Here is a 56,573-nt window from a genome sequence, read left to right on the forward strand (position 1 = left end):
CATCACGGCCTCCGTGCGCAGCGGGTTGATCTCCGAGACGGCGCCGACGAACGTGGTCTTGCCCACGCCGAAGCCGCCCGCCACCACGATCTTCGCGGAGGTGGTGGAGCGGGAAGGACCGCCGCTAGAGCTTGCGAAGTCCACTGAGCACCCTTTCGAGCAGTGTCACGTCTGGCTGGCCGCCGGCGTTCTCGTCGCCGCCGGGCTGATGGATGGCGACCAGTCCCGCCTCCGCCAAGTCGGCGACGAGGATCCTGGCCACGCCGAGCGGGATCGTCAGCAGGGCCGAGATCTCGGCCACCGACTTGATCTCGCGGCACAGGTTGCAGATCCGCTGATGCTCGGGCAGCTGGCCCTGCATCTGGTGCGGAGCAGCGGTGGTGTGCACCAGCGCCTCGATGGCGAGCTGGTAGCGGGGACGCGTCCGGCCGCCGGTCATGGCGTACGGACGCACCAACGGATTGTTCGACGCCCCGGCGGGCGCCGGCTCGGGGGTGCGACGCTGCGGCTGCACGGGCTGGATACGCGGGGCGGGCGGCTGGTCGTACGGCGAAGGGCCGGGGCCCTGCGGCATGTACGGCTGCCGGTGGCTCGGGGCGGAGGGGTAGGCGTACGGGTTCGCGGAACCGTCGCCGTGGCCCTGGCCAGGGCCGTACGACCAGTTGCCCGAAGACGAACCGCCTGGGGGTGTTGCCACTTTCTCTCCTCCTCCGAGCGTGTCTGGCATCCCACCACGTGGAAGCCCGCGTCCCGAAACCTTACGGCCCCGGGACGCCAATACGCACCGTCCCCCTGTCAGTTGAGCAGGCTGCCCTGGAGCTCAGCCCGCAGATCCGGCGTCAGGACAGTACCGGCCCGGTCCACCAGAAGGGCCATTTCGTACCCGATGAGACCGATGTCCGCCTCCGGGTGCGCCAGCACCGCGAGCGAGGAACCGTCGGAAATGGACATGATGAACAGGAATCCCCGCTCCATCTCCACAACCGTCTGGTTCACGCTTCCGCCCTCGAAGATGCGGGAGGCACCGGCGGTCAGCGAGGTCAGACCGGAGGCGACGGCCGCGAGCTGGTCGGCGCGGTCGCGGGGGAAGCCTTCGGACATCGCCAGAAGGAGTCCGTCGGCGGAGACCACCACCGTGTGGGACACCCCCGGGGTGTTGTCCACGAAGTTGGTGATCAACCAGTTCAGGTTCTGTGCCGCCTGGCTCATCGGGCTCACACTAACGCTCCTGGTTGTAGGTGCTGTCAGGACCGAAGCCCTGGCCGTTCGTTTCACTGCCTGCGCTCGCGTCGCGTCCACGCTGGACGCCCCGGCGCAGGTTGCTCAGCCTGCCCCGGACGTCCTCCGGGGCGCGGGAGACCTGTGGGCCCCCCTGGGGGGTGGTTTCGGCGGCGCCTTCGACCAGGTTGGCCTTGGGAATCCGCCGCGGCAGACCGGAGGATGTCACTCCGCCTGCCTTGGGCTTCCGGAGCTGTGCGGCCTGCTGCCACCGGTCGTCGTTCGCCGACCGCCAGCTGCCATTGTCGCCGTTGTTCTCCGGGGCGGGCGCCGGCGCCTCCTGGTTCCCGCGCTGCGCGGCGCCGTTCGAACCGCTCGCGTGGGATCCGCGGCGAGGCAGCCCGGCGTCGGTCAGCGCGTGGACGGCGGAAGTGGCCGGTCCCGGACGGTCGAAGCCTACGCGGTCCTGCTGACTCGCGTCAGCGGTCCGCTGCGATTCCGCTTCCGGTGCGTCCGCAGCGTACTGGGACCCGTAGCCGTTCTGGTAGCCGTTGTTCTGGGGCCAGTCGTCCTGGTAGGAGGGCTGGTCGAAGCCCGAGAGGTTCTCCGGTGCGACGGCGTGCGCCGGCGCGGACTCCTCCTGCGCGGGCTCCGCATACGAGCGCTCGGGGTAGCCGCCGGCGTTCTGGAAACCGTCGTTGCGCGGTACGTGGCCGTTCTGCCCGTAGGAGGAGTCCTCGTACGACGGCGCCTGCTGCCCGTCGTAGCCGCCGCGGTGCTCCTCGTACGCCGTGTGCTGGTCGTACCCGGAGCCCTGCTCGGGGTAGCCGCCCCGGTGGGCGTCGTAGGCGGGCTGCTGCTGGGCGGGGGAGCCGAAGTCGTCGGCGTACCCGCCCTGCTCGTGGCCCTGCTCCTGCGGCTGGTCGTTCGACTGGGCTTCCAGGGCCGCGCGGCGCTCCTCGCGCATCAGCGAGCGGCCCACCGGGTCCAGGTCCCGCAGGTCGTCGGGGACCTCGGTGTAACGGCTGTCGTCGAAGCCCAGCTCGGCGGCCGTCCGCATCGGCTGGTTGAAGTTCTCACCCGGGAAGTTCTGCTCCGGGATGATCTGCGAAACGGTGAACTCGTCGCGCTGGACGTGCTGTTCGCCGCCACCGCCGTGGGTGATCGCGTCCGGCAGCATGACCAGCGAGGTGGTGCCGGCCTGCTCACCCGAGGGGCGCAGCTGGACCCGGATGCCGTGCCGGTCGGACAGCCGGCCGACCACGAACAGGCCCATGCGCTGCGAGATCGCGACGTCCACGGTCGGCGGGTTGGCCAGCTTGTGGTTGATGTCCGCGAAGTCCTCGGCCGTCAGACCGATGCCCTTGTCGTGGATCTCGATCATCACGCGGCCGTCCGGGAGACGGGTCGCGGTGACCCGGACCTTGGTCTGCGGCGAGGAGAACGTGGTGGCGTTCTCCAGCAGCTCGGCCAGCAGGTGGACGAGGTCGGTCACGGCGCGGCCGTGGATCTCGGCCTCCGGGACGCCCTGCAGCTCGATGCGCTCGTACTGCTCCACCTCGGAGGAGGCGGCGCGCAGCACGTCGACCAGCGGCACCGGCTGGTCCCAGCGGCGGCCGGGCTCCTCGCCGGCGAGGACCAGCAGGTTCTCGCCGTTGCGGCGCATACGGGTGGCGAGGTGGTCCAGCCGGAAGAGGTTCTCCAGCTGGTCCGGGTCGGCCTCGTTGTTCTCCAGGTCGGTGATCAGGGTCAGCTGGCCCTCGATCAGCGACTGGTTGCGGCGCGAGAGGTTGGTGAAGATCGCGTTGATGTTGCCCCGCAGCAGGGCCTGCTCGGAGGCGAGCCGGACCGCTTCGCGGTGCACCTGGTCGAAGGCGCGGGCGACCTCGCCGATCTCGTCGGTGGTGGTGATCGGGATCGGGGCGACCCGGGTGTCGACCCGGCCGGGGTCGGTGCGCGAGAGCTGGTCGACCAGCATCGGCAGGCGCTGCTCGGCGATGGAGAAGGCGGCGTTGCGCAGCTGGCGCATGGCGCGGCTCATCTGGCGGGCCACGGCACCGGCCAGGATGAAGGCGAGCAGCAGCGCGACCACCACGATGGCGCCGGTGACGATGGCGTCCTGCTTGGCGTTGTCGGCGATGGTCTGCGCGTCGGCCACGGCCTTGTCGACCAGTTCGGTCTCGACCTGGCGGTAGCCCTCGAACTTCGCGGTGGAGGCGCCCATCCAGGTCTGCGGCGTCACTCCCTTGGCGGCCAGCTCCTCGGAGCTGAAGGTGCCGGCGGCGATGCCCTGGAGCATCTTGTCCGCGACGGGCATGGCGGTGTAGGCGCCGCCCTGCGTGGAGCTGCTGTCACCGGCGTTGACGGCGGCGCCCCGGTCACCGACCTTCTGGCGCTGCTGCGCCATGACCTGGTCGAGACGGTCGACGTCGGCCTGGGTGGCGCCGGAGACGAACTCGTTGACGGCGATGCCCTCGAGATAGCGGTACGTGGCGAGGGAGACGCGCTGCTGCGCGGCCACGCTCTGCTTCTCGGCGGGCCGGATCAGCAGGTGCACGCCGATCGCGCGCTGCAGCGAGGTCGCCGCCTTGGCGAGGGAGACCGCGTAGACGGTACGGCCGTAGGAGGTGACGTTGCCGGTGCCGAGGCTCAGCTCGTTGGCGAACTCCATCAGGGAGTGCTGGACGAGGACGTAGCCCTCTTCCGTCTTCACCGGGTCCATCACCTTGGTGAAGGCGGCCTGGCGCAGCGCGGTCAGCTTGTTCTCGTTGGACCGGAACAGCTGCATACGGCGGTCGAGGGCGGCCGTGTGCGGCAGGTTCTTCGCCGCCTCGTCGAACTTCCCCTTGGCGGAGTCGGTGGCGGCGCGCAGCTGCTTGACCTCGGCCGTCTCGCCCTTGCCCTGGAGCAGGTCGGGCGCGGTGAGGTCGCGCTCGTCGAGCAGGGCCTGGCCGTAGTCCTCGGCGGCGCGCACCAGGAGCGCGACGTTCTCCGCGTCCTCCGCGTTCTGCCAGGTGTCGATCGAGCTCTTGACCTGGAAGCCGCCCATGACGAGGCCGACGAGCACGGGTATGAGCAGGATCGCGTTCAGCCGGGTCGGCACCCGCCAGTTGCGGGGGGAGAAGCGGCCGCCGCTCGGGGCCGGCGCCGCCGACGGTTCCGAACCGGGCACAGGGGCGGGCGCCGCTGTGCGCGGCGGCGGGGTGAAGTTGCCCCGCGCCGCCGGCTCGGGACTGTTCTTGCTTCGCCTCACTCGACCAACAACCTCTCGGCGGTCGGCACCTTCGTCGTGCCGCAGTGTGTCCGTGCCCGGTCGGCCAACGACTCCCGGTACGCCTACCAGTACGTCTTTGACTATTGGGCAGTTCAGGCATTCCAGCACGACGACCTGCGCTCTTCCAAACAGCGGAATGCGCGAGCTCGAGGTGATGTAAGCCCCGCATAAAACGGTCATAAAGAGCGAGCCCCGTCAAAAGACGGGGCGTTCGTGCGCGCAGCGACACCGGTCGACCGCGACGCGTGGCGGTTCTCCACGATTCCTCTGCCGAACTGTTATGAACACCGGAGCCGGCCGTGTCAAAGGCCACAGCCGGCTCCGTCGAGCCCTACGACAACTGCCGTGACGCTCTTCCGACTTGAGCGTCGGGCCGGCGCCGCCCCGGCGCCGGCGCTAGCGCAGCCGTGCCATCAGCGCGTGTTCCACCAGCGTGATCAGGGCGGACTTGGCGTCGGCGCGGTGCCGTGCGTCCGTCGTGATGATCGGGGTGTCGGGACCGATCTGGAGGGCCTCGCGGACCTCTTCCGGCTGGTAGGGCTGCTGTCCGTCGAAGCCGTTGAGGGCGACGACGAAGGGCAGGCCGCTGTTCTCGAAGTAGTCGACGGCGGGGAAGCAGTCGGCCAGGCGCCGGGTGTCGACGAGTACCACCGCGCCGATCGCGCCGCGCACGAGGTCGTCCCACATGAACCAGAAGCGGTCCTGGCCCGGCGTACCGAAGAGGTAGAGGATCAGGTCCTGGTCGAGGGTGATGCGGCCGAAGTCCATGGCCACCGTGGTGGTGGTCTTGTCTCCGGTGTGGGTGAGGTCGTCGATGCCCGCGGACGCGGACGTCATCACGGCCTCCGTGCGCAGCGGGTTGATCTCCGAGACGGCGCCGACGAACGTGGTCTTGCCCACGCCGAAGCCGCCCGCCACCACGATCTTCGCCGAGGTGGTCGAGCGCGCGGTCGTCGCCTGACCGCTAGAGCTTGCGAAGTCCACTGAGCACCCTTTCGAGCAGCGTCACGTCCGGAGCACCGGTGGCCTCGTCGCCGCCCGGCTGGTGGATCGCGACGAGACCGGCCTCGGCGAGGTCCGCGACCAGAATGCGGGCCACGCCCAGCGGCATGTTGAGCAGCGCGGAGACCTCCGCGACCGACTTCACCTCACGGCACAGATGGCAGATGCGCTGGTGCTCCGGGAGCAACCCCATGAGCGCAGCCGGGTCGGCCGTGGTGCTGATCAGCGCCTCGATGGCGAGCTGGTAGCGCGGCCGGGTCCGGCCGCCGGTCATGGCGTACGGCCTGACCAGCGGCTGGTCGCCCTCTTCCTCGTACGACCCTGCGTACGGATCATGATGGGCGGTGGGCGGGGTCATGAATCCTCCGGGCGAGACAGCAAGTCGGTCGGGCTGGCCGTCGGACGGGGCCGGTGGGGGGATTGTGGCGGCCGGACGGTTTTTCGGTGACGCGTATGGATCACGGGCCGGTCAGTGGAGCAGACTTCCCTGGAGCTCGGCACGCAGGTCGGGCGTGAGCACCGCGCCCGCGCGGTCCACGAGGAGCGCCATCTCGTAGCCGACGAGGCCGATGTCGCACTCGGGGTGCGCGAGCACGGCCAGCGACGAGCCGTCCGAGACGGACATGAGGAACAGAAATCCCCGTTCCATCTCGACGACCGTCTGTGCCACGGTGCCGCCCTCGAAGATCCGCGAGGCACCGGCCGTCAGCGAGGTGAGACCCGACGCGACGGCCGCCAGCTGGTCGGCACGGTCGCGCGGGAAGCCCTCGGACATCGCCAGCAGCAGACCGTCGGCGGACACGACGACGGTGTGGGACACCCCTGGGGTGTTGTCCACGAAGTTGGTGATCAACCAGTTGAGGTTCTGTGCCGCCTGGCTCATCTGGCTCAACTAACGCTCCTGCTGGTGAGTGGGGCTCGGGAAGCTGCCGGTCTGGCCGCTGCCGGCCTGACGGCCCTGAGCGATGCCCCGACGAAGATTGGTCAGCCGGCCGCGTACGTCTTGTGGCGCACGCGAGACCTGCGGACCGGACTGGTGCTGCTGTTGCTGAGCCGTGCCCGGCACGAGGTTCGCCCGGGGCACGCGGCGCGGCAGACCGGAGGTGGTGACCCCACCCGAGGCGGGCTGACGCACCCGCTCCGCCTGCCGGACGAGATCGTCGTTCGGCGAGCTGCGCCAGCCGCTCTGGGCCGGCGGCTGCTGCTGCGGCGCGGCCGGAGCCGGCGCCTGCTGCGGCTGCTGCTGCGGGGCCGGAGCGCCGCTCTGCTGCTGCTCGTCCTCACGGGCGCCGCGGAACCAGTTGGTCTCCAGCGTGTCGTACAGCGGGGTACGGCCGTCACCCGGACCGCTGGCCGGCGGCAGCGCCTCCGGCTCACGCCGGACGGGCCGCTGCTGCGGGGCCTGCTGCGGCGCCTGCTGCTGCGCCGGGCGCTGCTGCGGGGCCTGGGGCTGCGGGTAGCCGTAGCCACCGGTCTGCGGCTGCGCGAACGGGTCGCCGGCCGCGGGCTCCGGCCGCGCGGGAAGCGCATGCCGGCCCGTGGGGGACCCGTCGTGCTGCGGCGCCGGGAACTGGCCGGTGGAACCATCGCGCTGCGGTGCCGGGAACTGGCCGGTGGAGCCGTCGTCGTACGCCTGCGGGGCCGGGAACCGGCCCGTGGCGGGCCCGGAGTCACGGCCGCCGGGGGCGCCGAAGATGTCGGAGCGGACGAACGGGTCGTCGCCCTGGCCGGCGCTCGGGCGCGGCGCGCCGAAGTCCGGACCGGAGAACTCGGAGGTGCCGGCCCTGCCCTGCGTGTCGTCGCCGCGGCCCACCGCCGGGAACTCGGCGGTCGCGCCGGGACCCTGACGGTCGTCGATCCGGGGCATCCGCGAGGTCTGCGCGGCCTCCGGCTCCTCGTGACCGCGCGGGGTGTCCAGCGAGGCACGTGAGGCCGGCGGCTCGGCGCTCTGGTCGCTCCAGCTCGGCGTACGCGGCTGCTGCGGGGCGCTGCCGGGCAGCTCGGCCCGGGCACCGCCGCGGGCCGGCAGCTGCGGACGGCGACGCCGGCCGCCCTTCTCCGCGCCCGCGCCCGCGTCGTCGGCGGGGCGCTGCGCCGGGGCCGGGCCGCGCGCAGGACCGAAGGGGTCCTGGCCGGGCGCACCCGGACCCGCGGGCTGCAGACCCTGCGGCGAGGCGGGCTGTCCGAAGGGAGCGCCCGTGCCGGCCGGCGCGGGCCGGCCCTGCTGCGGGCCGCCCTGCGGCTGCGGACCGCGGGGAGCGGACGGCGCACCCGGGCGGGAGCCGTCGCGGCCGGGCAGCGCGGCGCGCGGCCCCTGGCCGGCGCCCAGCAGACCGCCGTTGCCGGCACCCGGGGCGCCCGCGGACGGCGAGGCGCCGAAGGCGCCTCCACCCTGGCCGCCGCCGTTCTGCCCGGTGGCCTGGCGGCGTGCGGCGGCCGCACCGGCGGCGGCCTGCGCGGCGGCGGGACCGCCGGTGGAACCCTGGCCGGGCTTCGGCGGCTGCGGCTTCTTGCCGCCCTGCGCCACGTCGACCGGCAGCATGACCAGCGCGGTCGTACCGCCGGAGTCGGACGGGCGCAGCTGGATGCGGATGCCGTGACGCTGCGAGAGGCGGCCGACCACGAACAGACCCATGCGGCGGGAGACGGAGACGTCCACGGTGGGCGGCGAGGCGAGCCGCTCGTTGATCGCGGCGAGGTCCTCGGGGGAGAGGCCGATGCCGGTGTCGTGGATCTCGATCAGCACGCGGCCGTCGGGCAGCGCGTGACCGGTGACCTTGACCTTGGTCTGCGGGGAGGAGAACGAGGTGGCGTTCTCCAGCAGCTCGGCGAGCAGGTGCACGAGGTCGTTGACGACCCGGCCGGCGACCTCGGTGGTCGGCACGGAGGCCAGCTCGATGCGCTCGTACTGCTCCACCTCGGACGCGGCGGCACGCAACACGTCGACCAGCGGGACCGGGCGGGTCCAGCGGCGGCCCGGCTCCTCACCGGCGAGGACGAGGAGGTTCTCACCGTTACGGCGCATACGGGTGGCGAGGTGGTCGAGCTTGAACAGCGAGGACAGCTGGTCCGGGTCGGCCTCGCGGGACTCCAGCTCGGAGATCAGCGACAGCTGGCGCTGGATCAGACCCTGGGAGCGGCGCGAGAGGTTGGTGAACATCGCGTTGACGTTGCCCCGCAGCAGGGCCTGCTCGGCGGCGAGGCGGACCGCCTCGCGGTGCACGTCGTCGAAGGCCGCGGCCACCTGGCCGATCTCGTCCCGGGAGTGCACACCGACGGACTCCACGGAGGTGTCCACGTCCTGCGGGTCGGACTCCGACAGCTGCTTGACCAGCTCCGGCAGACGGTCCTGGGCGACCCTGGTCGCGGTCTCCTGGAGCCGGCGCAGCGAGCGGATCATGGAGCGGGCCACGACGAAGGCGCCGACCAGCGACACACCGAGGACCAGCAGGATCAGCGCACCGGAGATGATCGCCTCGCGCTCGGAGTCGCTGCGCAGCTCGCGGGCCTTCTGCTCCATCTCGCTGAGCAGGGTCAGCTCGATGTTCGACATCTGCTGGAGCTTGGTGCCGCTGTCGTCCAGCCAGTCCTTGTACGACCGCTTGTCCAGCTTCTTCAGACCACCGACGTCCTGGACCGCGCGGCTCGCGTAGGTGTCGGCGTCCTCGATGATCGGGTTGCCCTCTTGGATGGGCTTGAGCAGCTCCTCGGCGTTCTTGTCGCCGTAGATGCTGCGGAACGTGCTCAGCTCCGACTTCTGGCCCTCGGTCGCCGACTCGGCGTAGTTGCGGTCGTTCTCCGAGAGGTCGCCGTACGTGGTGTTGCTGACGGGCAGGGCGGCCGCGATGACCGCGCGCTGCATGGAGGCGTACTCCTTGGCGGAGGAGAACGCGGCCAGCGCGCGGGTGCGCTGGATCATCTCCGGGTTGCTGGTGGCCTCGGCCATGTCCTGCGACAGGTCCAGCAGGTGGGTGATCAGCCGGTGGTACGCCTCGACCGTCTGGGAGGAGTTGCCGTCGGCCGTGTAGGCGTCGTGGCGGATCTTGCCGAGGGTGTTCAGGTCACGGGCGATGGCGACGACGCTCTCGCGGACACCCTGCAGGTTGCCGTCCTCGACCTGCTCCGAGGCGTCGATGAAGTTGTCCTTGGCGCGGTCGGTCTTGTCCCGCAGCCCCTTGACGGTGGGGTCCTCGGCCTTGGAACCGTGCGCCAGCGGACCGGCGGACTCGTCGCGCTCCTCCTGGAGCGCCGCGGCGAGCTCGGTGGCCTGCTTGGTCATCTCGGTCAGCAGCTTCATGTTCTCGAGCTGCTGGATGTTGTCCATCGACTCGCTGATGCGCAGGGCGCCCAGGGTGGTCGCGGCGACCACGGGGAGCGCGAGCAGCGACACGAGCCGGGTGGAGATGCGCCAGTTGCGCAGGGCTATTCGCGTGCCGGGGCCGGAGGGGCCCTGCGGCTTGACCTTGGGCGTGGCGGGGGTGGGGGCCGACCCGGTCACACCCGGACGCCCGGGGCGCTCACCGCCGTCACCGGCGGGGGCCGCCTGGCCCGGCTTCTGGGCGTGCTGGGGCGAGGAGCTGCCGGCCATCGGGCCAGTCCCGCCGTGCGGCTCCGGCTCCGCCGAAGCGCTGCCATCCCTCTTGAAACGTCCCTGCACTAGCGTCGCAACCTCTGGACCAGGCGTCCCTCCGCAGATACGGAGAAACGGTGTCGGCGTCTTGGGAGATCGCCCTGAATACGTCTCCCGGGTGGTCGTGAGTGACCGGCGCTGGACTCCCCCTCTCGCCGCTCACCTTGTCGGGAGCGACGTCGCATTCGCGCCCCCTGTGCGCCGGCTCGATCCTGCGGCGGTCCGTGGCATTCCAGCACAGTGCAGGATCTCCAACAAGGTTCGTGGGTCGTTGTGTGACCACCGTGACAGCTTGTGAGGGGCGGGTTACCAGGCGTGGAAAGTGATCCCGTACGAATCGGGCGTATCCGAGCGAGTCGGCGGAGTGCGACCGGTGTCCCAGTCGCCATGATCAGGAGCGGAATGATGGCTTCAGGGACCCAATGTCCGTTTCGTTGCGGTGATCCACGGGTCGGAATTGACCGGTTTGGGCGGTGATTCGTGAGCAAACTCACACGCGGATCATGTGGTCTTCACGCCTTCGACGGGAATGCGCAGATTTGGACTCGTGCTTGACAAGAGGTGACGTTCTGACAATCCGCGCGCGCGTGGGGTAGCTTTGGCCCCCTCCCAGCGCCCCGAGACGAACAGGTCTTGTTAACCGTGAAGACGACGATGATGTTCCGCCCGCTTGCCAACCCTCGGCGCACGACGCTGGCGCACCTGGACGGCGCCGACGAACTGCAGATCCCCGAGCAGCCGGAGCACTCCATCGACCTGCCGGCGCAGACCGCCAACCCGCGACGCACGGTCCTCATGGAGGCCCCGGCGACCGCCGCGCACTGAGCGCACAGCCGAACCGGAATTCTGAGGGGCGCCCGCACCGAGCGGGCGCCCTTCGCCATGGTCACCGCGTTAGCCTGGAGCGTCAGACTCCAGCCAGCTCAGTGACAAGTTAAGGGGCGCAAGGATCCCGTGCGCATCGCCAGGTTCTCCATCGACGGGAACGTCGCCTTCGGCGCGGTCGAAGGCGACAAGCCGGACGAGCTCGTCCTCGACATCATCAAGGGCATCCCGTTCGCGGACTTCGAGCTCTCCGGCACCAAGGTGCCGCTGAGCAAGGTGCGGCTGCTGCCTCCCGTGCTGCCCAACAAGGTCGTCGCCTTCGGCCGCAACTACGCCGAGCACGCCCGTGAACTGGGCAACGAGGTGCCGGACGCCCCGTTCGCCTTCCTCAAGCCGTCCACCTCGGTGATCGGCCCCGGCGACGCCATCCAGTACCCGCCGTTCACCGAGGACCTCCAGCACGAGGCCGAGCTGGCCGTCGTCATCGGCCGTATGTGCCGCGAGGTCCCGCGCGAGCGCGTGGCGGACGTGATCTTCGGCTACACCTGCGCCAACGACGTCACCGCACGCGACGTGCAGAAGCGTGAGAAGCAGTGGGCCCGGGCCAAGGGCTTCGACAGCGCCTGCCCGCTCGGCCCGTGGGTGGAGACGGACATCGGCCTCGACGCCGCGTCCGATCTGACCCTCCAGCTCACGGTCAACGGCGAACAGCGCCAACTGGGCCGCACGAGCGAGATGATCCACCCCATCGCGGATCTCATCGTCAACATCTCCGAGGCCATGACGCTGCTGCCCGGCGACGTCATCCTCACCGGCACCCCGGCAGGGGTCGGCCCCCTGAACGTCGGCGACGAGGTCGCCGTCACCATCGAAGGCATCGGCACTCTCACCAACAAGGTTGTCAAGCGTGGCTAGCGCATCAGCAGTCCGTGTCCGTTTCTGTCCCTCGCCCACCGGTAACCCGCACGTGGGCCTGGTCCGCACCGCCCTGTTCAACTGGGCGTTCGCCCGGCACCACCAGGGCACCCTGGTCTTCCGCATCGAGGACACCGACGCGGCCCGCGACTCCGAGGAGTCCTACAACCAGCTGCTCGACGCGATGCGCTGGCTCGGCTTCGACTGGGACGAGGGCCCCGAGGTCGGCGGCCCGCACGCGCCCTACCGCCAGTCGCAGCGCATGGACCTGTACAAGGACGTCGCGCAGAAGCTGCTGGACGCCGGCCACGCCTACCACTGCTACTGCTCGCAGGAGGAGCTGGACACCCGCCGCGAGGCCGCCCGCGCCGCCGGCAAGCCCTCCGGCTACGACGGCCACTGCCGTGACCTGAGCGCCGAGCAGGTCGAGCAGTACCGGGCCGAGGGCCGCGCCCCGATCGTCCGCTTCCGTATGCCGGACGAGACGATCACCTTCACCGACCTCGTGCGCGGCGAGCTGACCTTCACCCCGGAGAACGTCCCGGACTACGGCATCGTGCGCGCCAACGGCGCCCCGCTGTACACGCTGGTCAACCCGGTCGACGACGCCCTGATGGAGATCACCCACGTCCTGCGCGGCGAGGACCTGCTCTCCTCCACCCCGCGCCAGATCGCGCTGTACAAGGCGCTGACCGAGCTGGGCATCGCCAAGGAAACCCCCGCCTTCGGCCACCTGCCGTACGTGATGGGCGAGGGCAACAAGAAGCTGTCCAAGCGCGACCCGCAGTCCAGCCTGAACCTCTACCGCGAGCGGGGCTTCCTGCCCGAGGGCCTGCTCAACTACCTCTCCCTGCTGGGCTGGTCGCTCTCCGCGGACCAGGACATCTTCTCGATCGAGGAGATGGTCGCGGCCTTCGACATCGCCGACGTGAACCCCAACCCGGCGCGCTTCGACCTGAAGAAGTGCGAGGCGATCAACGCCGACCACATCCGCCTGCTGGATGTGAAGGACTTCACCGAGCGCTGCCGTCCCTGGCTGAAGGCCCCCGTCGCCCCCTGGGCGCCGGAGGACTTCGACGAGGCCAAGTGGCAGGCCGTCGCCCCGCACGCGCAGACCCGCGTGAAGGTGCTCTCCGAGATCACCGACAACGTCGACTTCCTCTTCCTCGCCGAGCCCGTCGTCGACGAGGCGTCGTGGACGAAGGCGATGAAGGAGGGCTCCGACGCCCTGCTGCGCACGGCCCGCGAGAAGCTGGAAGCGGCCGACTGGACGTCCCCGGAGTCGCTGAAGGAGGCCGTCCTGGCCGCCGGTGAGGCGCACGGCCTCAAGCTCGGCAAGGCCCAGGCCCCGGTCCGGGTCGCCGTCACCGGCCGTACCGTCGGCCTGCCGCTCTTCGAGTCCCTGGAGGTCCTGGGCAAGGAGAAGTCCCTCGCCCGGATCGACGCGGCGCTGGCGAAGCTGGCGTCGTAAGGCACACCCGGACCGAGTGAGGTCCGCGCACAGGGGCGGTATCCGGGAAACACCCGGGTACCGCCCCCGCTGTTTGGCTACCGTCGGGCCATGAGCATCCGAGCCGTGGTCTGGGACGTCGACGACACCCTCTTCGACTACACCAGCGCCGACCGCGCCGGCATGCGCGCTCACCTGGCCGCCGAGGGACTGCTCGGGGACTTCGGTACGGCGGAGCAGGCGCTCGCGCGCTGGCGGGAGGCCACCGAACTGCACTGGGCGCGCTTCGCGGCGGGCGAGCTGACCTTCGAGGCGCAGCGGCGCGACCGCGTGCGGACGTTCCTGGGCACCGTACTGAGCGACGCGGAGGCCGACGGCTTCTTCCACCGCTACGTCGGCCACTACGAGGCCGCCTGGGCCCTCTTCCCGGACGTCCTGCCCGTCCTGGACACCCTCGCGGCCGGCTACCGGCACGCGGTGCTGTCCAACTCCAGCCTCGTCGTCCAGGACCGCAAGCTGCGCGTCCTCGGCGTCCACGGCCGCTTCGAGACCATCCTGTGCGCGGCCGAGCTGGGCGTGTCCAAGCCCGAGGCCGCCGCCTTCCACGCCGCCTGCACCGCCCTGCGCCTGGCCCCGCACGAGGTGGCCTACGTCGGCGACCACCCGGACATCGACGGGCGCGGCGCGGCGGAGGCGGGCCTGCTGTCGGTGTGGATCGACCGTGACGGGTCGCGCACCGGCGGTGATGCGCCGCACGGCCCGCGCCGGATCTCCGGCCTCGCCGAACTCCCGGCGGTGCTCGGCGCGGATACCCGTTTTGGAGCCCGGTCGACCTTCAGGTAATGTTCTTCCTGCGCCGCCGGGGAGCGGGCCGAAAGGCCGGGACCCGGGGGAGCGAACTAGAACGAGAACCCCGCAGGGGCTTGAGTTCCAGTGGCCTATGGTGTAATTGGCAGCACGACTGATTCTGGTTCAGTTAGTCTTGGTTCGAGTCCAGGTAGGCCAGCTCGCAGAGCTCATCTGCAAAGCCCCCGTTGTGTAGCGGCCTAGCACGCTGCCCTCTCAAGGCAGTAGCGCCGGTTCGAATCCGGTCGGGGGTACTGATCTCGAACTTGTCGGGATCGCTAGGGCCCCCGTTGTGTAGCGGCCTAGCACGCCGCCCTCTCAAGGCGGTAGCGCCGGTTCGAATCCGGTCGGGGGTACTGACTGGTCTAAGCCATCATTGGTCTATGGTGTAATTGGCAGCACGACTGATTCTGGTTCAGTTAGTCTTGGTTCGAGTCCAGGTAGACCAGCTCGGACCTGCGGAAACGCAGCGTCCAGGGCCCCCGTTGTGTAGCGGCCTAGCACGCCGCCCTCTCAAGGCGGTAGCGCCGGTTCGAATCCGGTCGGGGGTACAGAAGAAGGCCCTTCGCTTCGGCGGAGGGCCTTCGGCGTACCCGGCCTTCGGTGTGCGCGGTCACTCGAAGCCGTAGCGCCGCGACGACTCCTCCTCCTGGGCCAGCCGGTGCAGCGCCTGCAGCAGCGGCTCGTTCAGGATCGCCCCCAGGACCGCGAACTCCACCCGCTCCGCCTCGGACGGATACCTCTCCATGGCGTCCAGGTCCAGGGCGGCGGTGCGGTGCATCAACTCGGCGTACGGCGCGAGCTGTTCGGCCCCCCAGTCGTAGCCGAGCCGGCGGAACGCGGCCACGGCCACGACCAGCGAGCGGTACGACGGGGAGATGGTCGCGAGCAGCTTGGCGTTGCGCCAGCCGAGCCGGTCCAGGAGCGCGGCGACCTCCCGGTGGGCGGCTTGCACGTGCTCGTCGTCCGCGTCCGGCTCCGGCACCTGCGGCAGCGCCCACAGGGAGGCGCCCAGGCGGATCGTGCGGCCCAGGGAGTCGTCGTCGACGTGCCCCAGCACCTCCCGGACCGTCGCCACGGGCAACCGGCCGACCTGGATCATCGCGCGCACCAGCCGCAGCCGGCGCAGATGCTCGTCGTCGTACTCCGCCGTCGTGGTGTTGATCTGCCGGCCGGGCGGCAGCAGCCCCTCGCGCAGGTAGTACTTGATCGTCGCGGTGGAGACCCCGCTGCGCTCGCTCAGTTCCGCCAGCCGCATCTCTTGCGCCCCTTCTTGGATAACGGCACTATCCAAGCATGGCGCTGTTGGATAGCGTCGCTCACCGACGAGGGGGCTCGATGTTCGGGAAGCACATCACCGCCGGGCGCACCACCGCGGACACGGAGGGCGACGTCGTCGTCCTGCTGATCGGGATGCGCATCAACCACTTCTGGGCGGTGCACCAGTGGCTGCCGGTGTTCCTGGCGATGCCGCGCATGCTGCGCGAGCTGAGCCGGGACCGCAGCCGGGGACTGCTCGGGCACGTCCTGCTGACGGCGTCACCGCGGACGTACTACGTCGTCCAGTACTGGGAGTCCAGGGAGAAGCTCTACGCCTACGCGCACGACCCCGGCGCCCTGCACCACCCGGTGTGGGCGGCGATCAACCGTCTGGAGAAGGCCGGCAAGGTCCGCGGGCACGTGGGGCTGTGGCACGAGGCGTACATCGTGCCGGAGGGGTCGTACGAGTCGATCTACGCCGACATGCCGGCGTTCGGTCTGGCCGCCGCGCACGGGCAGGTGCCGGTCGCTGCGCGCGGGCGGTACGCGAAGGACCGGTTCGCCCACCGTTCGCGGAAGGTCCCGGCCGGGACGGGGGAGTGAGTGCGGGGTGAGAAACGGGGCAGGGCCCGCCGCGGCGTTGAGGCGGGCCCTGCCCCTTGGTGCGGGGTGTGACCTCAGCCCGTGCGGCGCAGGGCCTCCGAGAGGCGGGCCGCGGCGTCGATGACCGCCTGGGCGTGCATGCGGCCCGGGTGGCGCGTGAGGCGCTCGATGGGGCCGGAGACGGACACGGCGGCCACCACGCGGTTGGAGGGGCCGCGTACGGGCGCGGAGACGGACGCGACGCCCGGCTCGCGCTCGCCGATCGACTGGGCCCAGCCGCGGCGCCGTACGCCGGACAGGGCCGTCGCCGTGAAGCGGGCGCCCTGCAGGCCGCGGTGGAGGCGCTCGGGCTCCTCCCAGGCCATGAGGACCTGCGCGGACGAGCCCGCCTTCATCGTGAGCGTGGAGCCGACCGGGACCGTGTCCCGCAGTCCGGACAGGCGCTCCGCGGCGGCGACGCAGATCCGCATGTCACCCTGGCGGCGATAGAGCTGCGCGCTCTCGCCCGTGACGTCCCGCAGGTGGGTGAGCACCGGGCCGGCGGTGGCGAGGAGACGGTCCTCACCCGCGGCGGCGGCCAGTTCCGACAGCCGAGGGCCGAGAATGAAACGTCCCTGCATGTCACGCGCCACCATGCGGTGGTGTTCCAGTGCCACGGCCAGGCGGTGAGCCGTGGGTCGAGCCAGTCCGGTGGCCGCGACCAGACCCGCGAGGGTGGCCGGACCGGACTCCAGAGCGCTCAGGACGAGGGCCGCCTTGTCCAGAACGCCGACGCCGCTACTGTTGTCCATGCAACGATACTCGCGTCTCACTCTGTGAAACGCAAGTTCAATTTTCCGTGGAACCCGCCACTCTGGATGTCACGAAGGCACAGCGGCCCGCGATTCGACGGGCCTGGTGGCGGATGTCCGGTCGCAGGGGCGCGGGCAACGCCTCCTCACGATCTCGAGTTGGGCCGGTGGACGTGTGCCGGCCGGAGGGAAAGCGATGGGTAGGACACTCGCGGGGAAGGTCTGGGACGACCACGTCGTCCGGCGCGCCGAGGGCGAGCCCGACCTCCTCTTCATCGATCTGCACCTGCTGCACGAGGTGACCAGCCCGCAGGCCTTCGACGGCCTCCGCAAGGGCGGTCGCCGGGTGCGCCGGCTCGACCTGACCATCGCGACCGAGGACCACAACACCCCGACCCTCGACATCGACAAGCCCATCGCCGACCCGGTCTCCCGCATCCAGCTGGAGACGCTGCGCAAGAACTGCGCCGACTTCGGGGTGCGCCTGCACCCGCTGGGCGACGTGGAGCAGGGCGTCGTGCACGTCGTCGGCCCGCAGCTGGGTCTGACCCAGCCGGGCACCACCGTGGTCTGCGGTGACTCCCACACCTCCACGCACGGTGCCTTCGGCGCGCTGGCGTTCGGCATCGGCACCTCGCAGGTCGAGCACGTGCTGGCCACCCAGACGCTGCCCATGGCCCGCCCGAAGACCATGGCGATCACGGTCGACGGCGAGCTGCCCGACGGCGTCACCGCCAAGGACCTGATCCTGGCGATCATCGCGAAGATCGGCACCGGCGGCGGCCAGGGCTACGTCCTGGAGTACCGCGGCTCCGCCATCGAGAAGCTCTCGATGGAGGCCCGGATGACCATCTGCAACATGTCGATCGAGGCCGGCGCCCGCGCGGGCATGATCGCCCCCGACGAGACCACCTTCGCGTACCTCCAAGGGCGCCCGCACGCCCCCGAGGGCGCCGACTGGGACGCCGCCGTCGCGTACTGGAAGACGCTGAGGACGGACGACGACGCCGAGTTCGACGCCGAGGTCGTCATCGACGCCGCCGCGCTGTCCCCGTTCGTCACCTGGGGCACCAACCCGGGCCAGGGCGCGCCGCTTTCCGCGTCCGTCCCCGACCCGGCTTCGTACGAAGACCCTTCGGAGCGCTTCGCCGCCGAAAAGGCCCTGGAGTACATGGGGTTGGAGGCCGGCCAGCCGCTGCGCTCCATCAACGTGGACACCGTCTTCGTAGGTTCCTGCACCAACGGCCGCATCGAGGACCTGCGCGCCGCCGCCGACCTGCTGCGGGGCCGCAAAGTCGCCGACGGCGTACGGATGCTGGTCGTCCCGGGCTCGGCCAGGGTGGGTCTGCAGGCCGTCTCCGAGGGCCTCGACGTGGTCTTCAAGGAGGCCGGCGCCGAATGGCGGCACGCGGGCTGCTCCATGTGCCTGGGCATGAACCCCGACCAGCTCGCCCCCGGTGAGCGCTCCGCCTCCACCTCCAACCGCAACTTCGAGGGACGGCAGGGCAAGGGCGGCCGCACCCACCTGGTGTCCCCGCAGGTCGCGGCCGCGACCGCGGTCCTGGGTCACCTGGCCTCGCCCGCCGACCTGACCGACGCCGAGACCCGTACGCCCGCTGGAGTCTGAGGATCATGGAAGCTTTCACCACGCACACCGGCCGGGCCGTCCCGCTGCGCCGCAGCAACGTCGACACCGACCAGATCATCCCCGCCCACTGGCTCAAGAAGGTCACCCGCGACGGGTTCGAGGACGGGCTGTTCGAGGCCTGGCGCAAGGACCCCGAGTTCGTGCTGAACCGTCCCGAGCGGCAGGGCGCCACCGTCCTGGTCGCAGGCCCCGACTTCGGCACCGGCTCCTCCCGTGAGCACGCGGTGTGGGCGCTGCAGAACTACGGCTTCAAGACCGTGATCTCCTCCCGCTTCGCCGACATCTTCCGCGGTAACTCGCTGAAGAACGGCCTGCTCACCGTGGTCCTCGACCAGAAGACCGTGGACGCGCTGTGGGAGCTGGTCGAGAAGGACCCGACCGCCGAGATCACCGTGGACCTTGAGGCGCGCGAGGTGCGCGCCGAGGGCGTCACCGCCGCCTTCGAGCTGGACGAGAACTCCCGCTGGCGGCTGCTGAACGGCCTGGACGACATCTCCATCACGCTCCAGAACGAGGCGGACATCGCCGCGTACGAGGCGAAGCGGCCCTCCTTCAAGCCGCGCACCCTCCAGGTCTGAACCTTCGGCCCGCCCCGCCCCCTGAGGGTCGGGTTTCGGCCACCGCATCACCCCTCCCGTACCCCCGATCGGACCGATCGGGGGTACGGGCGTTTTCGGGCCCGAACGGCGCCGCCCGCCGGTCGGTAAGCATTCAACTTCCCACGTTACGGCCGTGGTTGCCGGGGTAGACGAGGTTCCGGAACGCCTCTTCGCGATGCGCCCGGATGGCTGTCAGAGGCGGCAGTTGCCCCCTGCGCGGGCGACAACTCGCCCCAGATGGCACAATCTGTGCATGGAACACGACGGCCAACTCGAGCTCTATGCGGCGGTCGCGGACCAACTCAAACAAGCGCACGCCAGGGTGCGCGCACTGCAAGTCCCGGAGGGCGTACGGATGGCGCTGACCCGGAAGCTGCTGGTCATTACGGCCGCGGCCAAACACGATCTTGCCGGTGCGACAAGGCGGCTGGAGCGGTTCATGGCGGATCTCGACGCGGGGCGCGTACCCGAAGAGGACCACTGAACACATCTGTGATCGCCGAGTTCGTTGCGGCACAAGGGTGATAAGCCCGTTTCGTGTTTGATTTGCGGTATATATCTGCCTAACGTGCGAAAAAGCTTGAACACTTTCGTTCTGGCGATGTCTCCGAAGGGGAAGACGTGAACAAGGCGCAGCTCGTAGAAGCGATTGCCGACAAGATGGGTGGCCGCCAGCAGGCCGCCGATGCTGTCGACGCGGTCCTGGACGCCATCGTCCGCTCGGTCGTCGGGGGCGACCGGGTCTCGGTCACCGGGTTCGGTTCCTTCGAGAAGGTCGACCGGCCGGCCCGCTACGCCCGTAACCCGCAGACGGGCGAGCGGGTTCGGGTCAAGAAGACCTCCGTTCCGCGCTTCCGCGCGGGTCAGGGCTTCAAGGACCTGGTCAGCGGGTCGAAGAAGCTCCCGAAGAACGACATCGCGGTCAAGAAGGCGCCCAAGGGCAGCCTGTCCGGCCCGTCGGCCACCATCGCCAAGCCCGCGGGCAAGAAGGCCGCGGCCAAGAAGGCGACGACGGCGGCCGCGAAGAAGACCACCACCGCGAAGAAGGCGACCCCGGCGAAGAAGACCACCACGGCCGCCGCGAAGAAGACCACGGCCAAGAAGGCGCCCGCCAAGAAGACCACGACGGCGGCGGCCAAGAAGACGACCGCGGCGAAGTCCACGGCCGCCAAGAAGACCACGGCGAAGAAGGCCCCGGCGAAGAAGGCGACCGCCAAGAAGGCGCCCGCCAAGAAGTCGTCGGCGCGCAAGACCGCCGCGAAGAAGACCACCGCGCGCTAGGAGGCGGAGCGTACGGGTTACTCACGCGCCGGGCCGGACTCCCTGACGGAGTCCGGCCCGCGGTGTGTTGTGGACCTGATGTCCTGGTAGCGCCGCCGGTTTGGGACGGGTTGGCCTGACCGGGGCCGCGAACGCCCGCGGGGGCGCGCGGAGCGAGGTCAGAACGTCTGCGGGGGCATCAGAACGTCTGCAGGGTCACCAGCGTGATGCGGCGGGCGTCGCCCTCGCCTTCCGTCTCGATCCGCACCCGTTGACCGGGGCGCAGCAGACGCAGGCCGCCCGCGTCGAAGGCCGGGGCGTCGAACGGCACGGGGGTGCCGTCGTCGAGGAGCACCTGGCCGGAGCGGGTCTCGGGGTCGTACGTGTATGCGGTGGCCTGCATGACGGTCAGCCTACTGCCCGGGGATCAGCAGCCGCGCGGCCACCGCGGCCGTCCGGGGGCCCACGCCGAGAAAGAGCGCCGCGCGCAGGTCGTCGCCGGTGTCCACGTCCTGCCGTACGGAATCGACCCGGTCCAGGGGCAGCTCGGCCGCCCCGGACGCGCGGTGCCGGGCCCGGGAGTCCGGACCGAATGCCGGACGCAATTCCTGACCCGCACCGGCCGCCAGAAGCGTGGTGCCGATTTCCGCGGCGTCCGGAAGAAATGCGCGCGGGAATGCGGCGGCCGTATCGAGGACCCGGGCCAATTCCAGCGGGCGCAGGGCCGGAAGGTCGGCGTTCAGGGCGGCCACGCCCGTTCGCGGCTGCGTCGAGCGCACCACCGCCGCCGCGTGCGCCAGGGCCGCGTTCAGACCGGCGGCCGGGGAGTCGGGCACGATACGGGCGCCCAGGGCCGCCAGCTCACGGCCGGCCAGGGCGTCGTTCGTGACGACCGCCACATCGCCCACCGCGTCACAGGCCAGCGCCGCCGCGACCGTGTCCTGGGCGAACGCCAGCGCGAGGCCCGGGCGCACCCCGTCCCCGGCCGTGTCCGCGAGCCTGCTCTTGGCCCGCGCCAGAGGCTTCAGGGGGATGACCAAGGTCCACTGCACCGGCGTACCGTCCCTCTCGTGTCCTGGTCATTGTCGCCGGGCCATCTCGTCCATGGGACGGCGGGGCGTACGGTGTTCTCGACAGACCGGCGGCCCGGGGCGACACTTGTGCGGCCCTCGCGGGCCCCGGTGGCAGCCCTGGAGGAAGGTGTCCGCGTGCCCCGCCGCAGAATCGGCTTCTGGTACCGCTTCGCCGCGGTGATCTGCAAACCACCGCTGGTGTTTCTGCTCAAGCGGGACTGGCGCGGAATGGAGAACATTCCGGCCGACGGCGGATTCATCACCGTGGTGAACCACAATTCGCACGTCGACCCCTTCGCCTACGCCCACTACCAGTACAACACCGGCCGGGTCCCGCGATTCCTGGCCAAGAGCGGGCTTTTCAGGAAGGGCTTCGTCGGCGCCGCCATGCGCGGCACCGGCCAGATCCCCGTCTACCGCGAGTCCACCGACGCGCTCAGCGCCTTCCGGGCCGCGATCGACGCCGTGGAGCGCGGCGAGTGCGTCGCCTTCTACCCCGAGGGCACCCTCACCCGCGACCCCAACGGCTGGCCCATGACCGGCAAGACGGGCGCCGCGCGCGTCGCCCTGCAGACCAGGTGCCCGGTCGTCCCCGTCGCCCAGTGGGGCTGCAACGAGCTGCTGCCGCCGTACGCCAGGAAGCCGAACCTCTTCCCGCGCAAGACCCACCGCGTGCTGGCCGGGCCCCCCGTCGACCTCTCCCGCTTCTACGGCAAGGAGATGACCGCGGACGTGCTGAGGGAAGCCACCGAGGTCATCATGGCGGCCATCACCCGCCAGCTGGAGGAGATCCGCGGCGAGAAGGCGCCCGCCACGCCGTACGACCCGCGCCGCGAGCGCATCGAGCAGCGCCGCCGCACCCAGGCCCAGACCGAGGCGCGGACGCAGGACAAGCAGGCGGAAGGACAGGGCACGTGAGCAAGCCGGTCACGCCGGTCAAGGCAGCCGTCTTCAGCGCCGGTTCGTGGGGCACGGCCTTCGGCATGGTCCTCGCCGACGCCGGGTGCGAGGTCGTGCTGTGGGCGCGCCGCCCCGAGGTCGCCGAGGCGATCAACTCCACCCGGACCAACCCCGACTACTTCCCCGGTGTGGAGCTGCCCGGGAACCTGCGCGCCACCACCGACCCCGCCGAGGCCGCCGCCGGCGCCGACTTCACCGTGCTGTCGGTGCCCTCCCAGACGCTGCGCGCCAACCTCGCCGAATGGACCCCGCTGCTCGCCCCGCGCACCGTCCTGGTGTCGCTGATGAAGGGCGTCGAGCTGGGCACCACCATGCGGATGAGCGAGGTCGTCGAGGACGTCGCCAAGGTCGGCCCGGAACGCGTCGCCGTGGTCACCGGGCCCAACCTGGCCCGTGAGATCGCCGCCCGCATGCCGGCCGCGGCCGTCGTCGCCTGCACCGACGAGGCGGTCGCGCAGCGCCTGCAGACCGTCTGCCACACGCCCTACTTCCGGCCGTACACCAACACCGACGTCGTCGGCTGCGAACTGGGCGGTGCCGTCAAGAACGTCATCGGGCTCGCCGTCGGCATCGCGGACGGCATGGGCCTCGGCGACAACGCCAAGGGCTCGCTCATCACCCGCGGCCTCGCCGAGACCACCCGGCTGGGCCTGGCGATGGGCGCCGACCCGATGACGTTCTCCGGACTCGCCGGCCTCGGCGACCTGGTGGCCACCTGCTCCTCGCCGCTGTCCCGCAACCACACCTTCGGCACCAACCTCGGCAAGGGCATGACCCTGCAGGAGACCATCGCGGTCACCCGGCAGACCGCCGAGGGCGTCAAGTCCTGCGAGTCGGTGCTGGATCTGGCCCGCCGGCACGGCGTCGACATGCCGATCACCGAGACCGTCGTGTCCATCGTGCACGAGGGCAAGTCCCCGGTGGTCGCCCTCAAGGAGCTGATGTCGCGCAGCGCGAAGCCCGAACGACGCTGAGCGACGCGGGGCGGCGGACGCTGTCTCCCCACTGTGTCAACAGGTACTCTCATCGCGATATGAGCACCGAGAACCTTCCCCAGAGCCCTGAGCAGCCGTCCCGCAAGCCGCGCGTGGCCGTCGTGTTCGGCGGACGCAGCTCCGAACACGGGATCTCCGTGGTCACCGCCGGTGCCGTCCTGGGCGCCATCGACCGGACGCGGTACGACGTCCTGCCGATCGGCATCACCCGCCAGGGGCGCTGGGTGCTGACGGCCGACGAGCCCGAGCGGATGGCCATCGCCGACCGCCGCACCCCAGAGGTCGAGGGCCTGGCGGAACCCGGCGACGGCGGCGTGGTGCTCCCCGTCGACCCCGGCACCCGCGAGGTCGTCTACAGCGAGCCCGGCTCGGTGCCCAAGGCGCTCGGCGAGGTCGACGTGGTCTTCCCCGTGCTGCACGGCCCCTACGGCGAGGACGGCACCCTGCAGGGCCTGCTGGAGCTGTCCGGGGTGCCGTACGTGGGCTCGGGCGTGCTCGCCTCGGCCGTCGGCCAGGACAAGGAGTACATGAAGCGGGTGTTCACCTCCTTCGGGCTCAAGGTGGGCCCGTACGTGGTGATCCGGCCCCGCGAGTGGGAGCGGGACACCGCCGCCGCCCGCAAGAAGATCATCGACTTCGCCGGCGAGCACGGCTGGCCGCTGTTCGTGAAGCCCGCACGCGCCGGCTCCTCGATCGGCATCACCAAGGTCGACGACCTCTCGGGCCTGGACGAGGCCATCGAGGAGGCGCAGCGGCACGACCCGAAGATCCTCGTCGAGGCGGCCCTGCGCGGCCGTGAGATCGAGTGCGGCGTGCTGGAGTTCGAGGACGGCCCGCGCGCGTCGGTGCCGGCGGAGATCCCGCCGCCGGACGCCCACGCGTACTACGACTTCGAGGCCAAGTACATCGACTCCACGCCCGGCATCGTCCCGGCGCCGCTCACCGACGAGCAGACGGCCGAGGTGCGGCGGCTCGCGGTGGACGCCTTCGACGCGGCGTCCTGCGAGGGGCTGGTGCGCGCGGACTTCTTCCTCACCGAGGACGGCGAGTTCGTCATCAACGAGATCAACACGATGCCCGGCTTCACGCCCATCTCGATGTACCCGAAGATGTGGCAGGCCACCGGCGTCGCCTACCCCGAACTGGTCGACCGCCTCATCCAGGCGGCCCTGCGCAGGCCGACGGGCCTGCGCTGACCCTTCGGTCGGCTCAGTCGGCGATCCCTTCGGGGATCGCCTTCTTGATGCCCGGGGCCAGGGCGACGAGCACCGACGAGGTGTCCTGGCCCTTGGGCACGCTCACCTCGACGTAGGCACGGCGGTTGGCGGTGGTGAACCGGTACGCGCCGTCGTCCTGCTTCTCCATGAGCCAGTCGACCCCGTCCACGCCGCCGGCGACCGCGTCGGGGTCACCGCCCACCGAGACCTTACGGTCGAGCATCTTCGGAGGCCGCTCGACACCGCACCGCAGTATGATCGCCGGGTCCCCCCAGCCCGCGGTCAGCGGCGACGCGGGGTCGGGGTCCCGGCGGTCCTGGCCGTCGACCCGGGACGGCAGCACCCGGTCCAGCTCTCGGCAGAGCCCCGCGGTCTTCGCCCCCGGTGAGGGAACCGCGACCGACGCGCCGTCGTCTGCGAAGGAGCAGCCCGCGACGCCGAGGAGCAGGACGAGGGCGGGCAGGCCGAAGGGCCGGTGACGGAAGAAGCTCACCGGCCAAGCGTAGACGGGGGCTACAGATGGACGACCGGGCAGGTCAGTGTGCGGGTGATGCCGTCCACCTGCTGGACCTTGGCGACCACCATGCGGCCCAGGTCGTCGACGGTGTCGGCCTGCGCGCGCACGATGACGTCGTAGGGACCCGTGACGTCCTCGGCCTGGATCACTCCAGGGATCTTGGCGATCGTCTCGGCGACGGTCGAGGCCTTGCCGACCTCGGTCTGGATCAGGATGTACGCCTGTACCACGGAACCTCCAGGGCGGCCACGAGGATCATGTGGGGAAAAGGAACGCCACGGTACCGCGTCGCCGCTCCCCGCGGGGAGACCTGCGGGAACCGGTCCTTGCGTGCCGGGGTGCGGACAGGGCGGACGAGGACGGCTGACGGGACCGCTCACCAGGGTCCGGTCCCGCAGGCCGGGCACCTGGGGCCGGTCACTTCGACGGTATCGAGGACACTGGTCCCGCGCGAGCGGGCACGGACAAGGACAGCAGGGACGGAAGGGGAGCCAGGGCAATGAAGGGCACTGTTGGTGAGCTCGGGGAGTTCGGGCTCATCAGGGAGCTCACCTCCCGTCTCACCACCACCCCGGCGGTCCGGGTCGGCCCCGGCGACGACGCCGCCGTGGTGGCCGCACCCGACCGTCGGGTCGTGGCCAGCACCGACATCCTGCTGGAGGGCCGGCACTTCCGCCGCGACTGGTCCACGGCCTACGACGTCGGCCGTAAGGCCGCCGCGCAGAACCTCGCCGACATCGCCGCCATGGGCGCCGTCCCGACCGCGCTGCTGCTCGGCCTGGTCGTGCCCGCCGAGCTGCCGGTGACCTGGCCGACGGAGATGATGGACGGCCTGCGCGACGAGTGCCAGGTCGCGGGGGCCGCCGTGGTCGGCGGCGACGTGGTGCGCGGCGACACGATCATGGTGTCGATCACCGCGCTCGGCGACCTGCGCAACCAGGAGCCCGTCACCCGGGGCGGCGCACAGCCCGGCGACCTCGTCGCCGTGACGGGCTGGCTCGGCTGGTCCGCCGCCGGGTACGCGGTGCTCTCCCGCGGCTTCCGCTCGCCGCGCGCCTTCGTCGAGGCCCACCGCCGCCCCGAGCCGCCGTACCACGCCGGTCCCGCGGCCGCGGCGCTCGGCGCGACCGCGATGTGCGACGTCAGCGACGGCCTGATCGCCGACCTCGGGCACATCGCCGAGGCCAGCAAGGTGCGCATCGACATCCGCTCCGGCGCCATCGACATCCCCACCCAGATGCACGACATCGGGCAGGCCGTCGGCGTCGACCCGCTGCAGTGGGTGCTGACCGGGGGAGAGGACCACGCGATCGTCGCGACCTTCCCCTCGGACGCCAAACTGCCCGCCCGCTGGAAGGTGATCGGCGAGGTGCTCAACCCCTCGGCGCTGCCCCAGGTGACCGTCGACGGCGCCCCCTGGACCAGCAAGGGCGGCTGGGACCACTTCGGGGACATCGAGTCATGACCGCGCCGCCCCGGGTGCTCACCGTGGCCGGCTCCGACTCCGGGGGCGGCGCCGGGATCCAGGCCGACCTGAAGACCATGCTGGCGCTCGGCACGCACGGCATGAGCGTGCTCACCGCCGTCACCGCGCAGAACTCCCTCGGCGTGCAGGGCGCCTGGGAGCTGCCGGTCGAGGCGGTACGGGCGCAGTACCGCAGCGTCGTCGACGACATCGGCGTTCAGGCGGTGAAAACCGGCATGCTCGCCTCCGCCGAACTCGTCGAGACCGTCGCCGAGTTGCTCGCCGGCACCGACGCGCCCGCCGTCGTCGACCCGGTCGGCGTCTCCAAGCACGGCGACGCGCTGCTCGCCGCCTCCGCGCTGGACCGCGTGCGCACCAAGCTCCTGCCGGCGGCCACCGTCGCCACCCCGAACCTCGACGAGGTCGCCCAACTCACCGGCGTCCACGTCGAGTCGGAGGACGACCTGCGGCGCGCCGCGGCGGCCGTCCTGGCGTACGGGCCGCGCTGGGTGGTGATCAAGGGCGGGCATCTGGCCGGTGACGCCGTGGACCTGCTCACGGACGGCTCCGAGGAGCACTGGCTGCGCGCCCCCCGCCACGACAACCGTCACACCCACGGCACCGGCTGCACCCTCGCCTCCGCCATCGCCTGCGGCCTGGCCAAGGGCCGGACCGTGCCCGAGGCGGTCACGGCGGCCAAGGAGTACGTCACCGGGGCCATCGCCGCCGGCTTCGCGCTCGGCGGCGGCATCGGGCCGGTGGACCACGGGTGGGCTTTCAGGAGCGGTACTGCCTGAGCGCTCCGACGGGAGTGCCCACGGCGGGGTCGGCATCCGGGACCCCGGCAGCCGGAGCGGGGAGTGGGTACGGCAGAAAGCCGGCCCACCTGGTGGTGGACCGGCTATCTGCAGCGAACCGACAGTGGCCGCGCGCTTTAGCTGTGCGTCAGCGCGAGACCTTGCCGGCCTTGATGCACGAGGTGCAGGCGTTCACGCGCTTCGGCGTCCCACCGACCACGGTACGCACACGCTGGATGTTCGGGTTCCAGCGACGGGGCGTACGGCGGTGCGAGTGCGAGATGTTGTTGCCGAAGCCCGGCCCCTTGCCGCAGACGTCGCAGTTGGCAGCCACCGGTCACTCCAAAGACTTCAGATGCACTTACGGTTGATCCCGGCATGCCGGGACGGATCCTGCGATCGGTGAATGATCTGAGATCTGAGTGGCGCTGCCAGGGGGAGAGCCCGATCGGATCGGGCAACCGGAGCAGCATACAACGACTGCGTCCGGACAACGAAACTACCATGACGGCCCAGCGGCCCGCCCACGGCCCTCTTCCGGCAGGCAGGGGCCCGGGGTCTACGCTGCGTCCCACGTCCAGCAGCTCAGGGAGGCGCAGGTGGCGCAGGTGCCGCAGACATTCTTCGATGCTCTCGCGGTGCGCACGTGGTGCTCCCTCGCGCTGGACGCGCTCGGCCGCGCGCGCGAGGAGATCGACGCGATCAACGTCTACCCGGTGGCCGACGGGGACACCGGCACCAACCTGTATCTGACCCTGGAGTCGGCGGCCGGCGCGGTCGAGGCCGTGTTCGCCGGGTACGAGACCGGCGGCGGCCGGCCGTCCCTGGCCGACGCCGTGCACGCGATGGCGCACGGTGCGCTCATCGGGGCGCGCGGGAACTCCGGGACCATCCTCGCCCAGCTGCTGCGTGGCATGGCGCAGGTGCTCGCCGCCGAGGGTGACGACTCCCACACCGACGGGCCGGGGCTGCGGCGCGCGCTGCGGAGCGCGGCCGACGCCGCCCGGCAGGCCGTCGCCCACCCCGTCGAGGGCACGGTGCTGACCGTCGCCGCGGCGGCCGCCGACGCCGCCGAGACCGCGGGCGGCACGGAAGGCCCGGGCGGCGCGGAAGGCTCGGGAGGCCCGGGAGGCGACTGCGGGACGGTCGCGCGGGCCGCCTACGACGGGGCGCGCACGGCGCTCGCCGCGACCCCCGGCCAGCTGGCCGCCCTGGAGCGCGCCGGAGTCGTGGACGCCGGCGGGCGGGGTCTGGTGGCGGTGCTGGGGGCGCTCGTGGAGACGTTCACGGGGGAGACACCGGCCGATCCGGGCGGGCACCCGCGCGTGCGGCCCGCCTCGCAGGCGCGCGTGCCCGCCGGGACGCTCATCGCCTGCCCCGAGACGGGCGCCGCGGACGACGACGGCCCCGCCTTCGAGGTGATCTACCTCCTGGAGGCGGACGACGACGCCGTCGACCGGCTGCGCCGCCGCCTGGACGCCCTCGGTGACTCGCTGGTCGTGGTCGGCGGCGACGGGCTGTGGAACGTCCATGTGCACGTCGACGACGCCGGCGCCGCCGTGGAGGCCGGAGTGGAGGCCGGGCGGCCGTACCGCATCCGGATCACCCACTTCGGCGCCGGTGACGCCCACACCGCGCGCGGTGAGCGGCCGCCCCGCGAACGCGTCCAGCGGGCCGTCGTGGCCGTCGTCCCCGGCGAGGGCCTGGCCGGGCTGTACAGCGAGGCGGGCGCGACGACGGTGCTCGCCCGCCCCGGGGAGCCGCCCGCCAGCGGGGAGCTCGTGGAGGCCGTACGACGTGCCCACGCGCGCGAGGTCGTACTGCTGCCCAACGACCCCGAGCTGCGCCACACCGCGGCGGCCGCCGCCGAGCAGGCCCGCACCGAGGGCATCCGGGTGGCGCTCATCCCGACCCGGTCCGCGGTCCAGGGGATCGCCGCGCTCGCCGTGCACGAACCCGACCGCCGCTTCGACGAGGACGTCGTCTCCATGACCTCGGCCGCGGGCGCCACCCGCTACGCCGAGGTCACCGTCGCCGAACACGAGTCCTGGACCACGGCCGGCGTCTGCCAGGCCGGCGACGTCCTCGGGCTCATCGACGGCGACGTCGCGGTGATCGGCACGGACGTCACCGCGACGGCCGAGACCGTCCTGGACCGCATGCTCGCCGCCGGCGGCGAACTCGTCACCCTGGTCCTCGGCGACGAGGCCCCCGACGGCGTCACCGACCGCCTGGAGACCCGGGTCCGGGACACCTACCTGGCCGTCGACACGGTGGTCTACCGAGGCGGCCGCCAGGGCGCACTCCTGCTCATCGGCGTGGAGTGACCCCGGCGCACACCGCCGGCCGGCGACGCGCGGCCACGCAGACGGCGAGAAGGAACTCGGCCGCCCCTCCCACGCCGCCTGAGCCGGCGGGGGAGCGCCGCCCCGGAGGAAGCTCAGCCACCCCGGGCTGCTCTGCCCCAGAAGGCTCTGCCGCCCCGGGCAGCTCAGTCGCCCGACGGGAAGAGCTGAACGGTCCTGGTGAGCTCAACCGCTCCGGCGGCGCTCAGCCGACTCCCTCCCGCGCCGCTTGAGCCAGCAGAGGTCAGCCGCCCCCGGGGGAAGCTCACTCCCACCGGCGCCGCTCATTCCGTTCGGGCCGGCTCAGCCTGCTTCCTCCCGTGTCGCCTGCGCCAGTTCTTGCGCCTCCGCGCGGCGGGACGTGGCCGTCTCGTCGTCCTCGGGGGCTGTCTCGTACGCCGTGAGGACGGCACGTGCGCGTGCCTGCGCCGCGTCGGGCCGGCCCAGTTCGGCCGCCAGCCAGCCCGCGGCGAGTTCCGCGCCCGTGCGGGCGTGGACCGCGTCTTGGCCCAGGGAGGTGAAGACGGTGATCGCCTCCTCCAGCTCGGCCAGGGCGTCCTCGAACCCCGCCGGACCGGAGCGGGCCAGCAGGTCGCCGAACTGGCGGTGGGTGTGGCCCAGTTCCGCGGTGAGACGGTGCCGTGTCTCGTCGTCCCCGCCTGCCGCCGTCAGTGCCGCCGCGCACTCCTCGACGGCCGCCGACATCAGTTCACGGGCCGTTGCCGGGCCGTCCTCGGCCCGCAGCGTCAGCCACGCGCGGGCGCGCAGCGAGCGGACCAGACCGTGCACATCGCCCACCGCGCGCCACAGCTCACCGGCACGCGCGTAGGCCGTCGTCGCCTCCTCGGACAGGCCCGCCGCCTCCAGGCTCGTCGCGGCGAGATGGGCGAGCGTGGCGTGGTCCTGCTGCTCGGGCCAGTGCCGCGCGATCTCCGCAGCCTGCAAGCGCCGTTCGGCCGCCGCGCGGTGCTCGCCCAGCTCGCCCAGGCAGTCGCCGAGCCACCACAGGGTCTGCACCACCGCGCCGTCGCCGTGCGTCTCGGCGCTCACATCGGGCAGCGCCGACTCCAGCACCTCCGCCGCCTCCGCCCACCGGCCCTGCCGGACCAGCAGCCCGCCGAGCTGGTGCCGCGCCCAGGCGCCGAGCGCCGGTCCGTCGCCGGCCTCGTCCGCCCAGTGCGCGGCCTCCAGCGCGTGCTCGGCGGCCTCGGCGACCTCACCGCGCCCGCCGACGACCTCGGCGAGCTGGAGGTGCAGCTGGGCCCGCCCGACCGGCGTCAGCTGCGCCCCGCCGTGTTCCAGGGCCGCACGCAGCGCCCGTTCGGTCTCGGCCATGTCCCCGAGATGGTGGGCGAGCTGCGCCAGCCGCACCTCGTACTCCACCGCGAACCACGCCACCCCGGCGTCGGTGAACTCCCGTGCCGCCCGCGCGAGCAGCTTCGCGGCCGCTGCCGGGTCCCCGCTGTGCGCGGCCAGCTCGCCGAGCATCGCCAGCGCCTCGGCGTGCCGTGCCGCGAGGCGCACGTCGTCACCGGTGCGGCCCTCGACGAGCGCCAGTACCTCCCGTACGGCCCCCTCGGCCGTCTCGGCGGCGTCGGCGTCCACCGGACCCTCGGCCTGGTGCACGCGCCGCATCAGGATGCGCGCCCGGCTCATCACCACCGACGCGGTCTGCCGCAACCCGGTGCCGTCCCCGGCGTACAGCGCGAGCACCCGGTCGTAGGGCTCGGCGACCGCCGCGAGCGCCGCGTCCACGTCACCGGCGAGCGCGCGCACGTACGCCCCACGCGCGCGTGCCGCGAGCGCCTCGCCCTCGTCGCCCGCCCGCGCGTACAGCTCGGCCGCGTCCGCGAACAGCTCGGCGCCCTCCTCGCCCCGGCTCATCGCCTCGTGGTCGACGAGTTCCGCCTGGTCGTACGGCGCCAGCTCGGCGCCCCGCGCGGCCCGCCCGACCGCCGCCCACGCGTCGAGCGCGTCCGGCTGGAGCGTGTCCGACAGCCGCCGCGCCCGCGCCAGCAGGGCAGGCAGGTCCTCGCCGGCCGCCGGCGGCTCGGTCACCGGCGACACCACCGGCGAGGCCACGGGCGGCGTCGCGCCGGCCGGAGCCGTCCGCACCGACCGCACCCCCAGCGGCAGCCGCTCCACCAGCGGACGCTGCGCCATTCGCGCCCGGGACTGCTCACTGACGTACGCCGTGCCGTTGCGCCGGTCGAAGGCGGCGGCCAGCGCGAGCGCCTCCCCACGCGCGTGTGCCGCGAGGTCGCCCGCCGTCCACGCCCGTCCCGCCGGCCCCGGCACCCGCTGCCCGGACAGGCCGAGCTCGGCCAGGCGGTCCGTCAGCAGCACGACCGCCTCCAGGAAGCTCAGCCTGCTGCGCGGATGCCCGTCGTCGGTGAAGTACGCCGGCCGCTCGGCGAGCAGCTCCAGCGCGCGTGCCTCGTTGCCGCTCAGCGCGCAGAACTCCACGTGGTCCGCGAACGCCCCGCGCATGCTCTCCATCGACCGCACCAGCCGCAGCCCCCGCAGATGGTGGGCCCGCGCCTCCTCCACCCGGCCCAGCCGCAGCAGCGGCGTCAACGACGAGGCGAGGACGGCGTGCGGCTCGTGCGCACAGGTGAACTCGCCCTCCAGGACCGGCCGCCACACCTCGATCGCCTCCGCGTACCGCCCCCGACGCTCCAGCCACCAGCCCTGCTGGTGCAGTTCGCAGGCGTGGCAGTCGGCCATCTCGTCCCGGTCGGCGGCCAGCCACCCGGCATACGCCCGCTCGGCCCGCTCGAGATCCCCCACATGGGCGGCCACGGAGAACTCCGCGCTGCGCACCGCCCGTTCGGAGTACCCGGCGAGCCGGTAGCGGTGCTCCATCTCGCCGAGCCACTTCTCGATGGACGCCAGCGGGATGTGCGGCTGGTCGAGCATGCCGGCCGTCATCCACTTGAACACCCAGTGCAGCGAGTGCACCTCGTACGCGTCGAAGTCCTCCGGCCGTTCGTCCCACAGGCGCAGCAGCCGCGCGAAGGGGACGAACATCTTCGCCTTCTCGGAGCTGTAGTTGTAGACCTTCAGCTGGTGCCCGAGCGCCTCGATCACGGCGAGCGGGATGTCCAGCTTCTCCGCCTCGGCGAGCAGCTGCTCCGCACGCGCGTTGCGCGCCGGGCCCTCCGGCTGCCCGGAGTTGTCCGCCATCGCCCGGCGCAACGCGTCGAAGTCCGTGATCCCGCTCATCGCTGCTCGCCCTCCCCGTGCGTCGCCCACTCCAGCAGCCCGATGAAGGCGCGGTTCAGCAGCGCCGAGTCGGCGGGCCGCAGCGGCCGCTGCGCCATCAGCAGCGCCTGCCCGTACAGCGATTCCGTCGCCGTGCCGATCAGCTCCGGATCGCCGAGCGCGCTGATCCGGCGGACCAGCGGATTGAGGTGGTTCAGCACCAGACGCGCGCGTGGCGCGCTGCCGCGCAGCGAGCCGAGGATGCCCGCCCACAGGTCGTCGGCCTGCTCCTGCGCCTCGGCCCGCGCCTGCTCGTGCCGGGCCGAACGGTCGTCCAGGTGCAGCGCGGGCACCGACAGCGGGTGGAAGGCCCGCAGCACCACATCGCAGCCCAGCGGGTCCAGCTTGGCCCGCGCGGCCGCGAGGAAGCCCGCCAGGGCCAGCTCCACGTCCGCGTCGACCGCGTCCAGATGCGCGGTGACGGTGTCCGCGTCCAGTTCGGCGACCACCGTGCCGGGCCGCACCGACGGCAGCGCCTCGACCAGCTCGCTGTCGTACGTGTAACCGCCGTTGACGACACCGACGCCCTGCGCCGAGGCGATCGGCGCCACCTGCCGGTACTCCTCCACCGTCCGCGTGAAGTGCACGACCGGGTGCCGCTGCGCGAACTCCTCCAGCGACAGCCGCCCGTCCGTCGTCTCGAACGGCAGCCACGGCAGCATCGTGCGCAGCATCTCCGCGTCGTGCCGCGCGAGCGACTTCACTCCCAGGTGGTGCACCGACAAGAAGGCCGCGAGCCGCTCCGGGTCACCGGCCGCGAGCGACGTCAGCCAGGACCGGATCCGCTCCCCGAGCGCCTCCCGCACGGCCGCCAGCGTCTCGTCCTCGTACAGCGACTCGCGCGAGGCGGTGGGCCGCAGGCTGTCGGTGTCCAGCACGCAGCGTACGAAGAACGCCCAGTCCGGCAGGAGCTGTTCGGCCCGCTCGGTCAGCAGCATGCCCTTCAGATGCACGCGGTGCCCCGCCCGCTGCGCCGGGCTCACCGCCTGCGGCAGCACGTACGCCACCCCGCGGATGCCGGCCACCGGCACGTCCAGGTCGATGGAGTCCAGCGGCGTGAACCCGAACAGCCCGTGGCAGTGCCGGGCCAGCGCCACGCGCCGCGTCGCCGGACTCGGATAGGAGCGGTCCCAGGGCGCGGGCAGGTCCGTGACCGCCTCCTCGCCGACCCGTACGTCGTACGGCAGCAGCGAGCCGAAGTCCCGGGCCAGCGTCAGCACCCGCTCGGGCGTGAGCCACTCGGCGGCCCCGGGACGCGCGGTGAGGTACACGGTCGTACCCGGCTCGGGCCGGTCCCGCACCGGCAGCGTCCGCACGGTGTACGAGCCGTCGTCGCGCGCCGTCCACTCCACCGGCGGCGCGTCCGGCGTACGGGCGCTGCGGCTGACCACCCGGATCCGCTCGGCGACGACGAAACAGGCGAGCAGCCCGATGCCGAACTGCCCGAGGAAGTCCGAGCGTGCCTCGCGCAGCCCGTCCGCCCGCTTGGAGCTGCGGCCGATGGTCGCCAGCAGGGTGTGCACGTCCGCCTCGGTGAGCCCGATCCCGGAGTCCTCCACGCGCAGGGCGCCGCCCTCGGCGTACAACCGCACCCGGGCGGGTGCGCCGGGGTCCTCCGCGCGGCGCGCGGTGACGGCGTCGACGGCGTTCTGCAGCAGCTCGCGCAGATAGACCTTCGGACTGGAATAGAGGTGATGGGAGAGCAGGTCGACCAGACCACGCAGGTCGACCTGGAACGAATGAGGTGTCTGAGGTGACTGGGAAGCCTGGGATGACTGTGAGGTCTGCGAGTCCATCGTCACAGCGCCGCTGGTGGGGGAGGGCCGAGGGCGCGGGGTCGGGCGGTCCCGGTGGGGCGGGAATCCGCGGGGGATGGCCGGAGCGCGTCATCCTACGGCTCGAACGAACGTCCTGACCAGGGATTTCCCACAACGTCCCCAACCTGTGAACGGCGGCGCCGCCGCACGTGGCCGGCACGGGATCACCGCACGTCTTCGGCATTGTCAGTGCCGTGGTGTGCAATGGATCTCGTGCCCGCACTGCAAGAACCACTGCAACAACCGCTGAAGTCGGTGCTCGGCCCCGCCACCGCGAAGGTGATGGCCGAGCATCTCGGCCTGCACACCGTCGGCGACCTCCTCCACCACTACCCGCGCAGATACGAGGAGCGCGGCCAGCTCACCCACCTCGCCGACCTCCCCATGGACGAGCATGTCACGGTGGTCGCCCAGGTCGCCGACGCCCGCCTGCACACCTTCGCCTCCTCCCGGGCCCCGCGCGGCAAGGGCCAGCGGCTGGAGGTGACCATCACCGACGGCAGCGGCAGGCTCCAGCTGGTCTTCTTCGGCGCCGGCGTGCACAAGCCGCACAAGGAGCTGCTCCCGGGCACCCGCGCGATGTTCGCCGGCAAGGTCTCCGTCTTCAACCGTCGCCTCCAACTCACCCACCCTGCCTATGAGTTGCTGCGCGGCGACAGCGAGGAGAGCGTCGAGACGTGGGCCGGCGCGCTCATCCCCCTCTACCCGGCCACCGCGAAACTGGAGTCCTGGAAGATCGGCAAGGCCGTCCAGACGGTCCTGCCCAGCGCCCAGGAGGCCGTCGACCCGCTCCCGGACGGCCTGCGCGAGGGCCGCGGCCTGGTCTCCCTGCCCGAGGCCCTGCTCAAGATCCACCGCCCGCACACCAAGGCCGACATCGCCGACGCCCGCGCCCGCCTGAAGTGGGACGAGGCCTTCGTCCTCCAGGTCGCCCTCGCCCGCCGCCGCCACGCCGAGGCCCAGCTCCCGGCGGTGCCCCGCCGCCCCCGGCCGGACGGCATCCTCGCCGCCTTCGACGACCGCCTCCCCTTCACCCTCACCGAGGGCCAGCAGAAGGTCTCCCAGGAGATCTTCGACGACCTGGCCACGGAACACCCGATGCACCGGCTGCTGCAAGGAGAGGTCGGAAGCGGCAAAACGCTGGTCGCCCTGCGCGCCATGCTCGCCGTCGTCGACGCCGGCGGGCAGGCGGCGATGCTCGCGCCCACCGAGGTGCTCGCCCAGCAGCACCACCGGTCGGTCACCGAGATGATGGGCGAGCTGGCCCAGGGGGGCATGCTGGGCGGCGCCGAGCACGCCACCAAGGTCGTCCTGCTCACCGGCTCCATGGGCGCCGCCGCCCGCCGTCAGGCACTGCTCGACCTCGTCACCGGCGAGGCCGGCATGGTCATCGGCACCCACGCGCTGATCGAGGACAAGGTGCAGTTCCACGACCTCGGCCTGGTCGTCGTCGACGAACAGCACCGCTTCGGCGTCGAGCAGCGCGACGCCCTGCGCGGCAAGGGGAAGCAGCCCCCGCACCTGCTCGTCATGACCGCCACCCCCATCCCGCGCACGGTGGCCATGACCGTCTTCGGCGACCTGGAGACCTCCGTCCTGGACCAGCTCCCGGCCGGCCGCTCGCCCATCGCCAGCCATGTCGTGCCCGCCGCCGACAAACCGCACTTCCTGGCCCGAGCCTGGGAGCGGGTGCGCGAGGAGGTGGCAGGCGGCCACCAGGCCTACGTCGTCTGCCCCCGCATCGGCGACGAGGAGGAGGACCCCAGGAAGGCCAAGAAGTCCGCCGAGGACGACGCGGAGAAGCGCCCGCCGCTCGCCGTCCTCGACGTCGCCGAACAGCTCGCCCGCGGCCCGCTGAACGGCCTGAAGGTCGAGGTGCTGCACGGCAGGATGCACCCCGACGACAAGGACGCCGTCATGCGCCGCTTCGCCGCCGGCGAGACGGACGTCCTGGTCGCCACGACCGTCATCGAGGTCGGCGTCAACGTCCCCAACGCCACCGCGATGGTGATCATGGACGCCGACCGCTTCGGCGTCTCCCAGCTGCACCAGCTGCGCGGCCGGGTCGGCCGTGGCGCGGCCCCCGGACTGTGCCTGCTGGTCACCGAGATGCCCGAGGCGAGCCCCGCCCGCCAGCGCCTGGGCGCGGTCGCCTCCACGCTCGACGGCTTCGAGCTGTCGCGCATCGACCTCGAACAGCGCCGCGAGGGCGACGTCCTCGGCCAGGCCCAGTCCGGCGTCCGCTCGTCCCTGCGCGTCCTCGCGGTCATCGAGGACGAGGAGATCATCGCCGAGGCGCGGGAGGAGGCGGCGAGGATCGTCGCGGCGGACCCGGAGCTGGAGCGGTTCCCGGGCCTGCGCACGGCCCTGGACGCCTTGCTGGACGAGGAGCGGGAGCAGTACCTGGAGAAGGGGTGAAGCGGGTGAGGTCACCACGGGCGCGGGGAACCGCGCGACCAGCCACAATGATCCCAAAGCCGTCCACGGAGAAGGACCCCACATGACCCGCGTAATCGCCGGCGCCGCCGGCGGGCGCCGCCTCGCCGTCCCGCCGGGGACAGGAACCCGGCCGACATCGGACCGAGCACGCGAGGGCCTCTTCTCCACCTGGCAGTCCCTCCTCGGTGGCCCCCTGGACGGCGAACGGGTCCTCGACCTCTACGCCGGCTCCGGCGCCGTCGGCCTGGAGGCCCTGTCCCGCGGCGCGGGCCACACCCTCCTCGTCGAAGCCGACGCGCGCGCGGCCCGCATCGTGCGGGAGAACGTGAAGAACCTGGGCCTGCCCGGCGCCGAGGTCAGACACGGCAAAGCGGAACAGATCATCCGCACCGCCCCCCCGCAGGAGCCGTACGACCTGGTCTTTCTCGATCCGCCCTACGCCGTCTCCGACGACGATCTTCGGGAGATCCTGCTCACACTCCGCTCGGAACGCTGGCTCACTGAGCAAGCGCTCGTCACCGTGGAGCGCAGCACCAGAGGCGGGGAGTTCCGCTGGCCGACGGGGTTCGAGGCGATCCGGGCCCGTCGCTACGGCGAGGGAACGTTTTGGTACGGTCGCGCCGCCTCTACGTGCGAAGACGCACGATGACCGGACCGGAGAGCGAGGGATCACAAGTGCGCCGCGCCGTCTGTCCCGGGTCGTTCGACCCGATCACCAACGGACACCTCGACATCATCGCCCGCGCCTCCCGTCTGTACGACGAGGTGTACGTCGCGGTGATGATCAATCAGTCCAAGAAGGGGATGTTCGAGATCGACGAGCGGATCGAACTGATCCGCACCGTCACCGCCGAGTACGGCAACGTCCGGGTCGAGGCCTTCCACGGCCTGCTCGTCGACTTCTGCAAGCAGCGCGACATCCCCGCCATCGTCAAGGGCCTGCGCGCGGTCAGCGACTTCGACTACGAGCTGCAGATGGCCCAGATGAACAACGGCCTCTCCGGCGTCGAGACCCTCTTCGTGCCCACCAACCCCACCTACAGCTTCCTGTCGTCCTCCTTGGTCAAGGAGGTCGCGCAGTGGGGCGGCGACGTCTCCCACCTCGTCCCGGCCCCCGTCCTTCAGGCGCTCAACACGCGGCTGCGCCAAGGCTGAAGGGCTACAGTCGTCCCCGTCCGTCTCCATCACATCCGTAGAGAGTGGCGAGCACACGGTGGACGTGCAGAAAAAGCTCGACGAGATCGTCTCGGCGGTCTCCGGCGCCCGGTCGATGCCCATGTCGGCCTCGTGCGTGGTCAACCGCGCCGACCTGCTGTCGATGCTGGAGGAGCTGCGCGCGGCCCTGCCCGACTCCCTCGCCCAGGCCCAGGAGCTGATCGGCGGCCGGGAGCAGATGGTCGAGCAGGCCCGTCAGGAGGCCGAGCGGATCATCGCCGGCGCCCACGCCGAGCGCGGCTCGCTGATCTCCGACACCGAGGTCGCCCGCCGCTCCCAGGCCGAGGCCGACCGCATCCTCGCCGAGGCCCGCCAGGAGGCCGAGGAGATCCGCGCCGAGGCCGACGACTACGTCGACTCCAAGCTCGCCAACTTCGAGGTCGTCCTCACCAAGACCCTCGGCTCGGTCGGCCGCGGCCGCGAGAAGCTGCTCGGCACCGGCCCCGGCGTCGACGAGGACGGCTACGAGGACGAGGACGCCCCGCAGCGCAGCCACGACCCCGAGACCCTGCGCCGCGACGCCGACTCCTACGTCGACGCCAAGCTCGGCGCCTTCGAGGCGGTCCTGGCCAAGACCCTGGAGGCGGTCGGCCGCGGCCGGCAGAAGCTGCACGGCCGGATCGCCACCGACGACCTCGGCGCCCTCGCCGGCGACCTCGGCACCGTCCAGCACTCCAGCGACGCCGACTACCTCGCCGACCTCGCCGCGCACGCCGAGCAGGACACCCCGGCCCCGCCGGCGCACCAGCCACCCCAGCCGCAGCACCAGCCCCAGTACGCGACGTACGCGCAACAGCCCGACCCCTATGCCGGCTACCCGCAGCAGTACGCCCAGCAGGACGCCTACGGCTACCAGCAGGCCGACCCCTACGGCTACGGCGGCTACGACACGGGTCAGCAGCCCGTGTACGACCCGCAGCAGGCCCAGGCCGTACACCAGCAGGCGGCGCCGCAGCAGGAGGCGGCACAGCCGCAGCAGTACGCCCTCGACGAGACCAGCCTCTTCGACACCGGCATGATCAGCGCCGAGCAGCTCAGGGCCTACGAGCAGGGCCGCGGTCTGTAGGGACCCGGCCCGGATTGGGCCGACAGCGAAAGGTCCAGTATCCTGGCTCTTCGGTCGCGAGTACGTCCGCGATCAGCGCTGCCCGGAGCTTCCGCGGCGGCGTCCCCCTGAGCTGGAAGACCGAAAGCAGGAATGGCTCACAACGCCCGCCTCGACCACCGCAACCCCCTCGTGTTCGACACGCACGAGCTGGGCCGGCGGCCAGGTGCGCTGCAGCGCCTGACTCGCACGGTCCCCACTCCCAGGGACTTCGGTCTGGTGGGAGTCGTCGGAGTGCCGGAAGGCACCCCGCTGGAGCTCGAACTCCGCCTGGAGTCGGTCCTGGAAGGGGTGCTTGTCACAGGCACCGCCCGTGCGACCGCGAAGGGGGAGTGCGTAAGGTGTCTGGAGCCGCTTCAGCTCGACGTCGAAGCGGACTTCCAGGAGATGTTCTCGTACCCTGACGCCGACGACCGGGGCCGCGTCCAGCACGCGGAACCGGGCGACGACGCCGAGGACGACGAGGACAGGCTCTTCCTCGAGGACGGACTCTTCGACCTCGAGGCTGTGCTGCGTGATGCGGTGGTGCTCGCACTGCCGATGCAGCCGGTGTGCCAGGAAGACTGCCCCGGTCTGTGCCCCGAGTGCGGGGCGCGGCTCGCGGACGACCCGGACCACCATCATGACGCCGTCGACATTCGTTGGGCGGCTTTGCAGGGACTCGCCGGCTCACTTCGGGACGGCGACAAGGACGACACGAGCGGCGCCGAAGCGGGCGTCGACGAGAAGCAGGAGAAGTAGCCGTGGCTGTTCCGAAGCGGAAGATGTCGCGCAGCAACACGCGCCACCGCCGGTCGCAGTGGAAGGCTGCGGTCCCCACCCTGGTCGCGTGCGAGCGCTGCCACGAGCCCAAGCAGCAGCACACCGCGTGCCCGTCGTGCGGCACCTACAACAAGCGCCAGGTCCTCGAGGTCTGAGCGGCTGGTGAGAGGCACTGTGTCCACGCCCAAGAAGCAGTCGGCGGACAACCAGGCCTCGTCCCACACGCTTCTGGAAGGGCGGCTCGGCTACCAGCTCGAGTCCGCCCTTCTGGTGCGAGCGCTGACGCACCGCTCCTACGCGTACGAGAACGGCGGTCTGCCGACGAACGAGCGCCTGGAGTTCCTCGGGGACTCCGTGCTCGGACTCGTCGTCACCGACACGCTGTACCGCACCCACCCCGACCTGCCCGAAGGCCAGCTGGCCAAGTTGCGGGCCGCGGTGGTCAACTCTCGTGCGCTGGCGGAGGTCGGGCGTGGCCTCGACCTGGGCTCCTTCATCCGGCTCGGCCGCGGTGAAGAGGGCACGGGCGGCCGGGACAAGGCATCCATCCTCGCCGACACCCTGGAAGCGGTGATCGGCGCGGTCTATCTCGACCAGGGCCTCGACGCGGCCTCCGAACTGGTGCACCGCCTGTTCGACCCGCTGATCGAGAAGTCCTCCAACCTGGGCGCAGGCCTGGACTGGAAGACATCCCTGCAGGAGCTGACCGCGACCGAGGGGCTCGGCGTGCCCGAGTACCTGGTCACGGAGACCGGCCCCGACCACGAGAAGACCTTCACTGCTGCCGCCCGCGTCGGAGGCGTCTCGTACGGCACCGGCACCGGCCGCAGCAAGAAGGAGGCGGAGCAGCAGGCCGCCGAGTCCGCCTGGCGCGCCATCCGCGCCGCCGCGGACGAGCGCGCCAAGGCGGCTCAGGCGGCGAAGGCCGCCGAGAACGCCGACGAGGCGTCGGCCTCCGCCTGACCGACGAGCGACCGAGCGCCCGCCCCACCACCGGGGCGGGCGCTCGATCCGTACCTGTGACGCCGTACTGTGTGACGGGGGAGCCCCATGCCCGAATTGCCCGAGGTCGAGGTCGTACGGCGCGGTCTGGAGCGGTGGGTCGCCCATCGCACCGTCGCCGACGCCGAGGTGCTGCACCCGCGCGCGGTACGCCGCCACCCGGCCGGCGCCGACGACTTCGCGCACCGCCTCAAGGGACACCGCATCGGCGTGCCCAGCCGGCGCGGCAAGTACCTGTGGCTGCCGCTGGAGGACACCGGGCAGGCGATCCTCGCGCACCTCGGAATGAGCGGCCAGCTGCTGGTGCAGCCGCACGCCGCGCCCGACGAGAAGCACCTGCGCATCCGCGTCCGCTTCACCGACGTGCAGGGCACCGAGCTGCGCTTCGTCGACCAGCGCACCTTCGGCGGGCTCTCGCTGCACGACACGACCGACGACGGCCTGCCGGACGTCATCGGGCACATCGCCCGCGACCCGCTCGACCCCCTCTTCGACGACGAGGGCTTCCACCAGGCGCTGCGCCGCAAGCGGACCACGATCAAGCGGGCCCTGCTCGACCAGTCCTTGATCAGCGGGGTCGGCAACATCTACGCCGACGAGGCGCTGTGGCGCTCCCGCGTCCACTACGAACGCCCCACGGCCGGGTTCACCCGCCCGCGCACCGCCGAACTGCTCGGTCACATCCGTGACGTGATGAACGAGGCCCTCGCCGTCGGCGGCACCAGCTTCGACAGCCTGTACGTCAACGTCAACGGCGAGTCCGGCTACTTCGACCGGTCGCTGGACGCGTACGGCCGTGAGGGGCTGCCGTGCAAGCGGTGCGGCACGCCGATGCGCCGCCGCCCGTGGATGAACCGTTCCAGCTACTTCTGCCCCAAGTGCCAGCGGGCGCCGCGCGTCACGCCGTAGCGCGGGTCCCGTCGTACCGCTCGCGGGCGGCCAGGACGTCGTCCATGCTGCCCTCGACGAAGTGGATGAGGCTCAGCAGCCGCTCGGCGACCTGGCGGCCCAGCGGTGTCAGCTCGTAGTCCACGCGGGGCGGATTCGTGGGCTGGGCCTCGCGGTGCACGAGTCCGTCGCGTTCCAGCGCGTGCAGCGTCTGGGACAGCATCTTCTCGCTCACCCCGTCCACGCGGCGGCGCAGCTCGTTGAAGCGCAGCGGGCCCTCGTGCAGCGCGCCGAGCGTGAGCGAGCCCCAGCGTCCGGTGACGTGCTCCAGCGTGCCCCGTGACGGGCAGGCCTTGGCGAACACGTTGTACGGCAGGTCCTGGTCGGGCGTGCGCTGGTCGGTACCGGTCATATCTTGAGCGTACTGCAGCGCAGCGCTTTCGTCTGGGTTGCACTAACCAAAAGTTAGTGCTTTCCTTTGGTCATCGCTTCCGAGCAGCCCTTACGAGGAGTACGCATGACCACCCCTGTTGTCGCCATCGCCTACCACTCCGGCTTCGGCCACACCGCCGTCCTCGCCGAGGCGGTGCGCGCGGGCGCCGCGGACGCCGGCGCCGAGGTCCACCTGGTGGAGGTGGACAAGATCACCGACGCCCAGTGGGAGCTGCTGGACCGCGCCGACGCGATCGTCTTCGGCTCGCCGACCTACATGGGCACCGCGTCCGGCGCCTTCCATGTCTTCGCCGAGGCCACGTCCAAGCGGTGGGCCACCCGGGCGTGGGCGGACAAGCTGGCGGCGGGCTTCACCAACTCCGGCTCCAAGAGCGGCGACAAGCTGCACACCCTGCAGTTCTTCCAGATCCTCGCCGCGCAGCTCGGCATGCACTGGGTCAACCTGGGCCTGCTGCCCGGCTGGAACAGCAGCACGGCCTCCGAGAACGATCTCAACCGCCTCGGCTTCTTCTCCGGCGCCGCCGCCCAGACCAACGTCGACGAGGGCCCCGAGGCCGTCCACAAGGCCGACCTCGCCACGGCCGAACACCTGGGCCGCCGGGTGACGGAAACGGCCCGCGTCTTCCTGAGGGGCCTGGCGGCAGCCTGACCGGCCCCGGCGTTACTTGGCAAGCACCATGGCCAGCGCCCAGAACGCCGCCACGGCGGCGACGCTGACGGCCACGAACACGACAACGCCCGCCGCGCAGCCGTAACCGACGGCGGTCGCCGCCCATGCCCGGCTCAGGACTCTCCGGCAGTCGGCATCGCCGTCCCACTGCTGCTGCGTCACGCCGCCCCCGCGATGCCGTCGTCGCCGGCCCAGTCCTCCGGAAACAGCGGCGCGGGGATCAGGGCGGCGAAGGCGATGTGGGCGAGCAGTTGGAAACCCATCGGCTCGATCGCGCCGATCAACGTGAGCGGCGTCAGTGTGAGCGTGAGCGGAATGAGGAGCAGGGCGCGGAACCGGTGCGGATCCATGCGGTTGTGCACCGTCGCTGCGAACACGGCGATGAGCAGGCTCGGTACGCCGGTGACCAGCAGCAGCACCGCCGCGATCCGCATGGTCCCCGCAAAGTCCTCGCTCCATCCGGAGGCTCGGGAGAGGGCCAGCCAGGCCGCCCAGTAGAGGAGCAGATACGTCAGCACGCACCGCCCCATCCGGCGCAGCACCCGCCCCACTCTGTAGGGCCTCTCCGGTTGCGTCGACACAAGTACCCCCTGCATTTTGAACGCGTTCAACTTAGCATTGCGTTCGCTTCACAGAGGGGTGCCGTACGTCGGTTCAGAACCCGAAGTCCTGGGTCCACCAGGGGCCGCCCGGGCCGAAGTGGACTCCGACGCCGAGGGTCTTGAAGTCCGGGTTGAGGATGTTGGCGCGGTGGCCCGGGCTGTCCATCCAGGCTGCGACCACCGCCGCCGGGTCGGCCTGGCCGCGGGCTATGTTCTCGCCGCCGAGGCCCGTTATGCCGGCCTTCGCGGCGCGGTCCCACGGCGTGTGCCCGTCGGGGTCGGTGTGGTCGAAGAAGCCGCGCGCGGCCATGTCGTCGCTGAAGTCCTCCGCCAGACCCGTCAGCGCGCTGTTCGCCGCCAGCGGGGCGATCCCCGCCTTCGCCCGCTCGTCGTTGACCAGCCGCAGGACCTCCGCCTCGGCCTGCGCCCGCGCCGACACGGTGACCGGCGGTGCGCTGGTCGGCTCCGGTGCCTTGGTGGGGGTCGCCTTGCGCGAAGGGGCCGTCGTGCGCGGTGCGGCCGAAGGTTGCCGGGACGCGGTTTTCGACGGTGTGGGCGTGGGGGAGGGCGACGCCGTGGACGGGGACGCCGACGGCGAAGGGGAGGCCGCCTTCGAGGCCGAGGGAGAGGGAGAGGGGGAGGCAGAGGCCGATGCCGGTGCCGCGGTCGAACGGCTGGGGGTCCGGCCCGCGGCCGGGCCGCTGCCGTTGCCGGGCTCCGCGCTGCCGGACGTGCCGCCCTGCTGGCTCGGCGAGTTCGTCGGCGCCTCCGCGGCGCGCACCCCGCCGTCTCCGCCGGAGCTGCCGCCGAGCCGGTAGTTGTGCAGGCCCGGCACCACGCCCGAGGCGACGGCGACCGTACCGATGGCGACCGCGCCCGCGACGCCCAGCAGCCCGGTGCGCACCGGCGTCACCGCCCGCCTGCGCCGCCGCCGGCCACCGCCGCGCGATGCGCCCGCGTCCGGCGTGAAGCCCGCCCCGGAACCGCCCCCGCAGGAGGCGTCCTCGGTGGCGAACAGATACGCCTGGCTCTTCGCCACGGCCTCCGCGTACGCCTCGGGGTTCAGATAGGGCGCGATGCCCATGGGGGCGGTGTCGCCCCCGGTCGAGTGCCCCGGGGCGCGGTGCTCCGCGAAGGAGCCCTCCGGCTGAGTGGCCCCCGTGGCGCGGCCCTTGGCGGCGCGGCCGGCGGCGGAGCGTCGGTGGCGTCCCATGTCCTGGCCTTCCTCGTCCTCGCGATCGGCCCGCCCAGCGGATCACGGGGGTCCCCTCGCCCCCGGCAGCCGACCAGACTCACCCGATCGGGTGAGTTTCATATGAGATGCATTGCGTCGGGACGGTACCCCATGGCGCACGGGGAGGATGTGTCCCGAGAGACATTGGCCGGTTAGGTTGCACTCATGAGCGAGGATGTACGACTGGTCGCCTGGGTGCGTGGAAACGTGCAGGGCGTGGGTTTTCGCTGGTTCACGCGGGCCAAGGCCCTCGAGATCGGCGGCCTGAGTGGTTTTGCTCTCAATTTGGCCGACGGCCGCGTCCAGGTGGTCGCGGAGGGCCCCCGCCCCGGCTGCGAGAACCTGCTCGACTGGCTCTCCGGCGCTGACACGCCCGGCCGCGTGGACGGCGTCACCGAGATCTGGGACACACCCCGCGGCGGCTACGACGGGTTCGCCATCCGCTGATCCCCGGCCCCCGCCCTCCCCAGGGCGCGCCGAAGGCCGCCGCGCGCCCCCCCCTCACTCCACGCAAACCGGCAGGTCGTTGCGGAGAAGGGCTTGCGATGGCAGGCTCCGCACGCAAGGATGATCGTCACGCCCCCAGGGGCCCGCAGGAGTCGCAGCGCAGGCGCTTTCATGCCGCGCGCCCCGGGTCGCCCTCCCACACGGGGCGTGATCGTGTTGACCGTCAAACTTTTTGGTGAGACGCTGAAAGCCCGCGCACCTTAGCTGTTTGGCATGGCTGAACGGCAGCACAACTGCAGGCCCGCCAAGCAGCCGCGGGTGCGAATCCCTCACGACCCACCACCGCTTCGGTCGGTCACTCAGTGTGGAGGACCATCCATCATGGCAAAGGCGCTTCTCGGTTACGTCGGCGGCTCCGACCCGCGACTCCTCGCCGAGATGCGACGGCTCCAGCAGCGCGTCCAGGACCTCGAATCCGAGCTCGTGCGGATCCAGGCCGAGAAGGACGCCCTGCAGGCTGCCGCTTCTCACGACAGGATCATGGAGAGCGTTGACGCACACCAGGCGGAGCCTGCGCTCACCTGATCACTGCACGCTCCACAACAGCACAAGCAGTGGTTGGGCTGTCCGTCACAACCGCTTAGTGTCAGAACTGCAAGGGACGCCTCGGCGTCCCTTCTTTCTTGTCTTTCTTGCCCCCGTGCATCTTTCACTCTCTTCAACGTCTGATGTGCCCTCCGCGTTCACCAGTGAAACCGCGGGTCGCCCCGTGGTTCATGGAGTGGGACAACCCCCGGAAGGTAGAGTCCGACGGCGTGCACCTCAAGGCCCTGACGCTCCGCGGGTTCAAGTCGTTCGCCTCGGCGACCACGCTCCGCTTCGAACCGGGGATCACCTGTGTCGTCGGCCCCAACGGCTCCGGCAAGTCCAACGTCGTGGACGCGCTCAGCTGGGTCATGGGCGAACAGGGCGCCAAGTCGCTGCGCGGCGGCAAGATGGAGGACGTCATCTTCGCCGGCACCACCGGCCGCCCGCCGCTGGGCCGCGCCGAGGTGTCGCTGACCATCGACAACTCCGACGGCGCGCTGCCCATCGAGTACGCCGAGGTCACCATCACGCGGATCATGTTCCGCAACGGCGGCAGCGAGTACCAGATCAACGGCGACACCTGTCGGCTGCTCGACATCCAGGAACTGCTCTCCGACTCCGGCATCGGCCGCGAGATGCATGTCATCGTCGGCCAGGGCCAGCTCGACTCCGTCCTACACGCCGACCCCATGGGCCGGCGCGCCTTCATCGAGGAGGCCGCGGGCGTCCTCAAGCACCGCAAGCGCAAGGAGAAGGCGCTGCGCAAGCTGGACGCGATGCAGGCCAACCTCGCGCGCGTCCAGGACCTCACCGACGAACTGCGCCGCCAGCTCAAACCCCTCGGCCGGCAGGCCGCCGTCGCCCGCCGGGCCGCCGTCATCCAGGCCGACCTGCGCGACGCCCGCCTGCGCCTGCTCGCCGACGACCTCGTACGCCTGCGCCAGGCACTGCAGACCGAGATCGCCGACGAGGCCGCGCTCAAGGCCCGCAAGGAAGCCGCCGAGCAGGACCTGAAGAAGGCCCAGCAGCGCGAGGCCCAGCTGGAGGACGAGGTACGGCAGCTCACGCCACGTCTCCAGCGCGCCCAGCAGACCTGGTACGAGCTCTCCCAGCTCGCCGAACGCGTCCGCGGCACGATCTCGCTGGCCGACGCCCGCGTCACGAGCGCCACCTCCGCCCCGCCCGAGGAACGGCGCGGCCGCGACCCCGAGGACATGGAGCGCGAGGCCGCCCGCATCCGCGAACAGGAGGCCGAGCTGACGGCCGCGCTGGAGGCCGCCGAGCGGGCCCTGGAGGACACCGTCGCCCACCGCGCCGAGCTGGAGCGGGAGCTGGCCCAGGAGGAGCGGCGCCTGAAGGACGTCGCCCGTGCCATTGCCGACCGCCGCGAGGGCCTCGCCCGGCTGCGCGGCCAGTTCGGCGCCGCACGCTCGCGCGCCGCGTCCGCGCAGGCCGAGATCGACCGCCTGGCCGCCGCCCGCGACGAGGCCCAGGAGCGCGCCGTCACCGCACAGGAGGAGTACGAGGCGCTCCAGGCGGAGGTCGACGGCCTCGACGCCGGCGACGAGGAACTGGCCGCACGGCACGAGACGGCCAAGCGGCAGCTCGCCGAAGCGGAAACGGCGCTCAGCACCGCCCGCGAGGCCCTCACCGCCGCCGAACGCGGCCGCGCCGCCACCCAGGCCCGCCACGAGGCACTGGCCATGGGCCTGCGCCGCAAGGACGGCACCGGCATACTGCTCGCCGCCCGCGACCGCCTGAAGGGCGTCCTCGGCCCGGCGGCAGAGCTGCTCACGGTGGAGCCCGGCTACGAGGTCGCCCTGGCCGCGGCCTTCGGAGCCGCCGCGGACGCGATCGCCGTCGAAACCCCGGCCGCGGCAGCGGACGCGATCCGCCTCCTGCGCAAACAGGACGGGGGCCGAGCGGCCCTGCTCTTGTCCGGGGCCCCGGAAGCGCCCCAAAGGGGCGCGGGGAACGGCGCGAGCGACCACAACGCACCCGCAGACGCACCGGCACCTGTCACTCCCCTCCCCGGCGGGCGCCCCGCCGTGGACCTCGTGAGAGGCCCGGCCGACCTCATGCCCGCCGTCCGCCGCCGCCTGCACGGAATCGTGGTCGTCGGCACTCTGGAGGACGCGGAGGACGTCGTCTACGCGCACCCCGAGCTGACCGCCGTGACCGCCGAAGGCGACCTGCTCGGCGCCCACTTCGCCCACGGCGGCTCCGCCGGCGCCCCCAGCCTGCTGGAGGTGCAGGCCTCCGTCGACGAGGCCGCGGGCGAGCTGGCCGAGCTGGCCGTGCGGTGCGAGGAGCTGGCCGAGGAGCAGCGGGCGGCGGCTGAACGGCGCACCGGGGCCGTCACCCTCGTAGAAGAACTCGGTGAGCGCCGGCGGGCCGCCGACCGGGAGAAGTCGGCCGTCGCGCAGCAGCTCGGGCGGCTCGCCGGGCAGGCCCGCGCGGCCGCCGGTGAGGCCGAGCGGGCCACCGCCGCCGCGGCCCGCGCGCAGGAGGCGCTGGAGCAGGCCGTTCAGGACGCGGAGGAGCTGGCGGAACGGCTGGCGGTCGCCGAGGAGACCCCCGTCGACGAGGAGCCGGACACCGCCGTACGCGACCGGCTGGCCGCCGACGGCGCCAACGCCCGCCAGACCGAGATGGAGGCCCGCCTCCAGGTCCGTACCCATGAGGAACGCGTGAAGGGCCTGGCCGGGCGGGCCGACTCCCTGGACCGGGCCGCCCGCGCGGAACGCGAGGCACGCGCGCGTGCCGAGCAGCGCCGGGCCCGGCTGCGCCACGAGGCGGCCGTCGCCCGGGCCGTCGCCGCCGGCGCCCGCCAGCTGCTCGCGCACGTCGAGGTCTCCCTCGCCCGGGCCGAACGGGAACGGTCGGCGGCGGAGGCCGCCAAGGCGGCCCGTGAGCAGGAGCTGACCGCTGCCCGCGTCACCGGGCGCGAAGTGAAGGCCGAGCTGGACAAGTTGACGGATTCAGTCCACCGGGGCGAGGTACTCGGCGCCGAGAAGCGGCTGCGCATCGAGCAGCTGGAGAGCAAGGCGCTGGAGGAGCTGGGTGTCGAACCTCAGGGGCTGGTCGCCGAGTACGGGCCGGATCAGCCCGTGCCGCCCTCGCCCCCCGCCGACGGCGAGGAGCTGCCGGAGGACCCCGAGCATCCGCGCAACCAGCCGCGCCCCTTCGTACGCGCCGAGCAGGAGAAGCGTCTGAAGGCCGCCGAGCGTGCCTACCAGCAGCTCGGCAAGGTCAATCCGCTCGCGCTGGAGGAGTTCGCCGCGCTGGAGGCCCGGCACCAGTTCCTGAGCGAGCAGCTGGAGGACCTGAAGAAGACCCGCGCCGACCTGCTCCAGGTCGTCAAAGAGGTGGACGAGCGGGTCGAGCAGGTCTTCACGGAGGCCTACCGGGACACGGCCCGTGAGTTCGAGGGCGTCTTCAGCCGCCTCTTCCCGGGCGGCGAGGGCCGCCTGGTGCTGACCGACCCCGGCAACATGCTCACCACGGGCGTGGACGTCGAGGCCCGCCCGCCGGGCAAGAAGGTCAAGCGGCTGTCCCTGCTCTCGGGCGGCGAACGGTCGCTGACCGCCGTGGCGCTGCTCGTGTCGATCTTCAAGGCCCGGCCGAGCCCCTTCTACGTCATGGACGAGGTCGAGGCGGCGCTGGACGACACGAACCTGCAGCGGCTGATCCGGATCATGCAGGAGCTGCAGGAGGCCTCGCAGCTGATCGTGATCACGCACCAGAAGCGGACGATGGAGGTCGCGGACGCGCTGTACGGCGTCTCCATGCAGGGCGACGGCGTCTCGAAGGTCATCTCCCAGCGCCTGCGCTAGGGACACGGGCCCTTCAAGATCATCTGACTCGCCGTTCATTTATTGAACACAAGTTGGCCTGGTGTATCTACAAACTCACAGCCGTTGAACTATTGACTTCGAAACTTGAAGGCATAGTCTCTGCAACGTTGCTTTTACCTTCAGGTGTGAGCGGCGTACGGATATGCGCCACTGGAAGCCTGGAAGGGCAGACCCCCACCCGGCAGCGTTGCCGGTGGCCCGAGGAGTACACGTGACCAGCACAGCGCAGGCACCCCAGTCAGGAGCCCGTACGGCTCATCCCGATCATCTCGGGCATGTCATCTTCATCGCGGCAGCGGCCGCGATGGGCGGTTTCCTCTTCGGTTACGACAGCTCCGTCATCAACGGCGCCGTCGAGGCCATCCGAAGCCGCTACGACATCGGCTCCGCCGCGCTGGCCCAGGTCATCGCCATCGCCCTGATCGGCTGTGCCATCGGCGCCGCCACCGCCGGCCGGATAGCCGACCGGATCGGCCGTATCCGCTGCATGCAGATCTCCGCGGCCCTCTTCACCGTCAGCGCCGTGGGCTCGGCCCTGCCCTTCGCCCTGTGGGACCTCGCCTTCTGGCGCATCGTCGGCGGCTTCGCCATCGGCATGGCGTCCGTGATCGGCCCGGCCTACATCGCCGAGGTCGCCCCGCCCGCCTACCGCGGCCGCCTCGGCTCCTTCCAGCAGGCCGCCATCGTCATCGGCATCGCCGTCTCCCAGCTGGTCAACTGGGGTCTGCTCAACGCCGCCGGCGGCGACCAGCGCGGCAAGCTGATGGGCCTGGAGGCCTGGCAGGTCATGCTCGGCGTCATGGTCGTCCCGGCCGTCCTGTACGGCATGCTCTCCTTCGCCATCCCCGAGTCGCCGCGCTTCCTGATCTCCGTCGGCAAGCGTGATCGCGCCAAGGAGATCCTCGCCGAGGTCGAGGGCAAGGGCGTCGACCTGAACGCCCGCGTCAACGAGATCGAGCTGGCGATGAAGAGCGAGCACAAGTCCTCCTTCAAGGACCTGCTCGGTGGTGGCTTCTTCTTCAAGCCGATCGTCTGGATCGGTATCGGCCTGTCGGTGTTCCAGCAGTTCGTCGGCATCAACGTCGCGTTCTACTACTCCTCCACCCTGTGGCAGTCGGTGGGCGTCGACCCGTCGGACTCGTTCTTCTACTCCTTCACCACGTCGATCATCAACATCGTCGGCACCGTGATCGCGATGATCTTCGTGGACCGCGTGGGCCGTAAGCCGCTCGCGCTCATCGGCTCGGTCGGCATGGTCGTCGGCCTCGCGCTGGAGGCCTGGGCGTTCAGCTACCACCTGGTCGACGGCAAGCTCCCGACCACCCAGGGCTGGGTCGCCCTGATCGCCGCCCACATCTTCGTGCTCTTCTTCGCCCTGTCCTGGGGCGTGGTCGTGTGGGTCTTCCTCGGCGAGATGTTCCCGAACAAGCTCCGCGCCGCCGCGCTGGGCGTGGCCGCCGCCGCGCAGTGGATCGCCAACTGGGCCATCACCGCGAGCTTCCCGTCGCTGGCCGACTGGAACCTCTCCGGCACCTATGTGATCTACACGGTGTTCGCCGCGCTCTCCATCCCGTTCGTCCTGAAGTTCGTCAAGGAGACGAAGGGCAAGGCCCTGGAGGAGATGGGCTGACGCCCCCCGAACTCGGGGAGAAGGGCCAAGTCCCCGCTGCCCCTCTCCTCGATCCGTCCGCCGCCCCCGCCCGGCTCGTGCCTGGGCGGGGGCGGCGGTGCCTTTGCCTGCGGCGCCGGGTGCGTGGTTGTCTGCGGGTGCGTTGTGCCTGCGGCGCTGGGTGCGTGGTCGTCTGCGGGTACGTTGTGGCTGGTCGCGCAGTTCCCCGCGCCCCTTTTGTGCCTGCGGCGGCCCGTTGCTGTCCGGTGGCCGGTTGCTGTCGCCTACGGCCGGTTTCTGAGTCGGGGCCGGGGTGGGGGGTGTCCGTCCTCGGTCCGGCCGGCCGTTTCCGACGGGCGCGCTGTTGGTCGGTGCCGGACGCTGCGGGCGGACACCCCCCACCCCGGCCCCTTCCCGCCGTCGGCGGGTTTGGGGCGTCGCCGCTTCTGTTGGGTGCGCCGCGGTTGGTGACCGGTGTGAAGAAGCCCCCTCCGGCACTTCTTCGCCGGAGGGGGCTTGCAGAGGGGTGGTCAGACGGTCAGGCTCTCGCGGTCCTCGGTCGGCGCCGTTGCCGTCGGCCGGGCTACTGGCGGCTTCGGCAGGGCGAGGTAGAGCAGGCCGGAGATCACGATGGTGGCGACCCAGCCGAGGCCGTACTCGCCGATGACGTTGTTCTTCGCGAGCGGGCCGGTGAACCAGTCCGACGTGGTGAACATCAGGCCGCCGACGAGACCCACCGCCCAGGAGACGACCGCCGCGGGGGCGAAGCCGCCCCGGTACCAGTACGCGCTGCGGCGCGAGGTGTCGGCCATGGCCGCGCCGTCGTACTCCGTGCGCCGCAGCATGTCCGCGCCGAAGACGCCGACCCAGGCGGAGAAGGCGACGGCGAGCAGGGACAGGAAGGCGATGAAGGACCCCATGAAGCTGGTCGCCACCAGCATCAGCACACCGCCGAAGATCAGCGAGATCACGGCGTTCACGGACACCGCCCAGTGGCGCGGCACCTTGAAGCCGAGGGTCTGCGCGGTGAAGCCGGCCGAGTACATCGACATGGAGTTGATCAGCAGCATGCCGATCAGCGCGATCAGCAGATACGGCACCGCGATCCAGGTGGGCAGGATCTCACCGACGAAGGACACCGGGTCGGAGGCCGACGCCAGGTCCGGCGTGGACACCGCCATCACCGCGCCCATCAGCACCATCGGCAGGACGACGATGCCGGCGCCGCCGACCGACGTACCGACGATCGCCTTCGAGGACGCCGTACGCGGCAGGTAGCGGGTGAAGTCGGGGGCGGACGGGATCCAGCTGACGCCGCCGGCCGCGATCATGCCGATACCGGTGATCACCGCGGCCGTTGAGCCGGCGCCGTGGTCCATGACCTTCGACCAGTCGGTGTTGACGGCCAGATAGACGAGGACGAGCACCGAGAAGGCGCCGAAGAGGTAGGTCGCGTACTTGTTGCACTTCTGGACGGCGTTGATGCCGAGCCCGGAGATCGCGAAGGTGGCGACGACGAACAGCAGCAGCATGACCATGTCGAGCACGCTGTTCGCGTGGACGCCGAGGACGATGTCCAGGATGGTGAGCATGGCGTAGGCGCCGGTCACCGCGTTGATCGTCTCCCAGCCCCAGCGGGCCACCCAGATCAGCGAACCGGGCAGCAGGTTGCCGCGCTGGCCGAACACCGCGCGCGACAGCGCCATGCCGGGCGCCCCGCCACGCTTGCCGGCGATGCCGATGAGCCCGACCAGGCCGTACGACACGACGGGAGCGACGGCCGCGACGACGAGCGCCTGCCAGATGTCCAGGTGGTACGCCACGACGAGGCTCGCGCCCATCGTCAGCAGCAGCACGCTGATGTTGGCGCCCACCCAGGTGGGGAACAGCTCGCGGGGCTTGGCGGTGCGCTCACTGTCGGGCACCTGTTCGATGCCGCGGGTTTCGAGAGCGCCTTCGGTCTCGGCGGTCTTACTCATGGAAGGAGGGAGCCTCAAGGTGGGGGACGGGGTGTCGTCGGGACTCTACGCGCGTTGATGTAGGGACCACCATCGTACTTTGGACCGACTCCTGCCCTCCAGTGGCGTTTGTCTCTCAGAGGAAGCCACAAGACGGCTCCGGCGGGCCCCCATGGCTGATACTGGACGGGTTATGGAAACCGTCATCCTTGCTGTAGTCATCGCCGTGGTCGCGATCGTCGCGCTCGGCGGGCTCGTGGTCGGCAGCCGACGGAAGAAGTCGCTGCCCCCGCCGCCCCCCGCCGCGCCCGACATCACCGCTCCTCCGGCCGAGCCGCACGTCGGCGACGAGGCCGAGACGCCGCGGGAGGAACCGCGGCGCACCATCGAGGAGGTGGATCTTCCAGGCGGCCGGGCTCCCGTCGCCGTAGAGGAGCCGCCGGCCGAAGTCGTCGAGGCTCCCGAGATCGAGATCCCGGAGCCCACCGCGGGACGCCTGGTCCGCCTGCGCGCCCGCCTCTCCCGTTCCCAGAACGCCCTGGGCAAGGGCCTGCTCACCCTGCTCTCCCGTGAACACCTCGACGAGGACACGTGGGAGGAGATCGAGGACACGCTGCTCACCGCGGACGTCGGTGTGCAGCCCACGCAGGAGCTCGTCGAGCGTCTGCGTGAACGCGTGAAGGTGCTCGGCACCCGCACGCCGGAGGAGCTGCGCGGCCTGCTGCGCGAGGAGCTGCTCACGCTCGTCGGCCCGGAGATGGACCGCGAGGTCAAGACCGAGCCGGCCACCAGCAAGCCGGGCATCGTGATGGTCGTCGGCGTCAACGGCACCGGCAAGACCACCACCACCGGCAAGCTGGCCCGCGTCCTGGTGGCCGACGGCCGCTCCGTCGTCCTCGGTGCCGCCGACACCTTCCGCGCCGCCGCCGCCGACCAGCTCCAGACCTGGGGCGAGCGGGTCGGCGCGTACACCGTGCGCGGGCCGGAGGGCGGCGACCCCGCCTCCGTCGCCTTCGACGCGGTGAAGGAGGGCAAGGAGATGGGGTCGGACGTCGTCCTCATCGACACCGCGGGCCGCCTCCACACCAAGACCGGCCTCATGGACGAGCTCGGCAAGGTCAAGCGGGTCGTGGAGAAGCACGCCCCGCTCGACGAGGTGCTGCTGGTCCTCGACGCCACGACCGGCCAGAACGGTCTGGTCCAGGCCCGCGTCTTCGCGGAGGTCGTCGACATCACCGGCATCGTCCTGACCAAGCTCGACGGCACCGCCAAGGGCGGCATCGTGATCGCGGTCCAGCGCGAGCTGGGCGTACCGGTCAAGCTGGTCGGCCTCGGCGAGGGCGCGGACGACCTGGCCCCCTTCGAACCGGGCGCCTTCGTGGACGCCCTCCTCGGCGACTAGCGACTCCGTCGTCAACCTGTAATCCCACCCCCGGCACGGGTCCCGTCCGGGGGTGGGGTGCGTTCACCGACGTTCAGTGAGCGCGGGCCGGGGCACCCGCCGCGACGGCGCTGCACCCGCGTGCGGCGGGAAGGGGACGGGGTGGGGGGTGTCCGCCCGCAGCGGCCGGCACCGGGCAACGGCGCCGTCGTCGCGGCCGGACCGAGGACGGCCCCCCCCCACCCCGGCCCCGACTCAGGAACCGGTCGTAGGCGCGACAGCAACCACCCACCGGACCGCAACGGGCCGCCGCAGGCATCCAAGGGGCGCGGGGCTGAGTCGATATGCGGCTCCGCCGCGTGGGCGCGACCAGCCCCCACGCACCCGCAGACGACCTACGACCAATTACCCCCGCGACCGATGCGCCGCATACGCCAACGTCCCCAGCAACAGCCGCGCCCCCGCCGGCCGAGTAGCCGAATCCAGCGCCGGCGGCCGCAGCCACCGCACCGCCCCCGCCCCGCCCCGATCCGACGGCGGAGCCGTGACATACGTCCCGGCCCCCAGCCCCAGAAGGTCAAGCCCGGGATCGTCCCAGCCCATCCGGTACAGCAACCGCGGCAGATCGGCCGCCGCCCCCGGCGCCACGAAGAACTGCGCCCGCCCCTGGGGCGTCACGGTGACCGGCCCCAGCGGCACGCCCATCCGCTCCAGCCGCACCAGCGCCCGCCGTCCCGCCGCCTCCGCGACCTCCAGTACGTCGAACGCCCGCCCGACCGGCAGCATCACCGACGCCCCGGGCACCTCGGCCCACGCCGCGGTCACCTCGTCCAGCGTCGCCCCGGCCCGCACCTCGGCCGCGAACGACAGCGGATGCGCCCCCGGCGCCGGACAGTCGCGGTGCCCGCAGGAGCACGCCCCCGCCACCGCCCGCGCGCCCGGCACCACGTCCCAGCCCCACAGGCCGGTGAACTCCGCCACGGCGGTGCACTCCGACGAGCGGCCGCGCCGCCGGGAGGCGGACCGCATGTCGCGGATGTCACGGATGCCCCGACTGCTGCCGATCGTGAAGCCCATGCCCCCTCCAACGGGTCCGACGCACCGGTGGTTACGACGCTGTGGTGACCAAGAACACTCAACCCGCTACGGAGCGTGTCCTCGAGTCCGCCGCCGACGGCGTCCGGAAGCGCCGTCGGTGGTGCATCCGGCGACACGCGCCCCCGAGTGCATCCGTCCGCTCACTCCCGGCTGTCCTATGTCAAGTGAATCGCGGGAAGGCCACCGTGAGTTCATTCGAAGGGGTGGCGAATGGTGGCGTTTACGGTTTCACCATGGCCGGACGGGTGATCGTAGGATTACTTTGAGTGCACGGTACCGGCGGGCACATGCACTCGTGGGTATGCCGGAGGCAACTCGGTTTTCCGTTCGAAGGGTGACAACCACCGGACGGAAGGCCCCGAGGACCGGCATTCTGATAGGGCTTGGCGCAGCGGCGCGGCCGCGCGGCGGCGTCGCACGGCGCGGCAAGAGGTCTTGAGGGATGGGGGCGTTCCAGTGGGCGGCAACGGCGGTAGCGGGACGAACGCTGAGAA

Annotated in this window: 52 protein-coding genes, 5 tRNA genes and 1 pseudogene (1 of these 58 only partly in view); 35 read left to right on the forward strand and 23 right to left on the reverse strand. The window is 71.6% G+C overall.

The window, feature by feature from the left end; all coding sequences use genetic code 11:
• The 8 genes and pseudogenes from AC0B9F_RS30180 to AC0B9F_RS30215 all read right to left on the reverse strand — a co-directional run.
• Positions 1-144 (reverse strand): annotated as a pseudogene (locus AC0B9F_RS30180) (ATP-binding protein); the annotation flags it as partial.
• A complete protein-coding gene (locus AC0B9F_RS30185) occupies positions 125-697 on the reverse strand; it encodes a DUF742 domain-containing protein (protein ID WP_103781643.1) in 573 nt (190 codons plus the stop codon). The pseudogene AC0B9F_RS30180 and the gene AC0B9F_RS30185, both read right to left, overlap by 20 nt.
• Positions 698-795: 98 nt before the next feature.
• Positions 796-1,209: a roadblock/LC7 domain-containing protein gene (locus AC0B9F_RS30190; protein WP_004983065.1), complete on the reverse strand. Its 414-nt coding sequence runs from the start codon at positions 1,207-1,209 to the stop codon at positions 796-798.
• 10 nt (positions 1,210-1,219) lie between these two features.
• Complete coding sequence (locus AC0B9F_RS30195) at positions 1,220-4,471, reverse strand: sensor histidine kinase (protein WP_472007881.1); 3,252 nt, start codon at positions 4,469-4,471, stop codon at positions 1,220-1,222.
• A gap of 417 nt (positions 4,472-4,888) precedes the next feature.
• Positions 4,889-5,476 (reverse strand): GTP-binding protein, encoded by a 588-nt coding sequence (locus AC0B9F_RS30200; RefSeq protein ID WP_469816281.1) that lies wholly within the window; start codon positions 5,474-5,476, stop codon positions 4,889-4,891.
• On the reverse strand, positions 5,457-5,852 hold the full coding sequence (locus tag AC0B9F_RS30205; protein ID WP_361627748.1) for a DUF742 domain-containing protein: 396 nt from the start codon (positions 5,850-5,852) through the stop codon (positions 5,457-5,459). The genes AC0B9F_RS30200 and AC0B9F_RS30205 overlap by 20 nt, the downstream gene beginning before the upstream one ends.
• A 111-nt stretch (positions 5,853-5,963) precedes the next feature.
• Entirely contained in the window at positions 5,964-6,377 is a 414-nt protein-coding gene (locus tag AC0B9F_RS30210) for a roadblock/LC7 domain-containing protein (RefSeq protein WP_023546525.1), read from the reverse strand.
• Positions 6,378-6,386: 9 nt separating this feature from the next.
• Positions 6,387-10,151: a sensor histidine kinase gene (locus AC0B9F_RS30215; protein WP_472007883.1), complete on the reverse strand. Its 3,765-nt coding sequence runs from the start codon at positions 10,149-10,151 to the stop codon at positions 6,387-6,389.
• Positions 10,152-10,766: 615 nt separating this feature from the next.
• Between AC0B9F_RS30215 and AC0B9F_RS30220 the strand changes: the two genes are divergently transcribed.
• The 9 genes from AC0B9F_RS30220 (at position 10,767) to AC0B9F_RS30260 (ending at position 14,711) form a co-directional block, all read left to right on the forward strand.
• A complete protein-coding gene (locus tag AC0B9F_RS30220; protein WP_472007884.1) occupies positions 10,767-10,949 on the forward strand; it encodes a hypothetical protein in 183 nt (60 codons plus the stop codon).
• 129 nt (positions 10,950-11,078) lie between these two features.
• Positions 11,079-11,864, forward strand: a complete 786-nt coding sequence (locus AC0B9F_RS30225; RefSeq protein ID WP_472007885.1) for a fumarylacetoacetate hydrolase family protein — start codon at positions 11,079-11,081, stop codon at positions 11,862-11,864.
• Positions 11,848-13,335 (forward strand): glutamate--tRNA ligase, encoded by a 1,488-nt coding sequence (gene gltX, locus AC0B9F_RS30230; protein ID WP_472007886.1) that lies wholly within the window; start codon positions 11,848-11,850, stop codon positions 13,333-13,335. The genes AC0B9F_RS30225 and gltX overlap by 17 nt, the downstream gene beginning before the upstream one ends.
• A 90-nt stretch (positions 13,336-13,425) precedes the next feature.
• Entirely contained in the window at positions 13,426-14,157 is a 732-nt protein-coding gene (locus AC0B9F_RS30235) for an HAD family hydrolase (protein ID WP_472007887.1), read from the forward strand.
• A 91-nt stretch (positions 14,158-14,248) separates the two neighbouring features.
• Positions 14,249-14,320: transfer RNA gene (locus AC0B9F_RS30240), tRNA-Gln, on the forward strand.
• Positions 14,321-14,341: 21 nt separating this feature from the next.
• Positions 14,342-14,414, forward strand: a tRNA-Glu gene (locus tag AC0B9F_RS30245).
• 29 nt (positions 14,415-14,443) lie between these two features.
• A tRNA-Glu gene (locus AC0B9F_RS30250) sits at positions 14,444-14,516 on the forward strand.
• 21 nt (positions 14,517-14,537) lie between these two features.
• Positions 14,538-14,609 (forward strand) — tRNA-Gln (locus tag AC0B9F_RS30255).
• Positions 14,610-14,638: 29 nt separating this feature from the next.
• A tRNA-Glu gene (locus AC0B9F_RS30260) sits at positions 14,639-14,711 on the forward strand.
• Positions 14,712-14,773: 62 nt separating this feature from the next.
• Here AC0B9F_RS30260 and AC0B9F_RS30265 read toward each other — a convergent pair.
• Positions 14,774-15,418, reverse strand: coding sequence for a MerR family transcriptional regulator (locus AC0B9F_RS30265; RefSeq protein ID WP_472007888.1), 645 nt, complete (start codon positions 15,416-15,418; stop codon positions 14,774-14,776).
• A gap of 80 nt (positions 15,419-15,498) precedes the next feature.
• Between AC0B9F_RS30265 and AC0B9F_RS30270 the strand changes: the two genes are divergently transcribed.
• Entirely contained in the window at positions 15,499-16,023 is a 525-nt protein-coding gene (locus AC0B9F_RS30270) for a DUF4188 domain-containing protein (protein WP_472007889.1), read from the forward strand.
• A gap of 74 nt (positions 16,024-16,097) precedes the next feature.
• On the opposite strand, the gene ndgR is transcribed toward AC0B9F_RS30270, so the two are convergent.
• Positions 16,098-16,814, reverse strand: coding sequence for an IclR family transcriptional regulator NdgR (gene ndgR / locus AC0B9F_RS30275; RefSeq protein WP_361384174.1), 717 nt, complete (start codon positions 16,812-16,814; stop codon positions 16,098-16,100).
• 196 nt (positions 16,815-17,010) lie between these two features.
• On the opposite strand from ndgR, the gene leuC reads away from it, so the two are divergent.
• The 4 genes from leuC to AC0B9F_RS30295 all read left to right on the forward strand — a co-directional run bounded on the left by leuC (position 17,011) and on the right by AC0B9F_RS30295 (position 20,342).
• Positions 17,011-18,441 carry a 3-isopropylmalate dehydratase large subunit gene (leuC, locus tag AC0B9F_RS30280; protein ID WP_472007891.1) on the forward strand — a complete coding sequence of 477 codons (1,431 nt, stop codon included), beginning with the start codon at positions 17,011-17,013 and terminating at the stop codon, positions 18,439-18,441.
• Between the two features lie 5 nt (positions 18,442-18,446).
• Positions 18,447-19,040, forward strand: coding sequence for a 3-isopropylmalate dehydratase small subunit (gene leuD / locus AC0B9F_RS30285; protein WP_472007892.1), 594 nt, complete (start codon positions 18,447-18,449; stop codon positions 19,038-19,040).
• A 274-nt stretch (positions 19,041-19,314) separates the two neighbouring features.
• Positions 19,315-19,545 carry an SCO5555 family protein gene (locus AC0B9F_RS30290; protein ID WP_472007894.1) on the forward strand — a complete coding sequence of 77 codons (231 nt, stop codon included), beginning with the start codon at positions 19,315-19,317 and terminating at the stop codon, positions 19,543-19,545.
• A gap of 137 nt (positions 19,546-19,682) precedes the next feature.
• Complete coding sequence (locus AC0B9F_RS30295; RefSeq protein WP_472007895.1) at positions 19,683-20,342, forward strand: HU family DNA-binding protein; 660 nt, start codon at positions 19,683-19,685, stop codon at positions 20,340-20,342.
• Between the two features lie 178 nt (positions 20,343-20,520).
• Here the strand turns inward: AC0B9F_RS30295 and AC0B9F_RS30300 are convergent, their stop codons facing one another.
• Positions 20,521-20,724, reverse strand: coding sequence for a hypothetical protein (locus tag AC0B9F_RS30300; RefSeq protein ID WP_472007897.1), 204 nt, complete (start codon positions 20,722-20,724; stop codon positions 20,521-20,523).
• A gap of 10 nt (positions 20,725-20,734) precedes the next feature.
• A complete protein-coding gene (cofC, locus tag AC0B9F_RS30305) occupies positions 20,735-21,373 on the reverse strand; it encodes a 2-phospho-L-lactate guanylyltransferase (RefSeq protein WP_472007898.1) in 639 nt (212 codons plus the stop codon).
• 156 nt (positions 21,374-21,529) lie between these two features.
• On the opposite strand from cofC, the gene AC0B9F_RS30310 reads away from it, so the two are divergent.
• The 3 genes from AC0B9F_RS30310 to AC0B9F_RS30320 are packed head-to-tail and all read left to right on the forward strand — an operon-like array spanning position 21,530 to position 24,545.
• Positions 21,530-22,312: a lysophospholipid acyltransferase family protein gene (locus AC0B9F_RS30310; RefSeq protein WP_472007900.1), complete on the forward strand. Its 783-nt coding sequence runs from the start codon at positions 21,530-21,532 to the stop codon at positions 22,310-22,312.
• Positions 22,309-23,328, forward strand: a complete 1,020-nt coding sequence (locus AC0B9F_RS30315; RefSeq protein WP_472007901.1) for an NAD(P)H-dependent glycerol-3-phosphate dehydrogenase — start codon at positions 22,309-22,311, stop codon at positions 23,326-23,328. The genes AC0B9F_RS30310 and AC0B9F_RS30315 overlap by 4 nt, the downstream gene beginning before the upstream one ends.
• Positions 23,329-23,387: 59 nt before the next feature.
• Entirely contained in the window at positions 23,388-24,545 is a 1,158-nt protein-coding gene (locus AC0B9F_RS30320) for a D-alanine--D-alanine ligase family protein (RefSeq protein ID WP_472007902.1), read from the forward strand.
• A gap of 13 nt (positions 24,546-24,558) precedes the next feature.
• Here the strand turns inward: AC0B9F_RS30320 and AC0B9F_RS30325 are convergent, their stop codons facing one another.
• Together AC0B9F_RS30325 and AC0B9F_RS30330 are read right to left on the reverse strand one after the other, a co-directional pair.
• Complete coding sequence (locus tag AC0B9F_RS30325) at positions 24,559-25,059, reverse strand: DUF3515 domain-containing protein (protein ID WP_472007904.1); 501 nt, start codon at positions 25,057-25,059, stop codon at positions 24,559-24,561.
• Between the two features lie 20 nt (positions 25,060-25,079).
• Complete coding sequence (locus tag AC0B9F_RS30330; protein WP_158990895.1) at positions 25,080-25,313, reverse strand: Lrp/AsnC family transcriptional regulator; 234 nt, start codon at positions 25,311-25,313, stop codon at positions 25,080-25,082.
• A 269-nt stretch (positions 25,314-25,582) separates the two neighbouring features.
• On the opposite strand from AC0B9F_RS30330, the gene AC0B9F_RS30335 reads away from it, so the two are divergent.
• On the forward strand, positions 25,583-26,548 hold the full coding sequence (locus AC0B9F_RS30335) for a thiamine-phosphate kinase (RefSeq protein WP_472007906.1): 966 nt from the start codon (positions 25,583-25,585) through the stop codon (positions 26,546-26,548).
• Positions 26,545-27,345, forward strand: coding sequence for a bifunctional hydroxymethylpyrimidine kinase/phosphomethylpyrimidine kinase (gene thiD / locus AC0B9F_RS30340; RefSeq protein ID WP_472007907.1), 801 nt, complete (start codon positions 26,545-26,547; stop codon positions 27,343-27,345). The genes AC0B9F_RS30335 and thiD overlap by 4 nt, the downstream gene beginning before the upstream one ends.
• 148 nt (positions 27,346-27,493) lie before the next feature.
• Here thiD and rpmB read toward each other — a convergent pair whose 3' ends face one another.
• Positions 27,494-27,679: a 50S ribosomal protein L28 gene (gene rpmB / locus AC0B9F_RS30345; RefSeq protein WP_004924906.1), complete on the reverse strand. Its 186-nt coding sequence runs from the start codon at positions 27,677-27,679 to the stop codon at positions 27,494-27,496.
• Between the two features lie 265 nt (positions 27,680-27,944).
• On the opposite strand from rpmB, the gene AC0B9F_RS30350 reads away from it, so the two are divergent.
• Entirely contained in the window at positions 27,945-29,672 is a 1,728-nt protein-coding gene (locus AC0B9F_RS30350; protein ID WP_472007909.1) for a DAK2 domain-containing protein, read from the forward strand.
• A gap of 321 nt (positions 29,673-29,993) precedes the next feature.
• On the opposite strand, the gene AC0B9F_RS30355 is transcribed toward AC0B9F_RS30350, so the two are convergent.
• Entirely contained in the window at positions 29,994-32,915 is a 2,922-nt protein-coding gene (locus AC0B9F_RS30355) for a tetratricopeptide repeat protein (protein WP_472007911.1), read from the reverse strand.
• A complete protein-coding gene (locus tag AC0B9F_RS30360; protein WP_472007912.1) occupies positions 32,912-34,750 on the reverse strand; it encodes an HSP90 family protein in 1,839 nt (612 codons plus the stop codon). Before AC0B9F_RS30360 ends, AC0B9F_RS30355 begins: the two co-directional genes overlap by 4 nt.
• A 225-nt stretch (positions 34,751-34,975) precedes the next feature.
• Between AC0B9F_RS30360 and recG the strand changes: the two genes are divergently transcribed.
• The 8 genes from recG to mutM all read left to right on the forward strand — a co-directional run bounded on the left by recG (position 34,976) and on the right by mutM (position 42,203).
• On the forward strand, positions 34,976-37,189 hold the full coding sequence (recG, locus tag AC0B9F_RS30365; protein ID WP_472007914.1) for an ATP-dependent DNA helicase RecG: 2,214 nt from the start codon (positions 34,976-34,978) through the stop codon (positions 37,187-37,189).
• 82 nt (positions 37,190-37,271) lie between these two features.
• Entirely contained in the window at positions 37,272-37,859 is a 588-nt protein-coding gene (gene rsmD / locus AC0B9F_RS30370) for a 16S rRNA (guanine(966)-N(2))-methyltransferase RsmD (RefSeq protein ID WP_472007916.1), read from the forward strand.
• A gap of 26 nt (positions 37,860-37,885) precedes the next feature.
• Complete coding sequence (coaD, locus tag AC0B9F_RS30375) at positions 37,886-38,365, forward strand: pantetheine-phosphate adenylyltransferase (RefSeq protein WP_472007918.1); 480 nt, start codon at positions 37,886-37,888, stop codon at positions 38,363-38,365.
• 58 nt (positions 38,366-38,423) lie between these two features.
• Complete coding sequence (locus tag AC0B9F_RS30380; protein WP_472007919.1) at positions 38,424-39,491, forward strand: ATP synthase F0 subunit B; 1,068 nt, start codon at positions 38,424-38,426, stop codon at positions 39,489-39,491.
• Positions 39,492-39,623: 132 nt separating this feature from the next.
• Entirely contained in the window at positions 39,624-40,271 is a 648-nt protein-coding gene (locus AC0B9F_RS30385) for a YceD family protein (protein WP_472007920.1), read from the forward strand.
• A gap of 2 nt (positions 40,272-40,273) precedes the next feature.
• Positions 40,274-40,447 carry a 50S ribosomal protein L32 gene (rpmF, locus tag AC0B9F_RS30390; RefSeq protein WP_472007922.1) on the forward strand — a complete coding sequence of 58 codons (174 nt, stop codon included), beginning with the start codon at positions 40,274-40,276 and terminating at the stop codon, positions 40,445-40,447.
• Between the two features lie 7 nt (positions 40,448-40,454).
• Entirely contained in the window at positions 40,455-41,255 is an 801-nt protein-coding gene (rnc, locus tag AC0B9F_RS30395) for a ribonuclease III (protein WP_472007923.1), read from the forward strand.
• Positions 41,256-41,342: 87 nt separating this feature from the next.
• Entirely contained in the window at positions 41,343-42,203 is an 861-nt protein-coding gene (gene mutM / locus AC0B9F_RS30400; protein WP_472007924.1) for a bifunctional DNA-formamidopyrimidine glycosylase/DNA-(apurinic or apyrimidinic site) lyase, read from the forward strand.
• Here the strand turns inward: mutM and AC0B9F_RS30405 are convergent.
• The gene (locus AC0B9F_RS30405; protein ID WP_472007925.1) at positions 42,193-42,594 is read right to left on the reverse strand and encodes a winged helix-turn-helix transcriptional regulator; all 402 of its coding nucleotides are present in this window, start codon (positions 42,592-42,594) and stop codon (positions 42,193-42,195) included. The genes mutM and AC0B9F_RS30405 overlap by 11 nt on opposite strands.
• A 105-nt stretch (positions 42,595-42,699) precedes the next feature.
• Between AC0B9F_RS30405 and AC0B9F_RS30410 the strand changes: the two genes are divergently transcribed.
• Complete coding sequence (locus tag AC0B9F_RS30410; protein WP_472007927.1) at positions 42,700-43,284, forward strand: flavodoxin family protein; 585 nt, start codon at positions 42,700-42,702, stop codon at positions 43,282-43,284.
• A 12-nt stretch (positions 43,285-43,296) separates the two neighbouring features.
• Here AC0B9F_RS30410 and AC0B9F_RS30415 read toward each other — a convergent pair whose 3' ends face one another.
• The 3 genes from AC0B9F_RS30415 to AC0B9F_RS30425 form a co-directional block, all read right to left on the reverse strand.
• The gene (locus AC0B9F_RS30415; RefSeq protein WP_472007928.1) at positions 43,297-43,467 is read right to left on the reverse strand and encodes a hypothetical protein; all 171 of its coding nucleotides are present in this window, start codon (positions 43,465-43,467) and stop codon (positions 43,297-43,299) included.
• Positions 43,464-43,847 carry a hypothetical protein gene (locus AC0B9F_RS30420; protein WP_472007930.1) on the reverse strand — a complete coding sequence of 128 codons (384 nt, stop codon included), beginning with the start codon at positions 43,845-43,847 and terminating at the stop codon, positions 43,464-43,466. The genes AC0B9F_RS30415 and AC0B9F_RS30420 overlap by 4 nt, the downstream gene beginning before the upstream one ends.
• A 112-nt stretch (positions 43,848-43,959) precedes the next feature.
• On the reverse strand, positions 43,960-45,120 hold the full coding sequence (locus AC0B9F_RS30425; RefSeq protein WP_472007932.1) for a CAP domain-containing protein: 1,161 nt from the start codon (positions 45,118-45,120) through the stop codon (positions 43,960-43,962).
• 186 nt (positions 45,121-45,306) lie between these two features.
• Between AC0B9F_RS30425 and AC0B9F_RS30430 the strand changes: the two genes are divergently transcribed.
• From AC0B9F_RS30430 to AC0B9F_RS30445, 4 genes are all read left to right on the forward strand, one after another.
• Positions 45,307-45,588 (forward strand): acylphosphatase, encoded by a 282-nt coding sequence (locus tag AC0B9F_RS30430; RefSeq protein WP_472007934.1) that lies wholly within the window; start codon positions 45,307-45,309, stop codon positions 45,586-45,588.
• A gap of 381 nt (positions 45,589-45,969) precedes the next feature.
• The gene (locus AC0B9F_RS30435) at positions 45,970-46,173 is read left to right on the forward strand and encodes a hypothetical protein (RefSeq protein ID WP_361627640.1); all 204 of its coding nucleotides are present in this window, start codon (positions 45,970-45,972) and stop codon (positions 46,171-46,173) included.
• A 230-nt stretch (positions 46,174-46,403) separates the two neighbouring features.
• A complete protein-coding gene (gene smc / locus AC0B9F_RS30440; RefSeq protein ID WP_472007935.1) occupies positions 46,404-50,012 on the forward strand; it encodes a chromosome segregation protein SMC in 3,609 nt (1,202 codons plus the stop codon).
• A gap of 232 nt (positions 50,013-50,244) precedes the next feature.
• Entirely contained in the window at positions 50,245-51,663 is a 1,419-nt protein-coding gene (locus tag AC0B9F_RS30445) for a sugar porter family MFS transporter (RefSeq protein WP_472007936.1), read from the forward strand.
• A gap of 509 nt (positions 51,664-52,172) precedes the next feature.
• Here AC0B9F_RS30445 and AC0B9F_RS30450 read toward each other — a convergent pair.
• Positions 52,173-53,621 carry a cytosine permease gene (locus AC0B9F_RS30450; RefSeq protein ID WP_472007938.1) on the reverse strand — a complete coding sequence of 483 codons (1,449 nt, stop codon included), beginning with the start codon at positions 53,619-53,621 and terminating at the stop codon, positions 52,173-52,175.
• 172 nt (positions 53,622-53,793) lie between these two features.
• Between AC0B9F_RS30450 and ftsY the strand changes: the two genes are divergently transcribed.
• The gene (ftsY, locus tag AC0B9F_RS30455) at positions 53,794-55,002 is read left to right on the forward strand and encodes a signal recognition particle-docking protein FtsY (RefSeq protein ID WP_472007940.1); all 1,209 of its coding nucleotides are present in this window, start codon (positions 53,794-53,796) and stop codon (positions 55,000-55,002) included.
• A gap of 384 nt (positions 55,003-55,386) precedes the next feature.
• Here the strand turns inward: ftsY and AC0B9F_RS30460 are convergent, their stop codons facing one another.
• Complete coding sequence (locus tag AC0B9F_RS30460; protein WP_472007941.1) at positions 55,387-56,058, reverse strand: bifunctional DNA primase/polymerase; 672 nt, start codon at positions 56,056-56,058, stop codon at positions 55,387-55,389.
• A 477-nt stretch (positions 56,059-56,535) separates the two neighbouring features.
• On the opposite strand from AC0B9F_RS30460, the gene nsdA reads away from it, so the two are divergent.
• Positions 56,536-56,573, forward strand: the 5' portion of a protein-coding gene (gene nsdA, locus AC0B9F_RS30465; RefSeq protein ID WP_472007943.1) for a transcriptional repressor NsdA. The gene runs 1,450 nt beyond the window's last position; only the first 38 of its 1,488 coding nucleotides appear in the window; it begins with the start codon at positions 56,536-56,538; the stop codon falls past the right edge of the window.

The sequence above is a fragment of the Streptomyces sp. NPDC097129 genome, from assembly GCF_055668065.1.

What these genes read in the sequence shown, in the direction of transcription:
- AC0B9F_RS30405 (WP_472007925.1), bottom strand. Translation starts at nt 42,594, where the DNA reads ATGACCGGTACCGACCAGCGCACGCCCGACCAGGACCTGCCGTACAAC.
- AC0B9F_RS30435 (WP_361627640.1), top strand. Translation starts at nt 45,970, where the DNA reads ATGGCAAAGGCGCTTCTCGGTTACGTCGGCGGCTCCGACCCGCGACTC.
- AC0B9F_RS30235 (WP_472007887.1), top strand. Translation starts at nt 13,426, where the DNA reads ATGAGCATCCGAGCCGTGGTCTGGGACGTCGACGACACCCTCTTCGAC.
- AC0B9F_RS30300 (WP_472007897.1), bottom strand. Translation starts at nt 20,724, where the DNA reads ATGCAGGCCACCGCATACACGTACGACCCCGAGACCCGCTCCGGCCAG.
- AC0B9F_RS30210 (WP_023546525.1), bottom strand. Translation starts at nt 6,377, where the DNA reads ATGAGCCAGGCGGCACAGAACCTCAACTGGTTGATCACCAACTTCGTG.
- AC0B9F_RS30450 (WP_472007938.1), bottom strand. Translation starts at nt 53,621, where the DNA reads ATGAGTAAGACCGCCGAGACCGAAGGCGCTCTCGAAACCCGCGGCATC.
- thiD (WP_472007907.1), top strand. Translation starts at nt 26,545, where the DNA reads ATGACCGCGCCGCCCCGGGTGCTCACCGTGGCCGGCTCCGACTCCGGG.
- leuD (WP_472007892.1), top strand. Translation starts at nt 18,447, where the DNA reads ATGGAAGCTTTCACCACGCACACCGGCCGGGCCGTCCCGCTGCGCCGC.
- AC0B9F_RS30410 (WP_472007927.1), top strand. Translation starts at nt 42,700, where the DNA reads ATGACCACCCCTGTTGTCGCCATCGCCTACCACTCCGGCTTCGGCCAC.
- rsmD (WP_472007916.1), top strand. Translation starts at nt 37,272, where the DNA reads ATGACCCGCGTAATCGCCGGCGCCGCCGGCGGGCGCCGCCTCGCCGTC.
- leuC (WP_472007891.1), top strand. Translation starts at nt 17,011, where the DNA reads ATGGGTAGGACACTCGCGGGGAAGGTCTGGGACGACCACGTCGTCCGG.
- AC0B9F_RS30430 (WP_472007934.1), top strand. Translation starts at nt 45,307, where the DNA reads ATGAGCGAGGATGTACGACTGGTCGCCTGGGTGCGTGGAAACGTGCAG.
- AC0B9F_RS30425 (WP_472007932.1), bottom strand. Translation starts at nt 45,120, where the DNA reads ATGGGACGCCACCGACGCTCCGCCGCCGGCCGCGCCGCCAAGGGCCGC.
- AC0B9F_RS30190 (WP_004983065.1), bottom strand. Translation starts at nt 1,209, where the DNA reads ATGAGCCAGGCGGCACAGAACCTGAACTGGTTGATCACCAACTTCGTG.
- AC0B9F_RS30205 (WP_361627748.1), bottom strand. Translation starts at nt 5,852, where the DNA reads ATGACCCCGCCCACCGCCCATCATGATCCGTACGCAGGGTCGTACGAG.
- ftsY (WP_472007940.1), top strand. Translation starts at nt 53,794, where the DNA reads ATGGAAACCGTCATCCTTGCTGTAGTCATCGCCGTGGTCGCGATCGTC.
- mutM (WP_472007924.1), top strand. Translation starts at nt 41,343, where the DNA reads ATGCCCGAATTGCCCGAGGTCGAGGTCGTACGGCGCGGTCTGGAGCGG.
- recG (WP_472007914.1), top strand. Translation starts at nt 34,976, where the DNA reads ATGGATCTCGTGCCCGCACTGCAAGAACCACTGCAACAACCGCTGAAG.
- AC0B9F_RS30320 (WP_472007902.1), top strand. Translation starts at nt 23,388, where the DNA reads ATGAGCACCGAGAACCTTCCCCAGAGCCCTGAGCAGCCGTCCCGCAAG.
- AC0B9F_RS30290 (WP_472007894.1), top strand. Translation starts at nt 19,315, where the DNA reads ATGGAACACGACGGCCAACTCGAGCTCTATGCGGCGGTCGCGGACCAA.
- AC0B9F_RS30355 (WP_472007911.1), bottom strand. Translation starts at nt 32,915, where the DNA reads ATGAGCGGGATCACGGACTTCGACGCGTTGCGCCGGGCGATGGCGGAC.
- AC0B9F_RS30270 (WP_472007889.1), top strand. Translation starts at nt 15,499, where the DNA reads ATGTTCGGGAAGCACATCACCGCCGGGCGCACCACCGCGGACACGGAG.
- AC0B9F_RS30360 (WP_472007912.1), bottom strand. Translation starts at nt 34,750, where the DNA reads ATGGACTCGCAGACCTCACAGTCATCCCAGGCTTCCCAGTCACCTCAG.
- AC0B9F_RS30335 (WP_472007906.1), top strand. Translation starts at nt 25,583, where the DNA reads ATGAAGGGCACTGTTGGTGAGCTCGGGGAGTTCGGGCTCATCAGGGAG.
- ndgR (WP_361384174.1), bottom strand. Translation starts at nt 16,814, where the DNA reads ATGGACAACAGTAGCGGCGTCGGCGTTCTGGACAAGGCGGCCCTCGTC.
- AC0B9F_RS30265 (WP_472007888.1), bottom strand. Translation starts at nt 15,418, where the DNA reads ATGCGGCTGGCGGAACTGAGCGAGCGCAGCGGGGTCTCCACCGCGACG.
- AC0B9F_RS30385 (WP_472007920.1), top strand. Translation starts at nt 39,624, where the DNA reads ATGGCTCACAACGCCCGCCTCGACCACCGCAACCCCCTCGTGTTCGAC.
- AC0B9F_RS30460 (WP_472007941.1), bottom strand. Translation starts at nt 56,058, where the DNA reads ATGGGCTTCACGATCGGCAGCAGTCGGGGCATCCGTGACATCCGCGAC.